The sequence below is a fragment of the Candidatus Thiodictyon syntrophicum genome (genome assembly GCF_002813775.1).
Classification (GTDB): domain Bacteria; phylum Pseudomonadota; class Gammaproteobacteria; order Chromatiales; family Chromatiaceae; genus Thiodictyon; species Thiodictyon syntrophicum.
Window position 1 is genome coordinate 6,759,270 of the sequence record NZ_CP020370.1, and the last position, 57,671, is coordinate 6,816,940.

Annotated in this window: 47 protein-coding genes (2 of these 47 cut by a window edge); 15 read left to right on the top strand and 32 right to left on the bottom strand. The window is 65.4% G+C overall.

What is annotated here, in order from left to right; genetic code table 11:
- The 4 genes in view from THSYN_RS28980 to THSYN_RS28995 are tightly spaced (each overlapping or abutting the next) and all read right to left on the bottom strand, a layout consistent with a single transcriptional unit that may run on beyond the window.
- Window positions 1-777, bottom strand: the 5' portion of a protein-coding gene (locus THSYN_RS28980) for a glycosyltransferase family 4 protein (RefSeq protein WP_100922176.1). 372 nt of this gene lie to the left of the window's left edge; only the first 777 of its 1,149 coding nucleotides appear in the window; its start codon is at window positions 775-777; its stop codon lies off the left edge, out of view.
- Window positions 774-2,744 carry an asparagine synthase (glutamine-hydrolyzing) gene (gene asnB, locus THSYN_RS28985; protein WP_100922177.1) on the bottom strand — a complete coding sequence of 657 codons (1,971 nt, stop codon included), beginning with the start codon at window positions 2,742-2,744 and terminating at the stop codon, window positions 774-776. Before asnB ends, THSYN_RS28980 begins: the two co-directional genes overlap by 4 nt.
- On the bottom strand, window positions 2,744-3,895 hold the full coding sequence (locus tag THSYN_RS28990) for a glycosyltransferase (RefSeq protein ID WP_100922178.1): 1,152 nt from the start codon (window positions 3,893-3,895) through the stop codon (window positions 2,744-2,746). Before THSYN_RS28990 ends, asnB begins: the two co-directional genes overlap by 1 nt.
- The gene (locus THSYN_RS28995; RefSeq protein WP_100922179.1) at window positions 3,892-5,058 is read right to left on the bottom strand and encodes a glycosyltransferase; all 1,167 of its coding nucleotides are present in this window, start codon (window positions 5,056-5,058) and stop codon (window positions 3,892-3,894) included. Before THSYN_RS28995 ends, THSYN_RS28990 begins: the two co-directional genes overlap by 4 nt.
- 242 nt (window positions 5,059-5,300) lie before the next feature.
- On the opposite strand from THSYN_RS28995, the gene THSYN_RS29000 reads away from it, so the two are divergent.
- The 6 genes from THSYN_RS29000 (at window position 5,301) to THSYN_RS29025 (ending at window position 13,507) form a co-directional block, all read left to right on the top strand.
- Entirely contained in the window at window positions 5,301-6,242 is a 942-nt protein-coding gene (locus THSYN_RS29000; protein ID WP_100922180.1) for a glycosyltransferase family 2 protein, read from the top strand.
- Between the two features lie 310 nt (window positions 6,243-6,552).
- Window positions 6,553-7,239 (top strand): glycosyltransferase, encoded by a 687-nt coding sequence (locus THSYN_RS29005; RefSeq protein WP_157817997.1) that lies wholly within the window; start codon window positions 6,553-6,555, stop codon window positions 7,237-7,239.
- 222 nt (window positions 7,240-7,461) lie between these two features.
- Window positions 7,462-8,655 (top strand): class I SAM-dependent methyltransferase, encoded by a 1,194-nt coding sequence (locus THSYN_RS29010; protein WP_236848747.1) that lies wholly within the window; start codon window positions 7,462-7,464, stop codon window positions 8,653-8,655.
- 209 nt (window positions 8,656-8,864) lie between these two features.
- Window positions 8,865-9,911, top strand: coding sequence for a UDP-N-acetyl glucosamine 2-epimerase (locus THSYN_RS29015; RefSeq protein ID WP_157817998.1), 1,047 nt, complete (start codon window positions 8,865-8,867; stop codon window positions 9,909-9,911).
- A 12-nt stretch (window positions 9,912-9,923) separates the two neighbouring features.
- Entirely contained in the window at window positions 9,924-10,958 is a 1,035-nt protein-coding gene (locus THSYN_RS29020) for a lysylphosphatidylglycerol synthase transmembrane domain-containing protein (RefSeq protein ID WP_100922184.1), read from the top strand.
- Entirely contained in the window at window positions 10,955-13,507 is a 2,553-nt protein-coding gene (locus THSYN_RS29025; protein WP_157817999.1) for a hypothetical protein, read from the top strand. Before THSYN_RS29020 ends, THSYN_RS29025 begins: the two co-directional genes overlap by 4 nt.
- Here THSYN_RS29025 and THSYN_RS29030 read toward each other — a convergent pair.
- The 3 genes from THSYN_RS29030 to THSYN_RS29040 are packed head-to-tail and all read right to left on the bottom strand — an operon-like array spanning window position 13,504 to window position 16,481.
- Entirely contained in the window at window positions 13,504-14,493 is a 990-nt protein-coding gene (locus THSYN_RS29030; protein ID WP_100922186.1) for a glycosyltransferase, read from the bottom strand. The two genes, THSYN_RS29025 and THSYN_RS29030, sit on opposite strands and share 4 nt — an antisense overlap.
- 30 nt (window positions 14,494-14,523) lie before the next feature.
- Window positions 14,524-15,594, bottom strand: coding sequence for a polysaccharide biosynthesis protein (locus tag THSYN_RS29035; protein WP_100922187.1), 1,071 nt, complete (start codon window positions 15,592-15,594; stop codon window positions 14,524-14,526).
- A 26-nt stretch (window positions 15,595-15,620) separates the two neighbouring features.
- Window positions 15,621-16,481 (bottom strand): dTDP-4-dehydrorhamnose reductase family protein, encoded by an 861-nt coding sequence (locus tag THSYN_RS29040; protein ID WP_100922188.1) that lies wholly within the window; start codon window positions 16,479-16,481, stop codon window positions 15,621-15,623.
- A 441-nt stretch (window positions 16,482-16,922) separates the two neighbouring features.
- On the opposite strand from THSYN_RS29040, the gene THSYN_RS29045 reads away from it, so the two are divergent.
- The 3 genes from THSYN_RS29045 to THSYN_RS29055 all read left to right on the top strand — a co-directional run bounded on the left by THSYN_RS29045 (window position 16,923) and on the right by THSYN_RS29055 (window position 20,194).
- Window positions 16,923-17,639: a class I SAM-dependent methyltransferase gene (locus tag THSYN_RS29045; protein ID WP_100922189.1), complete on the top strand. Its 717-nt coding sequence runs from the start codon at window positions 16,923-16,925 to the stop codon at window positions 17,637-17,639.
- Between the two features lie 81 nt (window positions 17,640-17,720).
- A complete protein-coding gene (locus THSYN_RS29050) occupies window positions 17,721-18,935 on the top strand; it encodes a glycosyltransferase family protein (protein ID WP_100922190.1) in 1,215 nt (404 codons plus the stop codon).
- Window positions 18,932-20,194 (top strand): glycosyltransferase, encoded by a 1,263-nt coding sequence (locus tag THSYN_RS29055; RefSeq protein ID WP_157818000.1) that lies wholly within the window; start codon window positions 18,932-18,934, stop codon window positions 20,192-20,194. The genes THSYN_RS29050 and THSYN_RS29055 overlap by 4 nt, the downstream gene beginning before the upstream one ends.
- Window positions 20,195-20,411: 217 nt before the next feature.
- Here the strand turns inward: THSYN_RS29055 and THSYN_RS29060 are convergent, their stop codons facing one another.
- The 6 genes from THSYN_RS29060 to THSYN_RS29085 all read right to left on the bottom strand — a co-directional run bounded on the left by THSYN_RS29060 (window position 20,412) and on the right by THSYN_RS29085 (window position 27,512).
- Window positions 20,412-21,668, bottom strand: a complete 1,257-nt coding sequence (locus tag THSYN_RS29060; protein WP_100922192.1) for a DUF4915 domain-containing protein — start codon at window positions 21,666-21,668, stop codon at window positions 20,412-20,414.
- Between the two features lie 15 nt (window positions 21,669-21,683).
- Complete coding sequence (locus THSYN_RS29065) at window positions 21,684-23,045, bottom strand: ABC transporter ATP-binding protein (protein ID WP_100922193.1); 1,362 nt, start codon at window positions 23,043-23,045, stop codon at window positions 21,684-21,686.
- A complete protein-coding gene (locus tag THSYN_RS29070; protein WP_100922194.1) occupies window positions 23,035-23,928 on the bottom strand; it encodes an ABC transporter permease in 894 nt (297 codons plus the stop codon). Before THSYN_RS29070 ends, THSYN_RS29065 begins: the two co-directional genes overlap by 11 nt.
- 7 nt (window positions 23,929-23,935) lie before the next feature.
- Window positions 23,936-24,934, bottom strand: coding sequence for a peptidylprolyl isomerase (locus THSYN_RS29075; protein ID WP_157818001.1), 999 nt, complete (start codon window positions 24,932-24,934; stop codon window positions 23,936-23,938).
- A gap of 228 nt (window positions 24,935-25,162) precedes the next feature.
- A complete protein-coding gene (locus THSYN_RS29080) occupies window positions 25,163-26,881 on the bottom strand; it encodes a hypothetical protein (RefSeq protein ID WP_157818002.1) in 1,719 nt (572 codons plus the stop codon).
- Window positions 26,882-27,098: 217 nt separating this feature from the next.
- Window positions 27,099-27,512, bottom strand: coding sequence for a hypothetical protein (locus tag THSYN_RS29085; protein ID WP_100922197.1), 414 nt, complete (start codon window positions 27,510-27,512; stop codon window positions 27,099-27,101).
- Between the two features lie 669 nt (window positions 27,513-28,181).
- Between THSYN_RS29085 and THSYN_RS29090 the strand changes: the two genes are divergently transcribed.
- Window positions 28,182-29,135, top strand: coding sequence for an NAD-dependent epimerase/dehydratase family protein (locus THSYN_RS29090; RefSeq protein WP_100922198.1), 954 nt, complete (start codon window positions 28,182-28,184; stop codon window positions 29,133-29,135).
- Window positions 29,136-29,351: 216 nt separating this feature from the next.
- Complete coding sequence (locus THSYN_RS29095; protein ID WP_100922199.1) at window positions 29,352-31,349, top strand: O-linked N-acetylglucosamine transferase, SPINDLY family protein; 1,998 nt, start codon at window positions 29,352-29,354, stop codon at window positions 31,347-31,349.
- A gap of 16 nt (window positions 31,350-31,365) precedes the next feature.
- Here THSYN_RS29095 and wecB read toward each other — a convergent pair whose 3' ends face one another.
- The 4 genes from wecB to glmU form a co-directional block, all read right to left on the bottom strand.
- The gene (gene wecB / locus THSYN_RS29100) at window positions 31,366-32,421 is read right to left on the bottom strand and encodes a non-hydrolyzing UDP-N-acetylglucosamine 2-epimerase (protein ID WP_418219955.1); all 1,056 of its coding nucleotides are present in this window, start codon (window positions 32,419-32,421) and stop codon (window positions 31,366-31,368) included.
- Window positions 32,422-32,726: 305 nt separating this feature from the next.
- Window positions 32,727-35,102, bottom strand: coding sequence for a DUF1631 domain-containing protein (locus tag THSYN_RS29105; RefSeq protein WP_236848748.1), 2,376 nt, complete (start codon window positions 35,100-35,102; stop codon window positions 32,727-32,729).
- A 289-nt stretch (window positions 35,103-35,391) separates the two neighbouring features.
- Window positions 35,392-37,224, bottom strand: coding sequence for a glutamine--fructose-6-phosphate transaminase (isomerizing) (gene glmS, locus THSYN_RS29110; protein ID WP_100922202.1), 1,833 nt, complete (start codon window positions 37,222-37,224; stop codon window positions 35,392-35,394).
- A 181-nt stretch (window positions 37,225-37,405) separates the two neighbouring features.
- Complete coding sequence (gene glmU, locus THSYN_RS29115) at window positions 37,406-38,776, bottom strand: bifunctional UDP-N-acetylglucosamine diphosphorylase/glucosamine-1-phosphate N-acetyltransferase GlmU (protein WP_100922203.1); 1,371 nt, start codon at window positions 38,774-38,776, stop codon at window positions 37,406-37,408.
- Window positions 38,777-38,951: 175 nt separating this feature from the next.
- On the opposite strand from glmU, the gene THSYN_RS29120 reads away from it, so the two are divergent.
- The 4 genes from THSYN_RS29120 (at window position 38,952) to THSYN_RS29135 (ending at window position 41,912) form a co-directional block, all read left to right on the top strand.
- Window positions 38,952-39,338, top strand: coding sequence for a hypothetical protein (locus tag THSYN_RS29120; protein WP_100922204.1), 387 nt, complete (start codon window positions 38,952-38,954; stop codon window positions 39,336-39,338).
- A gap of 49 nt (window positions 39,339-39,387) precedes the next feature.
- Window positions 39,388-40,581 carry an NnrS family protein gene (locus THSYN_RS29125; protein ID WP_100922205.1) on the top strand — a complete coding sequence of 398 codons (1,194 nt, stop codon included), beginning with the start codon at window positions 39,388-39,390 and terminating at the stop codon, window positions 40,579-40,581.
- Between the two features lie 510 nt (window positions 40,582-41,091).
- Window positions 41,092-41,313 carry a helix-turn-helix domain-containing protein gene (locus tag THSYN_RS29130; RefSeq protein WP_100922206.1) on the top strand — a complete coding sequence of 74 codons (222 nt, stop codon included), beginning with the start codon at window positions 41,092-41,094 and terminating at the stop codon, window positions 41,311-41,313.
- A 50-nt stretch (window positions 41,314-41,363) separates the two neighbouring features.
- The gene (locus tag THSYN_RS29135; protein WP_216644645.1) at window positions 41,364-41,912 is read left to right on the top strand and encodes a ScaI family restriction endonuclease; all 549 of its coding nucleotides are present in this window, start codon (window positions 41,364-41,366) and stop codon (window positions 41,910-41,912) included.
- On the opposite strand, the gene THSYN_RS29140 is transcribed toward THSYN_RS29135, so the two are convergent.
- The 15 genes from THSYN_RS29140 to THSYN_RS29210 form a co-directional block, all read right to left on the bottom strand.
- Window positions 41,895-42,767, bottom strand: coding sequence for a DNA-methyltransferase (locus tag THSYN_RS29140; RefSeq protein WP_100922207.1), 873 nt, complete (start codon window positions 42,765-42,767; stop codon window positions 41,895-41,897). The two genes, THSYN_RS29135 and THSYN_RS29140, sit on opposite strands and share 18 nt — an antisense overlap.
- A gap of 158 nt (window positions 42,768-42,925) precedes the next feature.
- A complete protein-coding gene (uvrA, locus tag THSYN_RS29145) occupies window positions 42,926-45,769 on the bottom strand; it encodes an excinuclease ABC subunit UvrA (RefSeq protein WP_100922208.1) in 2,844 nt (947 codons plus the stop codon).
- Between the two features lie 333 nt (window positions 45,770-46,102).
- A complete protein-coding gene (locus THSYN_RS29150) occupies window positions 46,103-46,528 on the bottom strand; it encodes a F0F1 ATP synthase subunit epsilon (protein ID WP_100922209.1) in 426 nt (141 codons plus the stop codon).
- Between the two features lie 17 nt (window positions 46,529-46,545).
- Window positions 46,546-47,928, bottom strand: a complete 1,383-nt coding sequence (gene atpD, locus THSYN_RS29155; protein ID WP_100922210.1) for a F0F1 ATP synthase subunit beta — start codon at window positions 47,926-47,928, stop codon at window positions 46,546-46,548.
- A gap of 76 nt (window positions 47,929-48,004) precedes the next feature.
- Window positions 48,005-48,868 carry a F0F1 ATP synthase subunit gamma gene (gene atpG, locus THSYN_RS29160; protein ID WP_100922211.1) on the bottom strand — a complete coding sequence of 288 codons (864 nt, stop codon included), beginning with the start codon at window positions 48,866-48,868 and terminating at the stop codon, window positions 48,005-48,007.
- 133 nt (window positions 48,869-49,001) lie between these two features.
- Entirely contained in the window at window positions 49,002-50,558 is a 1,557-nt protein-coding gene (atpA, locus tag THSYN_RS29165; RefSeq protein ID WP_100922212.1) for a F0F1 ATP synthase subunit alpha, read from the bottom strand.
- 28 nt (window positions 50,559-50,586) lie between these two features.
- Window positions 50,587-51,126 (bottom strand): F0F1 ATP synthase subunit delta, encoded by a 540-nt coding sequence (locus tag THSYN_RS29170; protein ID WP_100922213.1) that lies wholly within the window; start codon window positions 51,124-51,126, stop codon window positions 50,587-50,589.
- 9 nt (window positions 51,127-51,135) lie between these two features.
- Window positions 51,136-51,606 (bottom strand): F0F1 ATP synthase subunit B, encoded by a 471-nt coding sequence (locus THSYN_RS29175; RefSeq protein ID WP_100922214.1) that lies wholly within the window; start codon window positions 51,604-51,606, stop codon window positions 51,136-51,138.
- Between the two features lie 89 nt (window positions 51,607-51,695).
- Window positions 51,696-51,947: a F0F1 ATP synthase subunit C gene (atpE, locus tag THSYN_RS29180; RefSeq protein ID WP_100922215.1), complete on the bottom strand. Its 252-nt coding sequence runs from the start codon at window positions 51,945-51,947 to the stop codon at window positions 51,696-51,698.
- Window positions 51,948-52,035: 88 nt separating this feature from the next.
- A complete protein-coding gene (gene atpB, locus THSYN_RS29185; RefSeq protein ID WP_100922216.1) occupies window positions 52,036-52,905 on the bottom strand; it encodes a F0F1 ATP synthase subunit A in 870 nt (289 codons plus the stop codon).
- 10 nt (window positions 52,906-52,915) lie between these two features.
- Window positions 52,916-53,305, bottom strand: coding sequence for an ATP synthase subunit I (locus THSYN_RS29190; protein WP_100922217.1), 390 nt, complete (start codon window positions 53,303-53,305; stop codon window positions 52,916-52,918).
- A gap of 201 nt (window positions 53,306-53,506) precedes the next feature.
- Window positions 53,507-54,424, bottom strand: a complete 918-nt coding sequence (locus THSYN_RS29195; RefSeq protein ID WP_100922218.1) for a ParB/RepB/Spo0J family partition protein — start codon at window positions 54,422-54,424, stop codon at window positions 53,507-53,509.
- A 41-nt stretch (window positions 54,425-54,465) separates the two neighbouring features.
- Entirely contained in the window at window positions 54,466-55,254 is a 789-nt protein-coding gene (locus THSYN_RS29200) for a ParA family protein (RefSeq protein WP_100922219.1), read from the bottom strand.
- Window positions 55,255-55,261: 7 nt separating this feature from the next.
- Window positions 55,262-55,912 carry a 16S rRNA (guanine(527)-N(7))-methyltransferase RsmG gene (rsmG, locus tag THSYN_RS29205; RefSeq protein ID WP_100922220.1) on the bottom strand — a complete coding sequence of 217 codons (651 nt, stop codon included), beginning with the start codon at window positions 55,910-55,912 and terminating at the stop codon, window positions 55,262-55,264.
- A 311-nt stretch (window positions 55,913-56,223) separates the two neighbouring features.
- Window positions 56,224-57,671 carry the 3' portion of a sulfatase-like hydrolase/transferase gene (locus THSYN_RS29210; protein WP_100922221.1) on the bottom strand. 97 nt of this gene lie beyond the right edge of the window, so 1,448 of the gene's 1,545 nt are visible here — the last part of the coding sequence; its start codon lies beyond the right edge, outside the window; it ends in the stop codon at window positions 56,224-56,226.

A 57,671-nucleotide genomic window follows, 5' to 3' on the forward strand; every position in this document is an offset into this window, starting at 1 on the left:
CCACTGGATGCACCCCTCGCGGGCCCAGTCCCGGAGTTGGTCCTCGGCGACCGAGGCGGGGTTGCCGGGGTCCGGCTTGCCCACCAGGACCAGGCGCGCCGGGCTCCCGCGCTCCCGCAGCAGCCGGGCGGCGGCCACGAACTCCCCGATGCCCTTGTCCCACAGCATCCGCGAGGCGAGCACCACCACCGGCGGCCCCGGCGGCTCCGGACGTGGGACGAAGCGCGTCAAGTCCACTCCGGAGCCCGGGATCAGGACCGGCTCCACCCCGGTCAGGCGCCGGACCTGCCGCTGGTCGTCCGGGTTCTGGACCAGCACCCGCACATTGGGGGCGGCGAGCAGGGCGCGATAGGCGCGGCCCACCAGGGGGCGGAGCAGGCGCGCGCGGCCTGACCCGGAGGTAAAGAGGTAGCCCATCCCGGCGACGCCGTTGACCACCGCGGGCACCCCCGCCAGGCGGGCCGCCAGGGTGCCGTAGAGGACCGGTTTCTGGGCGATGTTGTGCAGCAGGGCGGGCCGCAAACACCGCAGGATGCGCTTGAGCGCCAGGATGCTCTGGAGTTCCCGCAGTGGATTCATCCCCTTGCGGGAGACCGCGAGCGGGATCAGGTCGAGCCCGGCGTCGCGGATGAGGTCGGCGTGCTCGGCCACCCCGGTGATGACGCTGACCGTGAAGCCCGCCTCACGCACCGCACGGGCCAGGGCCAAGTAGTGGTGGCAGAAGTACCAGTCGACCGTGGTGCAGAAGGCGATCCGCCTGGGGTCGGGCGCGGTCATGGCCGCGCGCCCAGGGCCCCGCTGGCGCGCGCCAGGTCCAGCCAGGCCTGGAACATCAGCAGGTCCCACAGATAATAGGACCAGTCGCGACGGCCCGCCAGGTGTTCCGCCCAGCGGGCGCGGATCGGCGCCGGGCGCAGGATGCCATCGCGCGCCAGCCGCTCGGCGGCCAGCAGGTCTTCCGCCCAGTCGCGCAGCGGCCCGCGCAGCCATGCTGCCAGGGGCACCCCGAAGCCCATCTTGGGGCGCTCGAACAGGGCAGGCGGGACGTGTCGGGCCAGGATGCGGCGTAGCGGCAGCTTGCCGCGGCGCCCGCGGACCTTCCAGGCGAGCGGCAGCGACCAGGCAAACTCGTAGACCCGGTGGTCCAGGAGCGGCACGCGCGACTCCAGGCTGACCCCCATGCTGGCCCGATCGAGCTTCACCAGGATGTCGTCCGGCAGGTAGAGGACCGAGTCCATGTACATCATGGACTCGGTGATGGACATGGTGCGGGCGCGCCGGGCAGGGTCGGTGAGGACGCTCAGTGGCTCAGTGGCACCGATCACCAGGGCGGCCGGGTCCTTCCAGTGGGAGACCATGCGCAGATACAGGGCCTGCGGTGAGTCACCCGTCAGGATGTCGATCGCCTTGTGCACCCGGTCGCCGGGGTTGGCGATGGCGAGCGGGCCGGGCAGGAAGCGGGCGACGGGGGCGAGCAGCCGATCCCAGGTCCCGGTGCCGATCCCGGTTACGGCGGCGGCGAGGGCCCGGCGCAGGCCCAGCGGCACCCAACCGATCCGCCGCCAGGTGTCGCGCGTCCACAGGTACCGGGAATAGCCGCCGAAGAGTTCGTCCCCGCCATCCCCGGACAGGCACACGGTCACCGCCCGCCGGGCCATCTCACTGACCAGCAGGGTCGGGATCTGGGAGGGGTCGGCGAAGGGTTCGTCCCAGAGGCGCGCCAGGCTGGGGATGGTCGCCAACCCATCCTGGGCGGTGACATAGAGTTCCGTGTGGTCGGTGCCCAGGTGCGCGGCGACCCGCCGGGCGTCCTCGGCCTCGTTGAAGCCCGCCTCATGGAAGCCGATGGTAAAGGTACGCACCGGTCGTTGCGACTGGGCCTGCATCAGGGCGACCACGGTGCTGGAGTCGATGCCCCCGGACAGGAAGGCCCCCAGCGGCACATCGGCGCGCATCCGCAGCCCCACCGCGTCCATCAGCAGCCGCTCCAAGGCGCCCACGGCCTCTGCCTCGGGGCCCTTAAAGGGTGCGGCAAGGCCCTGTTCGGCCGCGCTGCGGGCGCTCCAGTAGGTGTGCAGGGTCGGTTCTTCCTGGCCCGGGGTCAGGGTGGCGTAGGTCCCGGGGGCGAGCTTACGAAGATCCCGGTAGATGCAATGGGGCGCCGGGACATAGCCCAGGCGCAGATAGGCGGCGAGCGCGTCCCGGTTGAGTTCGCCCTGCCAGCCGGGGTGGGCGGTGATCGCCTTGAGCTCGGAGCCGAACAGGAAGCGCCCGCGGTTGTAGCCATAATAGAGGGGCTTCTCGCCCAGGCGGTCACGCGCCAGGGTCAGGCGGCGCGCCTGCCGGTCCCAGAGCGCGAAGGCGAACATGCCGTTGCATTCGGTCAGGGTGGCCGCCGGCCCACGTAGGGATAGCCAGGCGAGCAGGACCTCGGTGTCCGAATGCCCGCGCCAGGGATAGTCGTCGCCGATCGCCCGGCGCAGGGCCTGATAGTTGTAGATCTCGCCGTTGTAGGCGAGGACATAGCGCCCGTCGGGCGAGACCATGGGCTGGTGCCCCAGGGGCGACAGATCGAGGATGGCCAGGCGGCGGTGCCCCAGACCGACCCCGGCCGCGGCATCCAGCCAGAGGCCCCCGTCGTCCGGCCCGCGGTGGAGCAGGGTCTGGTTCATCCGCTCGAGCGCTTGGCGCAGTGCGGGCTCCGCCGCCGCGCCGGGTTCTATGACCCCGCAAAAACCGCACATCAGTCAGTTCCCCGCCGCAGTGATTGGTAAAGGTCCGCGTAGCGGGCCGCGATGGACGCCAACGCATAGTCCGCCGCGATGCGGGCGCGGGCGGCCGCACCGCGGCGGACCAGGGACTGAGGACCCTCGTCCAGGAGGCGCAGGATGGCCCCGGCCAGGGCCGCCGGGTCCCGGGGCACCACGCTCGCCCCGGTGTCGCCCACGATCAGACGCGAGTCTCCCACATCCGTGACCGCACAGGGTACCCCGCAGGCCATGGCCTCACCGAGCACGTTCGGGAAGCCCTCCCCATAGGCCGAGGAGGAGACCAGGAGGTCCAGGGCGGCGAACACCCGCGGCGTGTCCGACCGGGGTCCCAGCAGGCTGATCGCCCCCCCGAGTCCGGCCGCGGCGATCCAGGCCCCGAGCGCCTGGTTGCCTTCATCCATGCCCTGACCACACAGCAGGAAGCGGCATTCGGGCCGGGCCGAGCGCACCAGGGCGGCCGTCCGCAGAAAGGTCGGCACGTCTTTTTGGGGGTCCAGCCGTGCGACCAGGCCCAGGAACGGGGCCGCTGCCGGGATGCCCAAGTCGCTGCGCAGCCCGGTGCGCGCCGCGGGGTCCGGACGAAAGCGCTCCAGGTCGAACCCGTTGGGGATGACGATGAGGGAGGCCTCGCGGTAACCGAGGGCGCGATGGACCTCGCGGGCGCGCTGCGAGCAGCAGATGATGCGCTCCGGGGCCAGGTGCGAGAGCAGCCCATTGAAGCGCGCAACCAGCCGGGTGGCGCGGCGGCTCTGACGCGGGTCCAGGTCGCTCTGGCGGATGTTCCAGACCAGCGAGGGGCGGCAGGGGCCGCGCCCGATCAGCGGCCTGACCAGGGCCCCGAGCAGGTCCGCGTGGTACATCCAGGTCTGGATCAGGTCGGGCCTGAACCCGCGCAAGAGCCGAACCAAGCGCAGCAGCCCCCCCGGGGAGGGCAGACCGCGCCGCATCTGCAGCGTCTCCACCCGGATGCCCAGCGCGGCGATGCGCGCGCCCATAGGCCCCGGGGCGACCAGCGAGACCACCAGGGGCTCGAAGGCGGTCCGATCCAGGGTCGCCAGCAGCTTGCAGAGCATCATCTCGGCCCCGCCCAGCTCCAGCCCGGTGATGACATGCGCCACCCTCATGAGCCGCCCCCGCTGCCGTCGCCCAGACCCAAGACCTCCAGGTACCGGCGGGTCACCGGCACGACCCCATAGTCGGCCGCCCGCGCCCGCAGCAGTGCGGCGGCCGGGGGCCGGTCCAGGGTCCGCGCGATGGCCGCTGCCAGCGCCGCCGCGTCACCCACCGCGACCAGTGGACCCAGGCGACCCCCGTCCAACACCTCACGCGGCCCGCTCGGACAGTCCGTACTGACGACCGGGGTGCCGCAGGCCATGGCCTGGATCAGGACCCCCGGCAGCCCCTCCCAGGCGGAGGAGAGCACGAACAGCCGGGCGCGGGCCATGTAGGCGAAAGGGTTGGCCCGAAACCCGGGCAGGGCGACCCGCTCACCGAGCCCCAGGTCCCGGATCAAAGACTCCAGGGCCGGGCGCTGCGGCCCCTCGCCGAGGATCAGCAGGCGCAGGTCGCGCCCCTCGGCCAGCGCGGCGAAGGCACGGATCAGGGTCGGGAAGTCCTTCTGCGGGGTCAGGCGCCCGGCGGCGAGGATCACCGGGGCCCTGGCCGGTTCCAGCCCCGCGTCCGGCGCGGGTGACAGCCCCGGTTGAAACCAGGCGTGGTCCGGCCGCTCGGCCGCCTGGGCGGCCAGCTCGGAGGTGACCACCGGGTTGGGGATAACAAGGACGCGCGCCCGCCCCGCGCCGATCAGGCGGGTCAGGTCATCGGCGACCCCCTGGGAGACGGCGATCACCGCGCACGCCTGGGGATAAAAGACGCGCGCCAGTCGGGGCAGGACGCGGCCGGCGAGGGAGGATGCGTGCCGGGCCTCCTGGGACAGGGTGCTGCGCACGCTGACCGCGACCCGCGTAGGCACCCGCGCCAGGCGGCGCGCCCACAGCGCGATCAGGTTGGCGTGGTCCATGGCCGCGAGCAGGACCGTCGGTCGGCGGCGGCGCAGATAGCGGACCAGCCCCGGCAGGGCCGTCAACACCCGCCCCGCCCCCAGGTCGACCAGGTCACAGCCGGCCGGCACCAGGTCCCGATAGGGTCCCGCCGCGCTCCCGACCACCAAATCCAGTTCGATCCCGGACGCGACCAGCCCCTGCGCCAGGTTCAGCATCATGCGCTCGGCGCCGCCGCCGGCCAGGGAGGGGAGGAAAATCGCCAACCTGGGTCCGCGCCGCCGCATGATGGGGCCTTCACTCACCCAGTCCGCACCCGTGTCCGGCGGCCCCTTGCAGAGGCAACCCCGCGAATCGTTTTGGTAAAGTCAAGATCACCCCGGTAGAATCAGGTTCCGTGCGGGAACCAAGTATCTCAGTTCGCCCGGACCGCGCGCCAGTCCCGTTGCCGCAGTACCGATCGCCACAGTTGGAATCATCGCGCCGCCGGCACCACCCTGACCTCGCCGCGCCCATCGGATGCCCCCAGATGCCCAGTGACGCACCGCTGATCACCGTCATTATCCCCGCTTACAACCGGGCCGCAACGATCGGCCGGGCGCTCGCGAGCGTCTTTCGGCAGACCTGCACGGACTACGAAATCCTCCTGGTGGACGACGGCTCCAACGACGAGACCGCGGCCCTCGCACGGGCCTTCGCCCACCAGGCCCTGCGCATCATCCAGCATGACCGAAATCGCGGCGCCGCAGCCGCCCGCAACTCCGGGCTGCGCGCCGCACGCGGGGCCTACATTGCGTTATTGGACTCCGACGACGAATGGGCACCGAGCAAGCTGGCCACGCAACTCGCCCAGCTGCGCCAGGGCGCACCCGACACGCCGGCAACCTGCACTGCCTATACGATTTGGGAGGGTCGGATGCGACGCGATTACTTCCCGCGGCCCGTCACTGCGCAGACGCTGCTGATGGGCTGCGATCTGAGCCCCGGCTCCACCCTGATGATGAAGCGCGCGGTGGTGGACGAGGTCGGCTTGTTCGACGAGACCTTGGCCCGCTACGAGGATTGGGACTGGCTGCTTCGCTATACCCGCCTCTATCGCATCGGCGTGCTTGCCGAACCGCTGGCGATGGTCCACTACAGCCCCCACCGAGCGGCCAACGTCATGGCGGCAGCGGCCGCACGGCTATTGGACAAATATGACGCAGAGATGCGGGCGGCCGGGGCCGCAGGCCGCAAGGCACGGGGGTTGCGCTGGATGGAGGTGGCCCGTTGCTACGCCATGGAGCGCGAACCACGGGCCTTTCTGACCTGTACCGCCCGCGCCTTGCGTGCCTATCCACTGTACCGACCCGGGACCCTGCTCCTCCTCGCGGACGCCTGGCTGGGGACCCGATTCGCCGCCAGCCTGCAAACCTGGCGGGCACGGCGTCGGCGCGCCCCCCCAAGCGACCCGGGCCACGACGCCCTTTGATGCCTGAGTCTCAGCGATCAGAGTCAATATATCTTTGTTTTTTAGACTTCTATTTGAGAAACCAGCACCTGCCCAGCCCCCCGCGCCCTGCCTTACCCGGCCTTCGCACCGGGACCCCGGCGGGCGTGGCGCGCCCGCTGACGGCTTGCCAACCGCACCGATAACACCTATACTCACAGGATTTTAGTGATTTGGAACGGCCCACCGGGCGGTCTTTGAATTCGCTCAACCTGACGGCTTTGACTCAATGACATCGCGACCGACTGCCCCATCGCCACCGCTGCCGCCGCGTTTTTGCGTCGTGCTGCCGATGTACAATGAGGGCGCCAATGCCCGTGCGTGCATCGGCGCGATCGACACCCTGCTGTCTGGGCTGGACCTCGGCGCCGCGATTATCGCCGTCGATGACGGCAGCTCCGATGACACCTGGTCGGTGCTGCAGGACCTCGCGACCGTCACGCCGTCTTTACGGCTCTGCCGCCACGGCACCAATCAGGGCTACGGCGCGGCAAACCGCACCGGATTTGCGGCGGCGATCGCGGGGGGCTTCGACTACGCCCTGGTGATGGATGCGGACGGCACGCAAGACCCGCAATTCATCCGGGGCTTCCTCCCGCACATGCGTCAAGGGGTCGATTTCATCAAGGCGACACGCTATGCCCGCGGGTCGCGCGTGGAGGGCGTGGATATCCGACGCAAGGCCATCTCCTGGCTCGGCAACCGGGTCGCGAAGGCGGCCCTGCGCATCCCCTTGACCGATTTCACCAACGGCTTCCGGGCGATCCGCGGCGAGCTGTTGAAAAAACTGACGACCCACGACAATGGGTTTTCGGTGCTGATGGAGGAGGTGGTGCAGGCGCGGCGGTTGGGGGCATCCTTCGCTGAGGTTCCCTATACCCTCACCGTCCGCCGCGCACCAGGTTCCACCTCCAAGTTCACCTATTCGTTCGCTGTTTACCGTAACTACCTCAGGTATCTCTTCCGGCCACGAGGCTGACTGAACCCGAGCAGCAATCAGCATGGGCACAGACGGTGCGCTCTCAGCCTAATTTACAAGCGCGGGCGCCGCACACGGGCCCTTGCTCTCCTTGAACCATCGCCACAACCGATCGCCGATAACGCCATGCCGCAATCATCGCAATCCTGGACGAGCCGCAGTCATTGTGCATTCTGCGCAAGCCCCCACCTGGCGTTGGTTGAAGACTTCGGTCAGGTCGCGTTGGCGGGCGGCTTCCTGAAACCCGAGGAATTCGCCGAAGAAGAGCGCTTCCCGATGCGCTTGTATTTCTGTGAGGACTGCTTCGCCGTGCAACTGGTCGACGTCGTCGATCCGGCGGTGTTGTTCAAGCGCTATTTCTACTTCTCATCCGCGATCCGTACTCTGCGCGAGCATTTTGTCGACTACGCCACCGAGGTCGTCTCGCGTTTCCTGGTGCCCGAGCAGGCGACCGTCGTGGAGATCGGGTGTAACGACGGCATCCTGCTCAAACCCATCGCCGATCAGGGCGTCCGCACCGTCATCGGCGTCGATCCGGCCACCAATGTGGTGGCGCAGATCGATGACCCGCGGATCAGGATCGTCAACGATTTTTTTTCTGCGACCACCAGCCGACAGATCCTCGAAGAACACGGCGCGGCGGATTTGATCGTCGCCAACAATGTCTTCGCGCACATCGCCGACATCGCCGGCGTAGCGGGGGCCGTCAAGGCGCTCCTGAAAGACAACGGCGTTTTCGTGTTCGAGGTCCACTATCTCGGAAAGATCATTCTCGGCATGCAGTACGACATGGTCTACCACGAGCACCTGTATTACTACTCGCTGCTGGCGCTGGAGAATTTTTTCGCCCGCCTGGGGATGGTCATCTTCGATGTGAAATCGATCCAGATCCACGCGGGCTCCATGCGTTATTACGTGTGCAAGGAGGGCAGCGACCATGCCCGCGCGGTATCCTGCCGGGTCGGGAATCTCCGCGAAGAAGAGCGACGCCAAGGTTTCGACCGGCATGAGACATTCGTGCGCTTCGCCTCGGATATCTATTCGCGGAAACTGGCCCTGCTCGCACTTCTCACCCGCTTGCGCAGTGAAGGCAAACGGGTCGTCGGGTACGGCGCGTCCGGCCGCGCAAATACCATCATCCAATACTGCGGCATCACGCATGAACACATGGAATACATGGTGGATGATGCCGGCGCCAAACACGGCTTCTTCACGCCGGGTTCGCATTTCGAGATTCGCCCGAGCAGCAGCCTCCAGGACGACCCGCCTGATTACCTCCTGCTGTTCGCCTGGGGCTATTACAGCGAGATCGCCGAGAAACACCGCTCGTTTTTCGGGGCGGGCGGACGTATGATCCTGCCGCTCCCCGACGTGCGTGTCATCTACCAACCGGAGGTTGGCACCCCGGCGGCCTGATTCCGGCCAACCGCTACCGGGCAGACCCGGCATACCCAAGCAGGCCACGCAGACGCCGGCTGCCACCAAGCGACACCGTCCGGCGGTCGCCCGGCGCCCCACTGTCCGGCTTCGGCAATCGTCGGACCTACCGACGCTACACCCATCGATCACAGTCGCCAGAGGGCCCTGTTATGAGAGTTATGAGTATCTTCGGGACCCGCCCCGAAATGATCAAGTTATGGTCGACGCTGAAACGCCTCGATGAGCTCAACTTTGAGCACATCATGGTCCACACCGGCCAGAACTTCACCCCGGAGCTGAAGGACTTCTTTTTCCGCGATCTCAACCTGCGCGAACCCGATCATTATCTGGAAATCGATACCTCCTCATACGGTAAAGAGGTCGCTGACGTTATCGCCAAGAGCGATGAACTGTTTGTTCGGACCAAACCCGACGCACTGCTGATCCTGGGCGACACCTACAGTGGTTTGTCGGTGATGCCGGCCGCTCACCGCGGCATCAAGACCTTCCACATGGAGGCAGGTTTACGTGCCTGGGACGCCCGCATGCCGGAGCAGCGCAACCGGATGCTCATCGACCACATGAGCGATATCCTACTGCCGTTCAATCGCTATCATCGCGAGAACCTCATTCGTGAGGGCATTCACCCATCAAAGGTCTTCGTGTCCGGCAACCCCAGTTTCGAGGTGATCCGGGCCTTCCTGCCGCAGATCAGCGAGAGCAGGATTCTGACCGAACTCGGCATCGGCGCCCAGGGCTACGTCCTGGTCACCGCCCATCGCAGCGAGAATGTCGACCAGCCGGCCTATCTCGCGGCAATTATCGAGGCATTGGGGGAGATTTATCGGAAATTCGGCCGCGACGTCGTCTATCCGATGCATCCCCGGACCCGCAGCAAGATCGGCAGTATCACGATACCCAAGGGCGTCAAGATCATCGCCCCGCTCGGTTTCTACGACTTCAATCATCTGTTGATGCATTCCTGGTGTATTCTGTCCGACTCCGGCACCGCGCCGGAAGAGGCGCTGTTTTACCGAGTGCCCTGCGTTAGTCTGCGCATGACGACCGAGCGCCCCGAGACCGTCGAGGGTGGGGCACACATCGTCGCCGGGCTGCGTCCGCAGGATATCGTGGCCTCAGTGGAGACCGCAGTAATGGCACCCTATGCCGCACGCTACGACCTCGAAGAGGACTTCTCGCCATCGTCCGTGGTCGTCAACTGCATCCGCTCGCGCATCACGAATTTCTTCTGATTCGTGTAAGCCATGGCGATCCTCCCTAAGTCCAGGCGGCAGCGCGCAGTGCTGCTGATCGGGGCAAAGCTGGTCCTCGCGGCTGTGCTGCTGGCGTGGCTTGCCCACTCGGGAGCGATCGCGCCTGGTGTGCTGTTGAGCAACGGCGCCTCCCTGTCAGCGTCGCTGATCGCGGGGCTGTGCGTGCTCGCCGCACTTGCCCTGGGGGTTTATCGCTGGCGGCTGGTCATGGGGGCGCTCGGCGTGCACCTGACCTATGCGCGATCACTGCAGGTCTATTGGATCGGGGCCTTCGCCAGCACCTTTCTGCCGGGTGCGGCGACTGGGGACGTCCTGCGCGCCTTCTACGTCGCGCGCGAAAGCCCGGATGCCCGCGCGCGCGCCGTGGTGTCGGTCGTCATCGACCGGGTGTTCGGGCTGCTGGGGTTTATGCTGTCCGGCCTGGCCCTGATCCTCATGCGCTTCGATGCACTGCGGCAGTCGGCCGAGTTGCGGGGGCTCGCGCTGAAATTCCTGCTGATCCTGGTCACGGCGTTACTGTCCCTGCTCGCCGCGGCGTGGATCGGCAAGCGGCTCTTCCAGGACGGGCCTATGGCGCGGGTGTGGGGAAAATTGGGCGGTGCCCGCCGTGCGGCGATGAGGCGGGTTGCGGCCTTCAGCTACCCTGACCTGTGGGTGCTGTTCGCGGTGCTGGGCATCTCGCTGATGATCCCCACCCTGCTCACCTGCGGCCTCTTGCCATTTATCTCCGACGTAACGCTCGACTATACGAATCTCATCGAGATCGGGATCTCGTCCAATGCCGCCCAGGTCGCCAACACGATACCCCTGACACCAGGCGGCATCGGCGTCGGAGAGGGCGTCTTTGAATATGTGCTGGCGCTGCTGCGCCAGCCCGCGCCGGTGGTTGGCTATGCCACCGCGTTCCTGTCGCTGCGCCTGATAACGGCTGCGGTTAATGCCTTCGGCGGGGTCTTGTTTTTCCTGCCGGGGAATATTCTGGGGGCCCGCGCGCCGGCCGCGGGACCACCGGAGGACGAGAGATGACAACAGCAGCTATGAGCGGATTTCGGGGCGCGGCGCAAAGCCTTTTCTCCAGTTTTTCGTTGCGGATGCGCGCGGGGCTTTTCGCCGTACTTCTGGTACTCGTGTCCTTTCCGGATGTGATCTTTTCGGGTGCCACGCTGGTCAATTCTGCCGGCTACTTCGCCGGCATTTACGGCACTCCAATGGCCGCGCTCTATCCGGAACGTGAAGGACGCAGCTATCATCACGGCCTCAACGATTCAGGCGGCGCCGTGTGGCAGTCCGATCCCATGCGACAGTACATGGGGCGGGTGCTGCACGATCGCCAATCGCCCTACTGGAATCCATACTCCGCGACCGGCTCCCTCGGTCCGGAGACACTGGTGGACCAGAAGTTCTCGCCCATCACACTGGTCGCGGCGGCCTTGGGCGGCAATCAACTGGCCGCAGATGCCGCACTGCTGCTGTTCTTCGCCCTCTCCTTGTACTGTCTCTATCTGATCGTCGCGGTCAATCTCGGACTCGCCGAGGGGGCAGCGGTCGCTGGCGGCATCGTGTATCTCCTGGGTGGTTTCAATATCGCCAACCTGGGCTCGAATGTGGTCCACGCCTATGTGTTGTTTCCGCTGCTGCTCGGAGCGCTGATGGCCTTGGTGCGCAAGCCGTCCGGCCTGCGCTTCGTCATGGCGGTCGGTGCCAATGCCCTGATCCTGGCGACGACGTTCCTGCCGGTCGCCTTCCTGACCTTCGCGTCTGTCTATACGCTGGCGGCAGCCTATGCCGTCGGCGTGGCGGATCCGTCAGGTTCTGGCACCCTCGGGCGCCGCCTGCTGGTGATCGGATTGCTGGTTGTCAGCTTCATTGCAGCGCTGCTGCTTATGGCACCCCTGTACCTGCCGATCGTGGAGAGTCTGACGCTCGTTGATTCGGTGGAAATGTACTCCAGCCGTTCATTTTTCCCGATTAGACCGCGAAATCTCATCGGCCTGTTTTCGCCTAAGCATTTCTGGGAATCCTATTCTGCGATCGACCCCCAGCTTCTCACCGCGGACCCCAAGGGGGCGCTTGGTCTCGGCAATGGCGCCTTCCATCTTGGGATTGTCCCGTTCGTGGTAGGTATACTGGCCCTGACCAGCCAAGGACGAAGGCGGGGGATGGTATTCGCCGCGGCCGCCCTGTTGTTCGTGGCGGCCGTTGGAAGAATGTACGACGTCGATCCGATGGCGGGGGCCATTGCTCAGGTCTTCGGCGTGCGCAATCTCGGTTGCCAGTACTGGTGGACCATGGTGGCAATCGCCTTCCCGTTCCTCACTGCATTCGGCTTCGACGCCCTGCTGGGCGCGGATCGCAGGGTCTTCGCCCTGATCGCCGCTTATGGCCTGATCGTGACGGCGTTCATCCTGGCTTACCGGGCCTTCGGCTGGCACGAGGGCCGCTACCTGCTGCAGATTTGGTATCTTGTCGTCGCGGCATCCGTCGCAGCGGCGGCCGGCTTCCTGATCGCTCGCGCACGCAGCCACGGGGCCCGCGCCTGGGCTTGGCGAACGGGCCTGTTGGTTCTGATGTTCCTGGAATTGACGTTTTACATGAACCATCTGCGGCCGCTGCGCAACGACGGCGCCCTGGTACCGCCGGCGATGCTGAGTTTTTTGAAGCAGGATATCGGGGATTTCCGCCTCGCGAACTTCGGGTTCGGCGGAATCCCGCCGGAATGGGGGTCGGCCCACGCAATCCCCGAGGTGGGATCGATGAACATGAGCATCCTGCCTTGGTACAAGTCGTTTTTTGAACAGGCCTTCGGGCTGCCGGCGATCCGCCTGTGGGGTAACTTTGCCTCGTTGCACTTTGCGGTCAGTCCACCTGCGCTCAGCGATCAGTTGGTCGACTTGCTGGCGGTGAAATATCTCTTCATTCCCGCGCACTGGAAGGAATATCACGAGCTGCTCTTGGGCCGCGGCTATACCCCGGCATACGGCGACGCTTACGGGACACTGTACCTCAATTCAGACGCCTGTCCGCGGGTCTCTGTGGCGCGGGCCTGGAGCCAACAGCAGGGCATACCGCAGCAACTGCCCGGGTCGCCGTGTCAGCGCGTGGTCACTGATGACCCCGAACTGATTGCCGTTGCGCGGCAACTCGGCATTCCCGAGGGGGTCTCACCGGCGGACGGTGTCGGTAACAGCAATGTGCTGATCGCAAGAATCAGGCGAAACAACGCACTGGTGCGGTTTACGGTCGCCTTGGACGCGCCGGCAATAGTCGTGGTTGCCGACGCCTGGCACCCCAGTTGGCGCACGCGGGTCGACAAACAGCCCGTCCATACGGGCCTGGTCAACGGCAGTTTCCGCGGCATCGTTCTACCAGCCGGCGAGCATCTGGTAGAAATGAGTTATCGCCCCCGCTCATTGCCCGCAGCCATTGCTCTCACGGCGCTGACGCTGGCACTGCTCGTGGCGCTGATACCCTATGGAGGTCGCTTGCGTAGGCGGCTTTTCCCCACTCCGATGGACTTGCCGAATGGACGTGTTCAACTTATTAGTGAACCGCTCCTAGGGGGTGCGGTCGGCTAGCCCGTCCATGCACTGTAGTGATCGCCGGGAGTCGGCACGGCGAATCGCTCAGGGCGCAGGCCGCGGTAGAGTGACAGCAGCGGGCGGGTCCATGGCATACCCAGCGCGAAGAGCACCAAGCGGAGGCTGCGGTGTCGCTGCGCTATCACCGGACCTGGCCACCAGGGCTTGGCCTTCAGCGACTCCCACATGTAGCGGCGGGCGGGGATGCCCGGATTGTGCAGGGCGAGTATAGCCGCAAAAAAATAGGCCGCGCTCATTGCCTCGTCACGCAGTGGGACCAGGGACAAGGGCAGGTCGGGGCGGGCGAACAGGTCGCGGATGATGGCGACCTTATCCGCGGCCAATTCGGCGTTGAGGAGGGCCTGGGAGGTACCGCCCGGATGAAAACGCCAGGTGGCGGAGACCGTTGGAATATGACGCAAGGGGCGGTGCAGACCAATGCGCAGCCACTGGTGATAGTCGCCGGAATAACGAAAGCGCGGGTCGCGCGGTGGCTCGACGCCGAGTGCACTGCGGCGGAACAGGCCGCCGGGACCAATCAGGCACAGGTGGCGGCGCAACATCAGCGAGTAGTCGTACTCCGGCAGTCGCATGACCTCCAACACCCGGCCGGTGGAATCGATCTTGAGCCAGTCCGGATAGACCCCGGCCAGATCCGGATCGCCGCACAGGGTGTCGACCGCGGTCTCGATCAGACCGGGCAAGACGGGGTCGTCAGCATTGACGACCCCCAGGATTTCACCGCCGGCACAGGCGTAACCCCGGTTGACCGCGGCCCCCTCGCCCGCATTTTTCTGTACCACGACGCGGATCGCATCGCCGAAGGCGCGCAATTGCGCCAGGGTGTCGTCGCTCGACCCATCATCGACCACGATGTATTCGAGGGGACGGTAGCCCTGACGCAATACGCTTGCGACGGTCTCGGTGATATAGCTACCCGCATTGTAGGCAGGGGTGATGATGGAGACGAGCGGACGGCCCATGGGGTGCCCCGGTGTCGGCCGTATCCGGTCTCAGACCAGGATCTCGTCTTCGAATCTCAGGTCCTGATCGGGCATGAGGCCACGTCGGCGCAGCAGGTCACTCACCTGCTGCGCCGACATCAGGTCATCGGCCGAGGTGTATTCGCGCCGCAGGCAAGCGCCTAGCTCCTGACTGGACTCTTCCCGCAGTTCGGGCAGGATCGGGGCCACCACATAGTCTCCGTCACGCTCGAAGGTACGCCAACCTTCTTCCTCGGAGACCAACGACTCGTGGAGTTTCTCGCCCGGGCGCACCCCGGTGACGATCGTCTGAATGGGCCGGTCGCCGATCAGGGCGGACGCCACGTCGGTCATACGCGCGGCCGGCACTCGCGGGATGTAGGTCTCGCCCCGTTTGCCGGTGGCGACCGCGCGCAGGATCAGGTCCACCGCCTCCTCCAGACTCAGCAGAAAGCGCGTCATCTCCGGGCTGGTGATAGTGAGAGGCCCGCCGTTGCGGATCTGGTCGTGGAACAGCGGGATCACCGACCCGCGGGACGCCAGGACATTCCCGTAGCGCGACAGGACGAAGCGGGTATCCGGCGCCTCCAGATTCCCCTGCGCGTAGATGCGCTCCTGCAGCGACTTCGTCATGCCCATGACATTGACCGGCTTCACCGCCTTATCGGTCGAGATGCCCATCACGCACTCCACCGGCAGGCGCAGATCGCGGATCGCCCGGACCAGGTTGGCGGGGCCGATCACATTGGTCTGCACGGCCTCGGTCGGGAAGTACTCGCAGGTCGGCACCTGTTTGAGCGCGGCGGCGGCGAACACGATGTCGATATCGTGCAGCGCACCGCACAGCGAGCCGTAGTCGCGCACGTCACCGATCCGAAATTCCAGTTTTTCACGGAAATTACGGTAGATGATCTCGTCCGTGGCGGCGCGCCGATGCAGATAATAGACACGGATGTCGTGCTGCTTGGCCTCGTCACGGGAAAAGATGACGATCCGTGCCGGGTCCCCATGCCGACCGCCCAACAACCGCCGCAACAGCACCTTGCCCAGCGAACCGGTGCCGCCGGTGATTAATATCCGCTTACCGTCGAGTAACGCCATCTTTCTGTTTCCTCAATACCGTCCGCCTACAGAAGCGGGTCAGCGTGCATGGTTTCGATCATTGACTGCCAGGTCGGGGCCACCCAGCCGGTCGCCTCCCGGAAGCGGCTGCCGTCGAGCCTGCGGTCACACAGGAACGTCTCGTCCGGCACGATCCGCACCCCGAGGCCATAGACCTGATTGACCAGCTCCAACAGGCTGCACTTATCGATTGGTGCGCTGGCGACGTGCCAGACCCCGGACAGACCTGGATGGGATTCGAGCAGGAACCGCACGACGTCGGCCATGGCCAGCGTCGTAAGCCCCGTGTAGAGGGCGTGCCGATAACCCCGAACCTGGGCGCCGCGCTGGGAAAAGAACCAGTCGAACAGCCCGGTCCCCCGCCGCAGTTCCCGCCCCACGATGGACGAGCGCAGCGTGAAACACCCGGGCCGATCCACCTCGCCTAACAGCTTGCTGCGCCCGTAGAGGTCGGTGGGGTCCGTCGGGTCTGACTCCCGGTAAGGACCGCCCCGACCGGCGAACACGCAGTCGGTGCTGAAGTGGATCAGACGCGCACCGAGGTCCGCGCAGATCCGAGCCAGTTGGTGGGGCAACAGGGCATTGATGGCGATCGACGCAATGGCGTCGTTTGCCGCATCGATCTGTTTGACGATGCCGATACAGTTGATGACCGCATCGGCCCCCACCGACTCGATGGCGCGACGGATCGACCCAAGGTCCGAGACCGTGACCCCCCCGATCAGCCGGCCCGGTTCGACGCCCGCAATGTTCGGCGCCCCGCTCAGTTCGCCGCGCACCGTGCCCCAAGCCTCGTGCCCCTGGGACAGTTGCTGCAAGAGCTTATGCCCCAGCATTCCGGTGGCACCGAGTACGACTAACTTCATCTACTTGATCCTCGGCCCGAGTCGGCCATCGTGCCTACCGGCGGGGTAATCTCCACCGAACGCGAGGGATTCTGGGGTCATCGATCGACGAGGCCGACCCGGTGGTTTCGCGCTGCGAGCGCGGCATCGCGGTTCTCTGCGCCCGCCGCCTCGCCGCTCCAGGTTTGCCCCAAGGGTCCCGTCGGGCGACCTGAGTGGGCTCCGCGTCTCGTGACAATCAGCGCGCCCCCCCCGTTGGGGTTGCAGCAGCGCGTCCCGGCGGGCGCCCGGCCGCCGAAGGAAGGCGCCGTGGAGCGCGAGCCGGGTCATTTTGCTTGATTTCAGGGAGCGCCGCAAGGTAAAGTTACGCGCTGGTACACTGGCTATCGTCGGCGGCGAGTCAAGGCAGGTCGCGGTACCGTCCTCAATCTTAAGCTTTTACCGAGGCAGACGACTCTGAACATGCTCGACCAAATGCGCCGGTGGCTTCTGAAAATGGGACTCCCCCAGCCGGCAAAGGCAACGCACGCGGCAACCGATATCAAGGAAATCTTCTCGTCGATCTATCACAATAACTATTGGGGTAATGCCGACTCCCGATCTGGTGCGGGCTCGGATTTGACGCAGACGCAGGCGATCCGGCAGCAGCTCCCCGCTCTGCTGCAGCAGTGGCAGATCAGATCCATGATCGATGTCCCCTGCGGAGATTTTCACTGGATGGCGCAGGTTGACCTCGAGGTGGACTACCTGGGCGCCGATGTGGTTCCCGATTTGATCAAGCGCAATACCGAGGTGTTTGGCGGGCAGCGACGTGATTTCGTCGTCCTCGACGTCGTGGCGGACGCGCTGCCGCGCGCCGACCTGATCTTTTCGCGCGACCTGCTGGTGCATTTCTCATTCCGGGACATCGCGCGGGCCTTGCGGCGGATGCAGGACAGCGGCACCACCTACCTGCTGACGACCACCTTCACGAATCGAGAGCAGAACCTCGACATTGCAACGGGTCTCTGGCGTCCGCTCAATCTTGTCAAGGCGCCGTTTCTCTTCCCGGAGCCGCTGGCGCTGCTCAACGAGAATTGCACGGAGGGGGATGGCTCCTGGGGCGATAAATCGCTCGCCTTATGGCGATTCGCAGACCTTCCGGTGAGCGATTTCGCCGCGCGCTGTGATTCGCTCTAGCCTCCCTCACGACGACGATAGTTATCAGCCGCGGCGCGGTGCGATCATTCGCAGCCTCGGCGTGAGAGTATCCCCATTGCAATGAGCGACCTTCTCGTCTTCAGCTACGCCTTCCCACCCATGCGGGTGCAGATGGCACCGGTCGTGGCCAAGCCAATGGCGGGGCTCGCCCGGCGGGGACATCGCATCGACGTGGTGACGGCGCAGGCCTTCGGCCCGCATTTGGGAGAAGACGATTCGCTATCGGATTACACGGCACAGCACTTCCGCTCGATCCAGCGGCTGAGTCCGGACGACCGCCTCCTGACCCGCAGGTGGCGCTACTCACCCCGGTGGGCGGCGACCCCGGACCTGATGGCGCTGTTGCATCGCCAGGCCCTCGCCTATCTGCTGTCCCTGGATCTCGGGCGCTACGCGGCGGTAATCACCTGGTCACCATTTCACTCGGTGAATACCGTAATGGCGCGCGTAAAGGCGCAGCGGCCGCGGGTCAAATGGATTGCGCAGTTCAGCGATCCCTGGGCCGGCAATCCCTTAGAGCATTCGCGGGTGACCCGCCTTTGGAATACACTGCGGCAGCCGCAGACGGTGCGCAGCGCCGACTTCATCGTTCATTCGTCGGCCTACTCGCGCGACCTGATGTTCGCAGGCGCCGGCCGGAACCGCGGCGCGCGATCCGCGGTGATACCGCATGCCTACGACCCGTCGCTCTATCCGTCACCCCCGCGTCAGGCCAATGACAGGATCGTCCTTCGATACGTTGGAGTGCTGTTTGGGCGACGCTCCCCCGAATATCTCTTCCAAGCGCTGCGCGTGCTCTTCTGCGAACATCCGCTATGGAGAGACAGGGTCTGCCTGGAGATCGTCGGTACCGTGCCCCCCGAGATGCTGCAAACGCCGGCCGCGCGGGCACTTCAGCCGGATGTGCTGGTGATCCGTACCAGTGTTTCTTACCTCGAGTCCCTGCGCCTGATGCGCGACGCCGATTTGTTGGTGTTGATCGAGGCGGACACCCGGCTGAATCTCTTCGTACCGAGTAAGCTGTCCGACTATATCGGCGCCCGCCGGCCTATTCTGGGTCTGGCGCCCCCCGGGGGGTCCTACGATTTGCTCTGCCAAGTCGGGGCTACCATCAGGGCGCCGACGGACGTCAGCGGTATCGCCGCCGCGCTGCACGAGGCTCTTTCTGCCATCGCCGACGGCGCGGACCTGCCTGAAAACCCGGCACGGGAAGAGCTGTCGACCGAGGCGGTTGCCATGCAGTTCGAAGCCGTTCTCGGCGAGGTGGCAAGTTGAAACGCAAGAAAATTCTCTTCGTTGCGATGCATAACAGCCCGCATACGGCACGCTGGATCAACCTCTTGGCGGGCTTCGGCTGGGATTTGCACCTGTTTGCCATCAACGAGGCCGCGACCATCCCGCTGCTGTCCGGCGTCACGGTCCACCGACCGATTTGGAGGGTGTCGCCGCGCCACCTGTTGGCACGGCTGCGCGGACGGGCGCGCGACTTGGCGGGCTGCCCGGAAGTTGGTATCTATCCGTTGCGAATGCCCGCGAAACTCGAATTTCTGCTGGTGCGCAAGCAATTCAGCCTCGGGGCGGACGGCGCGACCCGTCCGCTCCTTTACGGCCCGCGCACGTTGCTGCGGCTGATCGAAGACCTGAAACCCGATCTGATCCATTCAATGGAATTCCAACATTGCGGCTATCTGGTTGCGCAGGCGAAGGCACTGGCCGGCACCCGCGGATTCCCGCCCTGGCTGGTAACCAACTGGGGCAGCGACATCTATTACTACCGGCACTTCAGCGACCATTTGCAGCGTATTCGCGAGGTCTTGAGCGGGGCCGATTTCTATTCCTGCGAATGCGAACGCGATGTCGGTTTGGCGCGGGAACTGGGCTTCGACAAGAAGGTGCTGCCGGTGCTGCCGAACACCGGCGGCTTCGACCTCACCTTCGTGGATCGATGGCGGGAGGTCCATCCCCCGGCGCAGCGCCGGCTCGTCATGGTCAAGGGCTATCAGCATTTTGCCGGGCGGGCGCTGACGGCCTTGGATGCACTGGAGCGTTGCGCGCAAGACCTGAAGGGATACCGTATCGTCATTTTTTCCCCGTCCCAGCCGATCTACGAGCGGGTCAACGAGCTTCAGCAGTGGCTCGGCCTCGATATCGTCGTGCTGCCGCACGCCACTCACGACGCCATGCTCCGGCTGTTCGCCAGGGCACGCCTCTATATCGGCATCAGCATCTCCGACGCAATCAGCACGTCGATGCTGGAGGCGATGGCACTGGGGTGTTTTCCGATCCAGACCGGCACCGCCTGTGCCGACGAATGGATCGAAGACGGGGTGTCCGGATTGATCGTCGATCCCGATGCACCCCAGGTCATTGCGGAGGCAATACGCAGGGCCCTGCGGGACGACGCACTGGTGGAGCAAGCCGCCGTGATCAATTGCGCAACGGTGCGCGCGCGGCTGGATCAGGACCAGCTGCGCAAGCAGGTGCGGCTGTTCTACGACTCGGCACTCGAAAATAGTCCCCTGGCGCAGGGTTAGGAACGGCTTACGAACAAGTTAGACACTTTAATTAGGGACCGCCGATAGCGCCATTTTCGTTGTCGTTGTCGTTGTCGTTGTCGTTGTCGTTGTCGTAATCGAGGCTGTCATCGCGCCCCGGATACTCTCGCACCCCCAAGTGCATCGCTTCTCCGATTACGACAACGACAACGACAACGAAAACGATAGTGTTTGACTCGTTACTTAGGCCCCGGGCTCACCGGCCACGTCGAAACAACCCGCTGACATAACGCAGGGGCGCCGTTACCCGCCAGGAGTGCGATAGGTGCAGGGAGTCCAACGCCTCGCGGACGCTGATGAGTTGTGCCTCCAGCGCCGCCCGGGTCAGGCGCAGGTCCGCAATTTCGCTCAACTGGCGCCCGATCTCTTGTACCCGCCGGCCCAGTTCGGCCGTGAGATTAGCGCTTTCGGTCAGGAGGTTATCGATGTCGGTCAGGAGCCGCCGCGTCGTTGCGGCGTGCTCACCACGCAGCCGGGCGGCGACCCGATGCATGTTCAGGATGCGGCGGCTCAATGCGTCGGCAGGGTCGCCGAGTGGGCCGGGCTGATCCAGGATCAGCAGGTCGTAGACCTCTTCACCGAAGCCGCCCACCTCGGTTCTGCCGGTGACGCGCTGCCTTGCCAGGTCGATACAGATGAGCGCCGCACCTGAGGTCGCCGCGGGAACGCCCTGATTGGGCGTCCCCTTGCTTCGGGAGATCAGACGCGGGGCGCTGACGCCCACCCATAGCCTGTCCTCGGCGACGGCAAGACCACGGGTGTATCCGCCGACGTCGATCCGGTCTTGGGCGCGCCAGATGCCGTCCTCGTCGCGGCGCAGCGAGTGCACCAGATGCGCCTGGGATTCGGCGAAGTATAGCCGGCCGCCGTGACAAAGCGGGGTATGTGGTTGGGCTAGCCCACCCTGAATGACCGTAAAGGGCTCGAGCTGAAAGACGGCCCCCGCCCTGCCCCAGGAACCATCCGGTCCGCGCGGGCCGAAACAGGAGGCGATCAGGCCGTCCGCCGCTGCCGTCAGACCGTTGAGATGAACCAGGTCCCGATCGTTTGGGGCGTCCGGGTACCGCCAATGCAGGCGCGGCTCACCGAACCCGTCGGCCCCCAGAGTCACCTCATAAATCTCATTCGTTCCTGTGCTGACGACATACAGCGAACCCGCGTGGTAGATCAGCGAATGCGGGTCGAGGCAGGGCGACAGTTCCCGGCACGCCTTGATCCGGCGCTCCAGCGGGTCGTAGAGGATGATCTCGGGCGTGGCCGACTGGGTCGTCAGCGCCAGGTCGCGGCCGACCGGGCACACGCCGGTGAGCCCGGCCAAGCCGGCATCCGCTATGCCAGGCTCCGGCGGCAGCAACCAGTCACGGCCGTTACCGCCGATCTGCAGGAGCAGGGCGGCGTATTGCGGAGATGTGAGCTGATTACAGAATGTGACAAGGAGACAGGGTCCGCTCATGTTGGCCCCCAGGCCCTAGGCATCGGTGTGTGACGACCGGATCTCGACCTGGATCTTCAGATCGACGGTGCCCATGGCAGGCCGCACCGGACCCCGCGCGACGCGGAAGGCCAGCACGTCCAAGACGCGATGGAGCAGTTCGCCGCGCGAGGCCACCCCACAATTGAAAAAATAGGTACCCCAGGCAAAGGCGCAGTCGAACTCGAAACAGATATCGATGACTTCGCCGGCACCCACCATGGGAATCGTCTGCTGACCGGGCGGAAACATGCCGCCGCCGAGGTGTACGCCGTTTATTACCTTGGTCATGCAGTAGAATTTGACTGCACGCGCGGCCTGCGTGAAGCTGACACGATAACAGAATTTATAGCGCTCGCCGGGGACGAGGCAATTGACCCGCTCGCCGGTCAGCGTGAGCACGCGCGCGTCTGAGATCTCGGCGCCAAGCGGGTCAAAGGCCAGGGTGCTGACCGACACCAGGTTGGGGTCCAGGCTCGCGATCTCGATCTCGTCTGCCTCATCCTGTGCCTCCACGAAGCCCAGGTCGCGGAGCGCGTCCGTGCTGGTCGGGGCCTCCCAGCCGCCACTGGACGCGGCGGCCGTGCGAATGTCGGCCAGGATCTCCGGGATACGCTCGTCCGGGGCTGCCATCAGCTTCTGGTACCAGGCGACGGTGCCTTTGGGCCGTCCGGTATACAGGTGTTCGCCCTGGTGCAGGAGAATCGCGTGGTCGCACAGGTCGACTACGGTGGCGGTGGCGTGCGAGACGAACAGGATGGTCGCCCCGTCGCCCTTGATACGCTCCATCCGGGCGAAGCACTTGCGCTGGAAGGCCTCGTCCCCGACGGCGAGGGCCTCATCCACGATCAGGAGGTCGGGGTCGACGCTGATCGCGACGGCGAAGGCGAGGCGGGCGAACATGCCGCTCGAATAGGTCTTGACGGCCTGGTCGATGAAAGGGCCGATGTCGGCGAAGGCGAGAATGCCGTCCATCCGCTCGTCGACCGCGGCGCGGTCATAGCCCGCGATGATGCCGTTGGTGTAGACATTCTCGCGCCCGGTAAATTCCGGGTTGAAGCCCGCGCCCAGTTCCAGCAGGGCCGCAATACGCCCGCTGACCGTCACCGTACCCACTGTCGGGTTGAGGTTGCCGCAGATCATCTGGAGCAGGGTCGACTTGCCGGAACCGTTGCGGCCGATGATCCCCCAGGTCTCACCTTGCCGGATCTCAAGGTCAATTGCCTTGAGCGCCCAGAATTGCTCGTAGTAGGTACGCCAGCGACCGAACAGCATCTGCTTGAGCCGGTGCTCCGGCCGCTGGAACATCGCATAGGCCTTGCCGGCGGCCTCCGCACGGACGACGACCTCAGACGACATCGGCGAACCCCCGCTTGGTCACCCGGAACCAGACGACTCCGGCCCAGGCGACGGCCATGGAGAGCACCAGGGATAGCGCGAGCACCCCAAGGCCCGGCGCCTTGGCGAACAGCAGGACATCGCGCACCTGCTCCATTGCCACCGCCAGGGGATTGATCTGCATGTAACCCCTGACCCGCTCCGGCAGGGCCGAGACCGGGTAGAACAGGGGGCTTGCGAACATCAACACCGGTACGACAATACCGACGAACTGGCGGATATCGCGGATGAAAAGTCCGGTCGACGACAGGAACCAGACCAGCCCCAGGGTCATGAGGACCAAGGGCATGAGGACCACGGGCAACCAGAGCACGGTCAGCGGCGGCAGGCCGGCGATGAGGACATAGGCGACGAGCAGGATCCCGAAGCTGACCGCGGCGTTGAACAGCGCGCTCGCCAGCGAGACCCAGGCCAGGGCCTCGAGCGGGAAGACGATGCGTTTGATATAGGAAGGGTTCTCGGCCATCAGCGAGGGTGCGCGGGAGACGCATTCCGAGAACAGGGCAAACACGATCAGGCCCGCGAACAGCACCAAGGCGAACTCGAAGCGGCTGTTCATCGGCGTCGCCCAGCGGGTCTGGAACACCACACTGAAGACGAAGGTATAGATGGCAAGCATCAGCATCGGCGTGACGAACGACCAGGCGACGCCGAGTACCGAACCGCGATAGCGCGCGGCGATCTCGCGCCGCGCGAGTTGGACGATCAGGCCCGCGTTGTCCGTCAGGGAGGTAAAGACGTGCTGCGGGCCGTGCTCGGCGAGGGAAAGCCGCGGGCGGGCCGCCGTGTGCACGGCGACCGGGCGGCGGACCGCGGCGCCCGTCGGCTGATGGTGATCGGTCATCGTTTGCCTAGCGGCCCTTGGCTGCCGGTGTCACAGTAGCACCCGGGGCTGGCGGCCCTGCCGCGATAATCTCGGCGACCAAGGCGTCCAGGGCTGGCTGATCGATCGTCATCTTGCTCGGGTCGACGAGCCCCTGGACCCATGCCTGGCGGGCCTCGACGACCCAGTCGTTACTCAGTTTGGCGATGATCGACTCCTTGACCTCATCGAAGGTGCGCTGCCGCCCGGGCTGGACCTCTTCGAGCCGGATGAGGTGGAGACCAAACTTGGACCTGACGACCGGGCTTAAGTCCCCGGGTTGCTGGAGGCCAAAGGCGGCGTCCTCGAATGGCTTGACCATGTCGCCCCGCTTGAAGGCCGGCAGCGCGCCGCCCTCCTTCGCATTGGCCGTGTCCTGCGAGGACTTCGCGGCCAGCTCGGCAAAGTCCGCACCCGCTTGCAGCTGCTTCAGCAGGTCTTCGGCCTCGGGGCGGCGGGCCGCGGCGGCATCATCCGTGTCCGCCTTCAGGAGTATGTGCCGGACGCGGACCAGCGTCGGGGTCAGGTAGCGGTCGGGGTGGGCCTGATAGAGCTCCGCAGCCCGGGCGGTCATATCGGGGATCCGTGCGCTCAGGTCCTGCTCCTCCTTCTGGGTGAGCGCGGTGGCATAGATCTGTTCGCGCGCCCGCTCGACCCGCGCCTGGACCTCCGGCAAGCGCTCCAGGCCCGCGGCCTTGGCGGCCGCGACCATGGCCTTGCGCTGATAGAGGGCGGTGATGGCCCGCATCAGGACGTCGCGGTCAGAGGTCAGTTGACTGCGCACCGAGTCCGGTGCCGTGATCAGTTCGGTCCGGACGTCCGCCGCGGTAACGGCGACCTCCGGGAGCGGACCCTGGATCAGGGCCGCGTCGGCACGCGCGGCGGCGGCCAAGGGCAGGAGGGACAGCCCCAGGGCGTAGCGCAGACAGATGGCAAGGGGAGATGGGCGACGCCGATCGGCGTCGGGGGACAGTTGGTCATTTGTCACGTTCTTCACCAGGTGGCCTGAGACAGCCGACGGCCCGGCAGGGTCCCGCGGTGGTGCTTGCGGTGAGTGCCGAGGGCTTGGCCCGTGCAGGAGGTCCGGACGCGAGGGGTCCGAAACTCAGGGAATTTAGACGAAAACACCCGGGGACGATGCCCCGGGTGTAGCCCGGCGGTCGCGGGCGGCTGGGCCGCCCGCGAGACGCATTGGTGGGCGAAGGTCAGCTCGCCGTCAGGGCGCGATAAACCGCTGGTACGCGTGCGGCGTATTGTAGGAGGCGTTGACCGTGCCATTGGCGATGGTCGTGGCCGAGAACCCGATCGTGGGCAGACCGGCGAATGTGTAGCTGATCGGCGTGCTCGTGGTGACAGACGAGGCGATGCTGCCAGCGCTGGTAAAGCCGAGTGCTGCCCAACCCGAACTGAATCCCAACTGTATCGCGAAGGTGTTGGGGTTCTGCGAGCTGAAATAGTTGGTGCCGGTCCGGAAACTGATCGTGGAGACCTCGAGGGGGAGGCAACGGCCACTGGGCGGCGAGGGTTCCACGATGCCGACAACCTCCTTCTCTTCACGATCCCAATAGGTCAGCCCGACCGGTTGGCAACTGCCCTGGTTGGTGCCATCCGCGAAGGGGCCGTAGTACGTATAGGAACGCGGGTACACACCGAAGAAGGGGTCCTCGGTCGTGGCGCTGGGTTGGACCCCATAGTGGTGCTTGGTCGGGAAGTTGACGACCCAGCCGGTCGAAGGCAGGGCACCGTTGTTTGCCCACCACTCGTTGTCGACCTCGAACGCCGTGATCAGGCTGCCGACCGCGTCGACTGTCGGGATCGGAGAGGCACTGCTGTAGGTGAATCCCGCGGTGCGAGACACGCCGTTGAAGACTTGGATGGATAGGGCGGGGTTGGCCGGGTCGGCAGCGGGGAGGCCAGTCGTCGGCGAACGCAGGGCGCCGGCGGGACTGCCGTCTAGGAGATTTGGCCGCACCTGCTGCGGTGTCCAACCCATCAGGTCGTTGGCATTCGGAGCCAATTGATTTTCCGAACCAGCAGCGGGACTGAAGAAATTCGCAAAGGTGGTCACAGGCGCATCAAACACGATGCCGGTGTTCGTCCGCACGATATTGCTGGCCACCTTCAACACATTGAGGGGCTCACAAAACTCGGCCTGAAACGCCGTCGTCCCGGAAGCGGCCGCGCCGCGCGAGGGGATCAAAGGCCATTGATACAAACTGGTTGGGCCGGTGTTTGTGTCAGTGTTGCAGGTAGCGGTGATGCCCGGAGGAGCCTGACGGGCCTGTGACCCGGTGACCAAAATCGGACGCAGGGTCGGAGGATAGACACTGGCCAGGTTGGCGCAATTCCGCGACGTGCTCACGGCCCAGCTCGCCAGCAGACTGGCATCCGGGTAGATATCACTCTTCGGCACGGCGACGCCCATCTCGATGATCTCGATGTAGCCCTCCGTGGACAAGGGGTTGCTGGCGGTGACGAAGTCCACCTGCTTGATCTGCGCGCCCGCGCCATTGGTCCCGACGACAACGAAGCCGAGTTGCCGGTTAGCCGCGGTATTGGCGGTACCCTTCGGCATGACGGTCGGGGTCGTGCAGGAGAGGTCAGTGGTCTGCACCCAGGGCAGCCCGGTGCCGGTGTTGAGCCCGACCGTCGCAGTCCAGACGTCGTTCGGGGAGAGGAAGACGTTGAAGTCGAGCACGTCCTTGCTGTCGGCGGCCTGGCGGAAGCGGACCTTGACGGCGACCACGTAATCCGCGGAGGTATTGACGAGGCTGATGTTGGTCTGCTGACCGTTTCGCACCGTGTAATAGGACGTCTCGGCGACATCGCCGAGCCCGTTGCCGGCGAGTTCCACGGCGTTGGCGGGGGCCAGGGCCATGCCCGCTAAGAGCGCGGAGACGGCGGCGGCGGTTTTCGTTCGGTTAAAAGTGGTCATGGTATTCCCCTGGGTTGATGTTCGTTCGTGAGGACCAGCAAAGGCTATCACTGCGTGGTGGTCCCGCTCAACAATCGCACGAAAAATTTCCCTATCAGCCTACTCCAATTGCGAAGTCAGTGTCAAGCTGGCTTCACGCTTTGCCCCGATGCCAGGTCGGTGCCGGACCCCTGCCGACGCCCCCGTGCGTCTGCCTGGCCTCCTGAGGAACTCTCTTCTAGTCTTCGTCATGCACTACCCACCAGTCCCCCTGGGTGAGGATCCAGCGCTCGCGCAGCGGCTGAATGCGGTCGACGAGACCGGCCCCGAGTGGTGCCAGCGACTGCATCTGCAGCGTGACATCGACCTCGGCCCGGTCACCGGCCGGATCGACCCTGACCTGATCGACGGTGACCCTGACCCAGTTCACGCCGGCGCCAAACTGGGCGCCGTACTGCTTGGGGTCGACCGTCGCCCGGTAGGCCGGGGTTTCAAAGATGTAGGCCCCGGCGAAATCGCGCTCGATCAGACGCGCCCAGCGGGCCTCCACCCGCTGCTTGATGGCCTCCTGGGGTTGTTGTGCGGCGACCGCTTTGGGCGCCGAGGTGGCCGACGGCGGGGTTGCGGGGCCGCAGCCCGCCAAGAGCAACATACTTAAGACCCCAAGGCCGACGCCGACACGCGTCGAAGGCCGATGAAACCGCACACCCATAACTGACTCCTGAAACATTACCGGCCTTGACAGTGTTACGACACCACCCGAGCGGCCGCGGACGGGTGATCCGCGGCGGCGGGCAACGCGGCACGGGCGCGCTGGCGCTGCCTGTGTCATGACGGCGTGACACTGTTTTGACGTGAAGTCTAGATTAGCAGACGCGTGATCATATTACAACTGTATGTATTTCCCAACAACACGCATTTAACACCCGGATTTTCCTTGGAGCACACGCCAGCGGCTGCTTCGCGCCGGGCGCGGGTGAAGGGGACATCGTGTGGAGAAACTACATGTTGTCACATGCGGGTACAACCCTTTGGCCTGCCGGATCGGCGGGCCGGACGCCCCACAGCCAGACCCCGGGGCGGAACGGTCCGCGGCCGCGGGGCTCGTTTAAGGACACCGGCAGAGACCACGGGGACACCCGGCCGACGCCGCGAAGGCGCTCGCCAAGGCCCCCTTGACGAGCCCTTATGATATCTTTCTAGCCTGGGTAACGGCAACTTGGGTGCCTGGTTAGACGATAAAGGTGCAGCAATGTCCGATGGCGGGCGCGGGCCTGCGGCGAGCGCCGCGGCACTGTTGCGTCAAGATTAGGGGTGCGACATGAAGGGGATGGTCCTGGTCACCGGCGCCTCCGGATTCATCGGCCCCGGCCTGTGTCGGCGCCTGCAAGCGGACGGTCGGTGGGTGCGGGCGGTCATGCGGCGGCGCACCGCGGGCCCCTGGGACGAGGCGGTCACCCTTGACCTGGGCCGCGAGGCCCTGCCGGCGCACCTGCTGGCCGACATCGACTGCATCTTCCACCTGGCGGGCAAGGCCCATGCCCTCGCGGCGGGGCCGGAGGCGGAGGCGGAGGAGGAGTACCGGCTCGCCAATTGCCGCAGCACCCTGGACCTGCTCGCGGCGGCCCGAAGCGAAGGCGTGCGCGGGTTCGTCTATTTCAGCAGCGTCAAGGCCATGGGGGGGGGCACCGCGGACGCGCCGACACCCGAGGGCCCTTACGGACGCTCGAAACTGGCCGCCGAGCGGGCGGTGCTGACCAGCGGGGCCGTCCCGCACCCGGTGGTCCTGCGCCCGTCCCTGGTCTACGGCCCGCACCCCAAGGGCTATCTGGAGCTGCTGATCAGGGCCGTGCGGGCCGGCTGGTTCCCGCCCTTGCCTGAGCTGGGCAACGGCCGCTCCATGATCCATCGCGACGACCTGGCGCAGGCGGCGGTACTCTGCGCCGCGCTCCCCCAGGCGCGCGGTCGGACCTATGTCGTCACCGACGGCACCCCCTACAGCACCCGCCGAATCTACGAGTGCATCCTGGAGGCACTGGACCGCCGGGCGCCCCGCTGGAACCTGCCGATCGGCCTGCTGCGGCTGGCCGCGCTGGGCGGCGACGGGATCGGGCGGCTGCGGGGCCGACGCCTGCCCTTCGACTCCGAGGTCCTGGAGAAACTGACCGGCGCGGCCTGCTATGACGGCACCGCGATTCGACAAGAGCTCGGATTCCAGTCGCGGCGGACCCTGCGGGACAGCATGGCTGAGATGGTGGCGACCACGCGGCGCTGAGGGCGGACCACGGATACAGAATGATTTGCCGTGAAAGTCGCGCCGGGAGCGCCCTCCGGGTGCGATCAGAACTGATGTGGTAACCGAGATCCCGGGTTCGTTGTCGTTGTCGTTGTCGTTGTCGTAATCGAATAATCCGACAACGATTACGACAACGACAACGACGCCCGGTCCGTGAGAACGTCCGGTAGCTTTAGCACCCATGGGAGATAGTCGATGACAGCAAGACCCTCAGCGACCACACCGCAGGCCCTGCTAAATCAGGCGCTGGCCTTTCATCAGGCGGGACAACTCGGGCAGGCAACGGCGCTCTATCGCCAACTCTTGCAGGCGCAGCCGCGCAACGCCGATGTACTCTGGTTGCTGGGCAGCCTGGAGTGCCAAGTGGGTCACCTGGAGCAGGGTGCCGCGTTATTGAGTCGCTTGGTGGAGATTGCCCCCGACCACGCCTACGCACATTACAATCTGGGGCTGGCCCTGAACAAGCTCGGGCGTTTGGAGGAGGCGATCGCCAGTTACGCCAAGGCGCTGGCGATCAAACCAGACTATGCCGAGGCGCATATCAACCGCGGCACGGCCCTGCGCGACCTCAATCGTTGGGGGGAGGCACTCGCCAGTTACGAACAGGCGCTGGCGGTCAGGCCGGACTATGCGGAGGCCTACTACAACCGTGGTCTGGCCCTGGGTCAACTCGAGCGACCGGGGGAGGCGCTGGCCAGTTACGCGCAGGCCCTGGCGATCAATCCAGGCTATGCCGAGGCGCACGCGCAGCGCGGCGAAATCCTCTTTGCAGCGAGTCGTTTCGAGGAGGCGCTGGCCGGTTTTGAGCAGGCCTTGGCGATCACGCCGACACTTGATTTTCTGCGCGGACAAGCGCTCTACGCCCGCCTGTACCTGTGCGATTGGCGTCTGTTTGATACTGAACGCGAGCGACTCGCAGAACAGTTGGCGAACAACGAAACGGTTTCCTCACCCTTCCCCCTCCTGGCGTTGATCGACGCGCCGCAAGTCCATCGCCGGGCCGCGGAGCTTTACGCTGCAGTAAGGTATCCGGCTGGTCATGGCGTGCCTGAGATCGCAAAACGCGGCCGCCGGGAGAGAATCCGCATCGGCTATTTTTCTGCTGATTTCCGTCATCATCCGATGATGCATCTGATGGCGGAGATGTTTGAGTTACATGATCGACGGCGGTTCGAGCTGATCGCCTTCTCGTTCGGACCGGACACCGGCGACAGTTGGCGTGAACGGGCCGCCCGGGCCTTCGATCAATTCATCGATATCCGCTCGCTGTCGGATCGGGAGGCCGCCGCGCTGGCCCGCAACCTGGAACTCGACCTCGCGATCGACTTGAATGGCTTTACGCTCGGCTGCAGGCCCGGCATCTTTGCCGACCGGGCGGCCCCCATCCAGGTGAGCTACCTGGGTTACCCGGGCACCATGGGCGCGCCTTACATCGACTATTTGCTTGCCGACCGGACCCTGATCCCGGCCGATGCGCAGCAGCACTATTGCGAAAAGATCGTTTATCTTCCGGATACTTATCAGGCGAACTGCCGGGAGCAGGAGCTATCCGACAAGGAGATCGGTCGTGCGGGACTGGGGCTGCCGGCGTCTGGTTTTGTTTTCTGTTCGTTCAACACCCACTACAAGATCACCCCGGACGTATTTGACTCATGGCTGCGCATCATCACGCGCGTGCCTGACAGCGTCCTGTGGTTGCTGGTCGGCAATCAGACCGCACGACTGAACCTGGGTAAGCGTGCAGCACAGGCCGGGGTCGACCCCCAGCGTCTCATCTTTGCGGCCGGCCTGCCGACCGCCGAGCATTTGAACCGCTTGCGATCGGCAGACCTGTTTCTCGATACCTTTCCATACACTGCCCACACGACTGCCAGTGATGCCTTGCGGATGGGGTTGCCGATCGTGACGCGCAGCGGTCAGTCGTTTGCCAGCCGGGTGGCGGCGAGCCTGCTCAAGGTGGTCGGTGTGCCTGACCTGATCACGACGACCCCGCAGGAATATGAGGCACTGGCCGTGACGCTGGCAACCCAGCCGGAGCAGTTGGCAGCCGTCAGGCAGAGACTACTCGCCAACCTGCCGACCTGTGCGCTCTTCGACGCCGAGCGCTTTACCCGCGCGATCGAGTCCGCCTATATCGCAATGTACGAGCGGTATCAGGACGACTTACCGCCGGATCATATTGTCGTGACTTGAGGGACCCTGAAGTTGGCTACCCGGCCACGCGGTGCCCGCGCAACACCGCGACGATGCGCCCCGCCGCGTGCCCGTCGCCGTAGGGCGAGACGCCGCGGGCCATGGAACTGTAATAGCCCGGGTCATCGAGCAGGCGCTGGGCCTGCGCCACTATCCGTTCATATACCGGGCCGACCAGCTTGACCACCCCGGCCGCGACCGCCTCGGGCCGCTCGGTCTCCTGGCGCAGCACCAGGACCGGTTTGCCCAGGGCCGGGGCCTCTTCCTGGACGCCGCCGGAGTCACTCAAGATCAGGTAGGCACGCTGCATGGCCCCGACGAACGGCAGGTAGTCGAGCGGCGGGCACAGGGTGATGCCCGGACAGTCGCCGAGCAGGGCCTCGGCCACGCCCTTCACATTCGGGTTGGGATGCACCGGGTAGAGCACCGCGACATCCGGGTTGGTCTCCGCCAGGCGACGGATGGCGCGGCAGATCTCACGCAAGGGCTCACCGAAGTTCTCGCGCCGATGGGCGGTGACCAGGATCAGCCGTTTGGCCGGGTCGATGGGGACCCCGATCGCCGGTCGGCGGTCCGCCACGCTCAACAGGGCGTCGATGACGGTGTTGCCGGTGACATGGATGGCCGCGGGGGCGACGCCTTCGCGCAACAGGTTGTCCCGGGCGCTGGCGGTCGGGGCAAAGTGCCAACGCGCCAGACGCCCGGCCACTACTCGATTCATCTCCTCCGGGAAGGGGTTGTCAAGATCGCCCGTGCGCAGCCCCGCCTCGACGTGACCGAAGGGGATCTTGCGATAGAAGCAGGCCAGGGCCGCCGTCATCACGGTGGTGGTGTCGCCCTGGGCCAGGACCAGGTCCGGGTTCTCCGCACCCAGCGCCTCGTCCAGGGCCAGGAGCAGCCGGGCGGTCAGGGCGGTGAGTGCCTGGTTGGGCCGCATGATGTCGAGGTCCAGATCGGGCCGGATACCGAAGAGCGCGAGGACCTGGTCGAGCATCTGGCGATGCTGCGCGGTGGCGAGCACGCGCGACGCGAAGGCCGGGTCGCCGGCGAGGGCCTGGATGACCGGTGCCATCTTGATGGCCTCCGGGCGGGTGCCGACGATGGACAGGACGCGCAGCGGGGGAATCTCGCTCATGGCTGGCCTAAGGTAGGTGGGTCTAGGCCGGCAGTGTAGGCGATTTGCCCGCACCGCGGCAGGGTGGCTAATGCCGCTTGATGGATAAGGCTCGGACCATTGACTGCACCGCGGCCGTAGGGTGCGCCGTGCGCACTGTGGCGCCAACCGAAACCCTGGCCGCGGCGATCAACCGCAGCCTCTTGAGGTGCGCACGGCGCACCCTACGCCAATGACCAAGGCTGAAGCCTTGGACTCCAGGACTACAGAGTGGCGGCTGCCGACGCCGAACCGGCCAGCAGGTGCGCGACCGCACGGTCGGTCAGGGGCGCCTGATTCAGCACCCGGGCCGTGCCCTTGCGCAGGTGCTCCGCGAGACTGGCGGGGGCGAGCGTCATGGCGTTCTCACCCTGGCGGTTGGTGAACAGGTAGACCCCGCGCAACTGGCTGATCCAACTAAGACGCAGGGTCTTGCGGGTGCCCAGGAAACTCTCGAACTCGACCCAGGTACCGAGTTCCAGGGACCGGGCGAGCCGCAGCTCGCGGTCGGCGAGAGGCTCCCAGTTGGTCGGCCCGGCGCCCTGGGCCGCCGGGTGATACTCGATGCAGTGGGCGGCCTCGACCAGGTCGACGGCCCGCAATCCAGGGCGTTCGGCGGCGGCGGGGGGCGGCGCCGTCACGGGCTCCGGATTCGGGGACTCCCGATAGGTAGCGGCGGGACTGTCCTTATGCAGGGCCCCCATGTGCAGCCTGATCAGTTGGCCGAAGAAGGGGTCCCAAACCGCCTGTAGACCGGCGGCCTCGAGCGGGACACGCAGGCGGCTCAGGAGATCGGGCAGCGAGGTGAGGAGGCGATTGCGCTCCGCCGCCCCGTACTTGGGGGCCACGCTCCACAGCAGGTCGTCCATGGCCGCCAGGGCCTGCTGCCAGGGTTGCGCTTCATCGCCATGGCGGACGTAGGTCTCCTCCAGCACCGAGCGCCAGTGACGATCGAGGAATTCCCCGACCAGGGCCGGCATCCCCGGGACCTTGAGGCGCGCCTCGATCTCGGTTGTCACCCGGGCCTGGGCCAAGTCCCGCCGGTCGCGTTGGGCAAGCTTGTCGACCACCACCGTGGTCCGCGTCCGGGCACGCGCCTCCTCGTCCGCCAGGAAGTCCTCCAACTGCTGCGCCTGGGCGGCAAAGATGTCGATGCTGGTCTCGAAGCCCGCCACCACCTCGCTGACGATGGCCTGGATACTGGTCATCAGGCGCGGCGCGTCGGCCTCGTGGCGCCCGAGCCCGGCACTGGCGATCAGGTCAAGCAGACGCCGCGCCGGGTGCCGCTTGTTGGAGAAGAAGGCCTTGTCCAGCAGGGCCGCCTTGAGGACCGGGATCTGGAGCCTGGCGACCTCCGCGCGCAGGGTCGCCGGGAGGTCCGGGTCCGCGAAGATGGCGTCGAAGAGCAGTGCCACGATATCGATGGTCAGGGCATCGACCGGGTGCGAGCCGGCCGCCAGCGCCGTGGCGCGCAACTGCTGCAGCACCGTGCCCGGCCCCGCGGCGAGTGCTGCCGCCCCCATCCCCGGCAGGTGATGCGGGTCGCCACGCCCCCGTTGCAGGGCGGTCAGGGCCGCCATCAATTGGGCCAGGCCGAGGGTCGGCGCGGGATTCGGATCAGACCCCGGGCGCACCGCCCGACGCCCGCGCGGGGTCCGCGTCGCCGCCGCGATGGCGCGGGCGAGCTGACCGAAGACCAGGTCCTCGAAGCGGGCCTGCGCGGGCAGGCCCGCGAGATCGGCGGCCGCCGGGTCGAGCACGGGGACCCCGGGCAGCGGGTCGGCCGACCCGCCGGTGCACGGCGATCCGGACGCCCCCGCCGACGGACCGGCCAGGCGGTCGCCCGGCTCGCCGCACTGCACGCAGCGCGAGCCGTTGGGCAGCGCGGGCGCACTGCCATGGTCGACCAGGTGCCGGTTGAGTCCCGCGTAGATGGCGGCAAGCGCCGTCTGGGTCTGGCGCTCGAACGCCTCGAGGATCGTCAGGGCCAAGGTCTGGGACACACCCAACGCCTCGAACGCACGCAGCATGGCGGCGAACAGTGCACGGGGGTACAGCGGGTTATCGTCTTCGTCGACGCGCGCCGAAGCCAGCAGGGCGGCGAGACGGCGGTCGAGCGCGGTGAGCTGCTCCGCACAATGGCAGACGGCGCGGGCCGCAAGCTTGCCGAGCACCAGGTCGCGCTTGAAGGCGTCCGCGTTGACGGGATGCTGATCGAGCGGGGTGCCCGGGGCGTCGTAAGGACGGCCGCGCCGCAGGGCGGCGAGGCCAACGTCGAAGTGCTCACACAAGCCGCCGCGAAACCGCTCCAGAAAATCCTGGCCGCGGCTGGTCAGGAACTCCATCGCGGCGAAATAGCGCTGCTGCTGCTCCAGGCTGGTGGCGCGGTCGGCCATGCCAAGCAGGTCGTCTGCGACAGCGCCCAGGTTCTCGGCCAAGGCCTTGGCGACCCCATGGGCGAGTCGGTCGCGGCACCCCGCCAGTAACAGCAGCGCGTCCGCGGGAATGGTCCCGTCGGGGCCCGTATCACGGGCGGCGAAGGGCAGCATGTTGGGAGAATTTCGATCCGGCATGAGCTGGGTCTCGGTGTACGGAAGCACTCTGCACCCGCCGGCGCAGAGACAACCCAAGCTGGTAGCGGCGTCGGATCCGCGGCGAGCTCAGGGCCCAGGTCCGCCGATCCTCTCGAGAGATTCTCGTTCTTAGACGTGTCTTAGGTGAGAGTATAAGGGCAAAGACCGGCGCCGAGTGCCAACCGGATCGCTGTTTTGGTGGTCGGCAGCAGGCGGGACGCCGCCGCGACCGTGAAGCCGCAATGAGACCAGGCGAGTATAACCGTTAGGGTGCGAGAGCGCAGCGAAACCTATCGTTGACGCTGCGCTCAAGAACTCACTCGACCGTCACTGACTTCGCCAGATTGCGCGGCTGGTCCACATCGGTGCCCTTCAGGACCGCCACATGGTAGGCCAGCAGTTGCATGGGGATGGTGAAGATCAGGGGGTCGATCAGGTCGTCGGTCTCCGGCAGGCGGATGACCGTGATCCCGGCCGCCTCTTGCAGCGGGACCTGAAAGTCGGCGAAGACAAAGAGCTGACCGCCGCGGGCACGGACCTCTTCCAGGTTGGATTTCAGCTTCTCCAGGAGCGCGTTGTTGGCCGCCACCGCCACCACCGGCATGTCCTCGTCGATCAGGGCCAGCGGGCCGTGCTTGAGCTCGCCCGCCGGGTAGGCCTCGGCGTGGATGTAGGAGATCTCCTTGAGTTTCAGCGCCCCCTCCATGGCGATCGGGTAGAGTTCCCCACGCCCCAGGAACAGGGTGTGCTGCTTGTCGACGAACTGCTCGGCCAGCGTCGCGATGGGCGCGTCCAGGGCCAGGACCTGCTCCATCTTGGCCGGGACCGTGCGCATCAGGGCGACCAGGCGCTCCTCCTGCGCCTGGTCCAGCCGGTGGAAGCGCCCCAGCGTCACGGTCAAGAGCAAGAGCGCCATGAGTTGGGTGGTGAAGGCCTTGGTGGAGGCGACGCCGATTTCGGGGCCGGCGCGGGTCAGGAGCACCAGGTCGGATTCGCGCACCAGCGAACTCTCGGGCACATTGCAGATGGCGAGCGTGGCGGCGTAACCGGTTTCCTTGGCGATGCGCAGGGCCGCCAGGGTATCCGCGGTCTCCCCCGACTGGGAGATGGTGACGAAAAGGGCGGACTGAGGCACCACATGGCGGCGGTAGCGGTACTCGCTCGCCACCTCGACGTTGCAGGGCAGCCCGGCCAGGGACTCCATCCAGTAGCGCGCGACCAGGCCCGCGTGGTAGCTGGTCCCGCAGGCGACGATGGTCACCGCCTGGATACTCGCAAAGAGGTCGGGCGCGGCGTTACCGAAGGCCTCCGGCACCACCCGATTGCCCAGCAGGCGCCCGTCCAGGGTGTCGGCGATGGCGCGGGGCTGCTCGAAGATCTCCTTCAGCATGAAGTGCCGGTACGCGCCGCGCTCGGCGGAGTCGCTGGCGACCGCAGATTCCTTGACCGGGCGCGTGACCGGTTCACCCTTGCGGTCCCAGATGCGCACGGACTCGCGGGTGATTTCAGCGATGTCACCCTCCTCCAGGAAGATGAAGCGGTGGGTCACCGGCAGCAGGGCGAAGACGTCGGAGGCGACGAAGTGCTCACCGAAGCCCACGCCGATCACGAGCGGGCTGCCCTGGCGCGCGACCACCAGGTGCTCCGGATCCTGGAAATCGAGCACGGCCAGGGCGTAGGCGCCGGTCATGCGGGCGGCGGCGCGGCGCACCGCCTCGATCAGGGGGTACCCGCCGACCAGTTCGTCATAAACGGCGTGGACCACGACCTCGGTGTCGGTCTCGGAGGTGAAGCGATGGCCGGCGGCGCGTTGCTCCCGGCGCAGTTCCTCGTGGTTCTCGATGATGCCGTTATGGACCAGGGCGCAGCGGTCGCGACAGATGTGGGGGTGGGCGTTGCGCACCGCGGGCTCACCGTGGGTGGCCCAGCGGGTGTGGGCTATCCCTAAGGTCCCGGGGAGCGGATGGGCGGCGACCTCTTCCGCCAGGCGCGCGACCTTACCCAGGGTGCGCGCGCGATTGAGCTTGCCGGGCGACTCCAGGACGGCGATACCGGCGGAGTCGTAGCCGCGGTATTCGAGCCGACGCAGCCCCTCGAGCAGGATGGCCGCGACCGGGCGTTGGGCGATGGCGCCGACGATACCGCACATGATGATTACTCCGCTGAATTTGGAAGAAGAAATCTAGCCGCGAATGAACGCAAATAAACGCAAATGATCAAATGCTCACCGCTTTCTGCGCAGTCGCACGGCGGGTGCCGCACCGAGGCAGTAACCCAGTGAATCATTTGCGCTCATTAGCGTTCATTTGCGGCAAATCTTCTTCCTTAGGTTATGTTTTAGGCTGTTTCCGCGGCCGCTGCCAACCGGGGATCGTGGTCTGGCGGGCACGGGTGACGGTCAGCTCGCCGGGGGGGGCGTCACGGTTGATCACTGAACCGGCGCCGATGGTGGCCCCGGCGCCGATAGTCACCGGGGCCACCAGGGAGGCGTTGGAGCCGATGAAGGCCCCGTCCCCGATCAGGGTGCGGAACTTGTTGGCCCCGTCATAGTTGCAGGTGATGGTCCCGGCGCCGACGTTGACCCCGGCGCCGATGTCCGTGTCCCCGATATAGGTCAGGTGGTTGACCTTACTGCCCTCACCGACGTTCGCCTTCTTGATCTCGACGAAGTTGCCGATATGGGTGTCGGGGGCCAGCCGCGCCTCCGGGCGCAGGCGCGCGAAGGGACCGATGCGCGCCCCGGTGCCGACCTGCGCCCCCTCGATCACACAATTGGCGAAGATGTGCGTGCCGTCCCCGATGATACTATCGCGAATCAGACAATTGGGGCCGATGCGCACCCCGTCGCCCAGGGTCACCTCGCCCTCGCAGATCAGATTGACGTCGATGAACAGGTCCCGCCCCGTGGTCAGGCGTCCGCGGATGTCGATGCGGGCCGGGTCGGCCAGGGTGACGCCGTTGCGCATCAGGCCCTCGGCCAGGCGGCGCTGATGGAAGCGCTCCAGGGCCGCGAGTTGGACGCGATCATTGACGCCGGAGACCTCCTCCAGCGTCACCGGGTGCACACTCGCCACCCGCTCCCCTTGCGCCACCGCCAGGCCGATCACGTCGGTCAGGTAATACTCGCCTTGGGCGTTGGCGTTGGTGAGCCCCTGGAGCCAACCGTCCAGCCGGGCGCGATCCGCCACCAGGAAGCCGGTGTTGGCCTCGCGCACCGCCAGTTCCTCCGGGGTCCCGTCCTTCTGCTCGACGCTGCGCAGGATGCGCCCGCCGGCGTCGCGGATGATGCGGCCGTAGCCGGTGGGGTCGTCCATGAGCACGGTGAGGATGCCGAGACCGCTGTCCCGACTGGCCTCGATCAGGCGGCTCAGGGTGTCCGAATCCACCAGCGGCACATCGCCATAGAGCACCAGGACCCGATCCATGTCTTGGACCAGGGGCATTGCCTGCAGCACCGCGTGCCCGGTGCCGAGCTGCTGGGCCTGCTCCACCCAGGCGCAGTCCTCGTCGGCCAGCGCGGCGCGCACCTCTGCGCCCCCGTGACCATAGACCACCACGGTGCGCGCCGCGCCGATGCGCGTGGCCGCCGCCACCACATGGGCCAGCATTGGCCTGCCCGCCAACGGGTGCAGCACCTTGGGCAGGTCGGAACGCATCCGCTTGCCCATCCCCGCGGCCAGGATTACGACGCCGAGCTTCATCTGGGTTGTTTGCTCCTGGAGAAAGGTGGGTCTTGACAGGCGCGCGCGACACTGCGCCGTTGTCGGCCAAGCGGTTAGATTAGCGCAACATCGCCGCGCCGATCCAAGGACCGGTCACATCATCGCCGCGCCGTGCTAAAGTCATGTTGGAAAGTCGACCACATCATGATGCCACATGAAAGCCTTACAGTTCACCATCGACAAGGGTTTGCTGACTGAACTCAACGTCGGCCCTGATCACAATCTTGCCCTGTCAGCCAACGGCGAGGTCTGTGGTCCGCACAGCGGACCCTACGGCCCCGCGCCCGTAGGGTCCGCTGTGCGGACCAGCGACCTCCCCTCCAGCAGGGTGGCCGGATGCACGATCAAGGCTTCGACGGCGCCCCCCGAGGTCCAGCGCGACGGCCACTCGGCCATCTTGCGGCGCGCCATCTCGGGCCATCCGCGCGACCAGCGGGAGCCGACCCTCGCGGAACGCTATCGTCACGCCTACGGTCAAGGCGGGGGGCTGGGTCCGCAGTTCGCCGGCTGGGAGGACCAAGGGCGATGGCCGGAGGAATGAACCGCGGCGAGGTCTGGACGTTCGAGAACAGCACCCACGGAGCACCCCAGTGCCACAGACCCCAATCCCCCGCGCCCGCCGCGAGCTGCCCATCCTCGCCTTGGGCTTCCGTCCGTTCTTTCTCGTCGCGGGACTCTCGGCCGTCCTGACGCTCCTGGTCTGGCTCGCCATGTTGCACGGCAACCTCGCCATGGACGGCTATTATGCCGGGACCACCTGGCACGCCCACGAGTTGCTGTTCGGCTACGGCCTGGCCGTGATCGCGGGTTTTCTGCTCACCGCCGTGCGCAACTGGACCGGCCTGGCGACCGCCACCGGGGCCGAACTGGGGGCGCTTACGCTGCTGTGGACCCTGGGGCGGGTCGCACCGCTCCTGCCGCTTCCCGCGGTACTGGTCGCGATCCTGGATCTCAGTTTCCCGGCGCTGCTCGCGCTGTCGCTCTTCAAGCCGCTATGGCAAGGGCCAAACCCGGCCAATCGGGCCTTTCTCGCGCTGCTGGGCGGCATGTGCCTGGCCGCCCTCCTGGTCCACCTCCAGGCCCTGGGCCTCACGACCCGCACGGCCCTGGCCGGGGACCGGCTGATGCTTGGGCTGACCCTCTTGACCTTGTTGGTCGTCGCCGGGCGGGTCATGCCCTTCTTTACCCGCACGGCCATCCCGGATGCGGCCCCCAGGTCAAACCCATGGGTGGAGCGGCTGACCTTCGGGCTCGCACTGCTCTGGGTAGGCGCCGACTCGTCCACCCAGCTCGGCCTGCCGGTCGCGGTACCGGCGGCCGTGCTCGCGCTGTCATTGGCCCTGGTCCAGGGTCTGCGCCTGGCCGGGTGGCACGATCGACGGGTCTGGGGCATCCCGCTGCTGGCGGTGCTCTACAGCGGGTATCTGTGGCTGATCCTGGGCCTCACCCTGAACGGGCTGGCCCACCTGGGCCTGCTGCAGCCCTTCCCGGCCCTGCACGCATTGACCATCGGCGCGATCGGCGTCTTCACCCTGGGGATGATGACCCGGGTGACCCTGGGTCATACCGGCCGCGCCATGGTCGCCTCCCGGCCGACGGTCATCGCCTTCGCGGCCCTGAACCTGGCAGCCCTGGTGCGCGTCTTCGGCCCGCTGGCGTGGCCGTCGGCCTATAGCCATTGGCTGATCGGCTCCGGGTTTCTGTGGGTCCTGGCGTTCGGGGTCTTTCTGTGGGTCTATGCACCGCTGCTGGTCAGCAGACGGGTCGACGGACGGCCGGGATGATTCGCTGCATTGTGGGCTGGCGCGCCTGCGAGAGCGCAGCACGCGGGCCGATCATTATCCCGGCGGCCAAGCCTCACCCCGCGCACGCAACACGGCTGCCCCAGCGATTATTCAATCCGAACGCGGTCTTGCGGCCGTGGATGTAGCCCAAGGGCAGGTCCGTCTGGTCCAAGATGTTCGGCGCCTCTCAGCCCAGAAACATCAGGTCTCACGCCAAGGCGCCAAGTTTTTTCACATACAGACCACTCGATCCTATTTTGCCGCCCCCGCACCTTCTCCTATTACCCAATTATCACCCTCGCCAACCCCGGGCTGAACGCCAAATTCGCTCCGTCGGTCAACTTTTCAAGCCGGTCGTCGTCAAGGTCGATCGCCGACGCAAGGTCCTGAAATCGGACTTTCGCAACTTTCGTTACAGTTTCCTCCAAGACTGATTGAACGTCAGAGCTAAGTCGAGACGATACTTATAGTCTGTAGAAACATAATCATCATACAGGCATCCTGAGATGCATGGCAAGATCAACCGAAAAGCGACTCTTTGGTCAGCACGTTCGAGACCTTCGCCTCAGCCATAGGCTGTCGCAGGAAGACCTTGCTGAGGCGAGTGGACTACACCGGACTTACATTGGTTCGGTAGAGCGAGGCGAAAGAAATATAAGCCTCGAGAACATTATAAAGATCGCGACGGCCCTAGGCACGACGCCAAGTAAACTCCTTGAGGGAATTCAATAATGGGGTTGCAATCTCCATATCATAACGTTTCGCCTGAAAATTGGCGAACAGTGACCGAGAAACTGATCTCGAAACATCCCCTAGGAAGCAAAGAAATCGTCGATATTGTCCTTGACGCATGGCAGTCCATCTTCACCTCGGCGATTGGATCGCACAGCTTCAAAATTGGAAAAGACATTTTCCCGAAACCCCAAATCATGGGCGCTTTGCTCCATGAATTGATTCCACTTGAAGTGGCAGCACGATATCCAAAGGAATGGAGAGGGGAGCAAACCGCTGATGACAAAGATATCGTCTATGTCCCGAACGACAGCTTCTCTATCGAGTTAAAGACTTCGTCTCATCGGGACCAGATTTTCGGCAACCGAAGCTATGCTCAAGATGCAAGAAAGGACAAGAAAAGCAAGTCGGGCTACTATCTAACTGTCAACTTTGAAAAATTCGCTCCACAAGGGACGGAACCGACGATTTTGTTAATCCGATTCGGCTGGCTTGACCATGCCGATTGGATTGGCCAGCGAGCAGCTACAGGCCAGCAGTCGCGATTAACTTCTGACATTTACGCCGGAAAGTTAAAAACTCTATACGCCAAGAGCTAATTCGATTTGGGCTTCGGCAAATTGCTTTGCCTCAAAGTAATTTGAAATTCGGCGGCTGGCAATCTGAACATAGGATGGGTCGATTTCAAACCCAATCACTTTTCGACCATGTCGTAGCGCCGCTTCCGCCGTGGTTCCAGAACCAAGAAATGGATCGAGTATCACATCCCCTTCATTGCTACTGCATTTTATGATCCGCTCAATGACAGCGAGCGGAAACTGAGCCGGATGAGGGGTCCGCTCTTCTGAACTCCTATCCCTGCCAGAGGTCACTTTCGGGAACTGCCAGACATCGGTCGGATTTTTCCCTAAGGGATTGCATTTTAGCTTACCGTTTTTTTTCTGATTTGGGTATTTCACGTCGGGATCACGTATCTCGTCAAGATTAAAGCAGTACGACATCGCATCTTTGACGTACCATAGAAATTTTTCGTTTCGGGGCGAAAACATGCTCCGGCAAGCCACTCCAGCACCGTAGTTCCAGACTATCTCCTGGATTAGAAAAAAAGGCGTTCTATTCCAAAGAAAATACGGGATCGGTATCGCACGGCCCTTGCCAGGAATTCCGAAATACCCAAGGTTTAACCAAAATGCGCCGTCGCTCTTGGTGATGCGATGAATCTGCTTGATCCATGATTCGCACCAATCCAAATATTGCGTTTGCGACAATACGTCTTCGTATTCTTTGCCAATGTTATACGGCGGCGACGTCACTGCGAGATCGATCATCTTGGGAGGGAGTTGCCTCATTAGCTCAAGACAGTCACCCTGAAAAATCGCAACCTCGTCGGCCTCGTAGCTCGGAGCTCCAAAGGCAGAACGGCACAGAGAAAAGATATCAGTATCCGGCAGCATGATGCTACTTATAGTAGTCAAAATTATCGCAACTGTCAACTACACGCGGAGGCCCGCAAGAGAGCAGGGTTAGCGTCGGCACGGAAACCGCTCGTGGACCATTGATTTGGCCAGTCGGTCAAAATGCTCTGGTTTCGGGTCGATGCGCGCTACCCACCCTACCAGCCGCGCTGCAACAAGGGCTTGAGGAACCGCCCAGTATGGGACCCGGGATCGGCCGCGATCTGTTCCGGCGTGCCGACACTGATGACCTCACCGCCCTTGTCCCCGCCCTCTGGCCCCAGGTCGATGACCCAATCGGCGGTCTTGATGACGTCCAGGTTGTGCTCGATGACGATGACGGTATTGCCGTGGTCGCGGAAGCGGTGCAGGACCTGGAGCAATTGGGCCACGTCGTGAAAGTGCAGGCCGGTGGTGGGCTCGTCCAGGATATAGAGGGTGCGGCCGGTGTCCCGTTTGCTCAGTTCCCGCGAGAGCTTGACCCGCTGCGCCTCGCCCCCGGAGAGGGTCGTCGCGCTCTGGCCCAGGCGCACATAGGCAAGGCCCACGTCGATTAAGGTCTGGAGCTTGCGGTGTATGACCTCGACCGGGGCGAAGAAGGGCAGCGCGTCCTCGATGGTGAGGTTCAGGACCTCGTCGATGGTGCGGCCCTTATAGCGGACCTCCAGCGTCTCGCGGTTATAGCGGCGGCCCTTACAGGTGTCGCACTGGACATAGATGTCGGGCAGGAAGTGCATCTCCACCCGAATGAGGCCATCGCCCTTGCACGCCTCACAGCGCCCGCCCTTGACGTTGAAGCTGAAGCGGCCTGGGCCGTAGCCGCGGGAGCGGGCCTCGGGTACGGACGCGAACAGGTCGCGCACCAGGTTGAATAGCCCCGTATAGGTGGCCGGATTGGAGCGGGGGGTGCGGCCGATGGGGCTCTGATCGATATCGACGATCTTGTCGAAATACGCCAGGCCCTCGATGACGCGGTGGGGGGCGGCGGTGAGGCTGGCGCCGTTGAGTTGGCGGGCGGCCACGGGGAATAGGGTATCATTGATGAGCGTGGACTTGCCGGAGCCGGAGACCCCAGTGATGCAGCAAAAGCTGCCGACCGGGATGGCGGCATCGACATCTTTAAGGTTATTGCCGGTGGCACCCAGGATACGCAATTGGCGCTCCGGGTCCGACGGGGTGCGGTGTTGCGGGATCGCAATGCGCAGGTCGCCGCAGAGATAGCGGCCGGTCAGTGATTTCGGGTTGGCGGCGATCTGCGCGGCGGTGCCTTGGGCGACGAGCTCACCGCCGTGGACCCCGGCGCCCGGCCCCATGTCGACCACCAGGTCCGCGGCGCGGATCGCCTCCTCGTCGTGCTCCACCACGATGACGGTGTTGCCGATGTCGCGTAGGTGGGTCAGGGTCTTGAGCAGCCGGGCGTTGTCGCGCTGGTGCAGGCCGATGGAGGGCTCGTCCAGGATGTACATGACGCCGACCAGGCCGGCGCCGATCTGGCTGGCGAGCCGGATGCGCTGGCCCTCACCGCCGGAGAGGGTCTCGGCGCTGCGCGCGAGCGTGAGATAGTCGAGCCCCACGTCGGTGAGGAAACGCAGCCGGGTGGCGATCTCCTGGTTGATGCGGGCGCCGATCTCGCCGCGCCGCCCGGGCAGGATCAGCCCCTCGAACCAGGCGAGGCACTCGCCGACCGGCAGGGCGCAGAGGCTGGGGAGGTTGCGGTCGGCGACGAAGACGTGGCGCGCCGCCTCGCTCAGACGGGCGCCATGGCAGGCCGGGCAGGGGTGGTGCGACAGATAGCGGGCCAGCTCCTCGCGCACGGTGGTGGAGTCGGTTTCGCGATAGCGTCGCTCCAGGTTGGGGATGATCCCCTCGAAGGGACGCAGCTTCCCGCTGCCGCCCTCGTGGGGGAGCCTGAGTTTGAGCTTGTCCTTGCCGGAGCCATAGAGCACCACCTGGCGGGCGGTCTCCGACAGGTCGACCCAGGCGGTCTCCACATCGAACCCATAGTGCTCGGCGACGGCCTGGACCATCTGAAAGTAATAGCCGTTGCGCCGGTCCCAGCCGCGCACGGCCCCAGCGGCCAGGCTCACCCCCGGTTGGGCGACGACCTTGGCCGGGTCGAAGAACTGCTCGACGCCCAGCCCGTCGCAGGTCGGACAGGCCCCCGCCGGGTTGTTGAACGAGAAGAGGCGCGGTTCCAACTCCTGGATGCTGTAGCCGCAGACGGGGCAGGCGAAGGTGGCCGAAAAGGTGATCTCAGGGCGCCCCGGCGCCGCACTGTCTGCGTCTTTCGGGGGCTCCAGCGGCGCTATTCGGGCGATACCACCGGAGAGCGCGAGCGCGGTCTCGAATGACTCAGCCAGCCGCAGGTGCAGATCGGGGCGTACCCGAAAGCGGTCGATCACGACCTCGATGTCGTGCTTCTTCTTGAGATCCAGGTCCGGCGGGCTGTCGAGTTCGCACAGTTCGCCGTCGATGCGCGCCCGCACGAACCCCTGGGCGTGCAGTTCCGCGATCAGTCGCTGGTACTCGCCTTTACGCGCGGACACCACCGGGGCCAGGAGCATGAGCCGCTCCCCCTCCGGCAGGGCCAATACCTGGTCGACCATCTGACTGACGGTCTGGGCCTCGAGCGTCTCCCCGTGTTGGGGGCAGCGGGGGCTGCCGACGCGGGCGAACAGCAGGCGCAAATAGTCGTAGATCTCGGTAATGGTGCCGACGGTGGAGCGCGGGTTGTGGGAGGTGGTCTTCTGCTCGATCGAGATGGCGGGCGACAGCCCCTCGATATGATCGATGTCCGGCTTTTCCATCACCGAGAGGAATTGCCGGGCATAGGCGGACAGCGACTCGACATAGCGGCGCTGGCCCTCGGCATAGATGGTGTCGAAGGCGAGAGAAGACTTGCCGGAGCCTGAGAGCCCGGTGACGACGATCAGCCGGTCGCGCGGCAGATCCAGATCCAGGTTCTTGAGGTTGTGGGTGCGGGCACCGCGCAGGCGGATCATTCCGGGAGCCAGGACGGAGCCAGGACATCCTCATCCATGGACCAGGCGACGATGTCGGACTCATAGGTTTGCATCTGATTCCCCTCGCAGAACGCCCAGTTCCCAGACCTCTACGATAGCGCGGGGGCGAAAGTCGGACAAGCGCGAGGCTCCCGCCGATTGCGATTGGCGCGTGACGCCGACAATTGATGGGTTTCGCTGCGCTCTACCCATCCTACGGGAGCGCCTGCCCAGTCTCGGAGCAGTATCGCCGCAGGATGACAAAAGGCAAAAATCAAAATGCCCCCGGCGCAAAGCGCCGAGGGCATAAGTTAGGGCGACCGGGAAGGAGCCCTAACTGGTCTTCATCTTGCGCAGCCGCTCGATCGCCCGTAACTGGGCGATGGCCTCGGCCAGTTCGGACTGGGCCTTGGCGTATTCGAATTCGGCGGCGTGACCGGCGAGTGCGTCTTCCGCCTTGCGCTTGGCCTCCATTGCCGCCGCCTCGTCCAGGTTCTGGGCGCGGATGGCGGTGTCGGCGAGGATGGTCACGGCCATGGGCTGGACCTCGATCATGCCGCCGGAGACATAGAAGTGCTCCTGCTCGCCGTTCTCCTTCTGCACCCGGACATCACCCGGGCGCAGCCGGCTGATGAAGGCGGTGTGGCGGGGCGCGATACCGACCTCGCCCATCTCCGCGGTCGCGAAGACCATGGTCGCGAGCCCGGAGTGGATGGCCCCCTCGGCGCTCACGATGTCCACATGGATGGTCATAGCCATAGCTTAACCCTCAATTGCTAGGCGGCCATCTTCTCGCCCTTGGCGACGGCCTCCTCGATCCCGCCGACCATATAGAAGGCCTGCTCGGGGAGGTGGTCGTATTCGCCGTTGACGATGGCCTTGAAGTCCCGGATGGTATCCGCGACGGGGACGAACTTGCCCGGGGCGCCGGTGAAGACCTCGGCGACGGTGAAGGGCTGGGACAGGAAGCGCTGGATCTTGCGGGCGCGCGAGACCGCGAGCTTGTCGTCCTCGGAGAGTTCGTCCATGCCCAGGATGGCAATGATGTCCTTCAACTCCTTGTAGCGCTGCAGGGTGCCCTGGACGGCGCGGGCCGTGTCATAGTGGTCGGCGCCGACGACATTGGGGTCGAGGATACGGCTGGTGGAGTCGAGCGGGTCCACGGCCGGATAGATCCCGAGTTCCGCGATCTGGCGCGACAGCACCAGGGTCGCGTCCAGATGCGCGAAGGTGGTCGCCGGGGACGGATCGGTCAAATCGTCCGCGGGCACGTAGACGGCCTGGAAGGAGGTGATGGACCCGGTCCTGGTGGAGGTGATGCGCTCCTGCAGGGTGCCCATCTCCGAGGCCAGGGTCGGCTGATAGCCCACCGCGGAGGGCATACGGCCGAGCAATGCGGAGACCTCGGTTCCCGCCAGGGTGTAGCGGTAGATGTTGTCCACGAAGAGCAGCACGTCGCGGCCCTCCTCGCGGAAATACTCGGCCATGGTGAGCCCCGTCAGGGCGACACGCAGGCGGTTGCCCGGGGGCTCGTTCATCTGGCCATAGACCAGGGCGACCTTATCGAGTACGTTCGACTCCTTCATCTCGTGATAGAAGTCGTTGCCCTCGCGGGTACGCTCGCCGACGCCGGCAAACACCGAGAAGCCGCCGTGGGCCTTGGCTATATTATTGATAAGCTCCATCAGGGTGACGGTCTTGCCGACGCCGGCACCGCCGAACAGACCGACCTTGCCGCCCTTGACGATGGGCATGATCAGGTCGATGACCTTGATGCCGGTCTCCAGGATCTCGGTCGAGGCCGCCTGATCCTCCAGCTTCGGCGCCTCCCGGTGGATACCCCAGCGCTCATCGGTCCCGATCGGGCCCAGTTCATCAATGGGCTTACCGAGTACGTCCATGATGCGACCCAGGGTCGCCTGCCCGACCGGAACGCTGATCGGTGCGCCGGTCGCGGTGACCGGGACGCCGCGCTGCAGACCGTCGGTCGAGCCCATGGCGATGGTGCGGGCCACCCCGTCGCCGAGTTGTTGCTGGACCTCCAGCGTCAGGTCCATGGACTCGATGATGAGTGCGTCGTAGACCTTGGGCATGTCCGTGCGGGGGAACTGCACGTCCACCACCGCGCCGATGACCTGCACTACGTTACCAGAGCTCATATTCTATTCCTCGTTCTCGCCTGGGCAGGCGTCTGGAGATGCGTTCTGAAGCGGGGTTCTCAATCGCAGTGCCCGGCTAGACCGCCGCCGCGCCGCCCACGATCTCTGAAATTTCTTGGGTGATCGCCGCCTGGCGGGCCTTGTTGTAGATCAACTGCAACTCGCCGATCAGTTCGCCCGCGTTGTCGGAGGCGGACTTCATGGCCACCATGCGGGCCGCCTGCTCACAGGCACCGTTCTCCACCACGCCCTGGTAGACCAGGGCCTCGATGTAGCGGGTCAGGAGCGAATCGAGTACCGTCTTGGCGTCGGGTTCGTAGATATAGTCCCAGTGCAGCGGCATGATCGCCTGCTCGCCCGGCACCAGCGGCACCAGTTGGCGAATCACCGGCCGCTGCGTCATGGTGTTCACGAACTCGTTGCTCGCGACATAGAGCGCATCGATCTCTTTGGCCTCGAAGGCGTCGAGCATCACCTTGACGGTGCCGATCAGGCTCTCGATGTGCGGCTTGTCCCCCAGGTGGGTGGCCTGCCCCAACACCTTGCCGCCGAAGCGCCGGAAGAAGGCCAGCGCCTTGCTGCCGATGGTACAGAAGACGGGCTCGATGCCGGCCGTATGCAGCGTCTTGACCTCGGCGATCAGCTTACGGAACAGATTGCTGTTCAGGCCGCCGCACAGGCCGCGGTCCGAGGAGATGATGATATAGCCGACCCGTTTGCGACTGCGCTCCACGGCCATGAAGGAGTGCCGATACTCGGGGGTGGCGCGGGCCAGGTGGCTGATGACCGACAGCATCTTTTGGGCGTAGGGCTTGGATGCGGACATACGCTCCTGGGCCCTGCGCATCTTGGACGCCGCGACCATCTGCATGGCCTTGGTAATCTTCTGCGTGCTCTTGATGCTCGCGATCTTGGTGCGGACTTCTTTGGCGCCAGCCATTTAATAAGCTCCCAGCCTCCAGCGGCCAGCCACCGGCTTGGTCGGCGGCGACTGCGGCGTGAATCGGGTCATGCAGAGAGACCGCGCCGCCCGGGCCGACCCCGCGCGGGGCCGACCACCGGCGGCTGGTGCACTACCACGTGTTGTTGGCCTTGAACGCCTTGATCGAGGCATGCATTGCGGCCTGGATCTCGTCGTTGTAGTCGCCGGTGGTGTTGATCCGCTCCAGCAGATCCGCCTGCGCGGTCTTCATGTAGGACTGCATGGCGCGCTCGAAGTCCACGACCTTCTTCACGTCCACGTCGTCCAGATAGCCCTCGTTGGCGGCGAAGAGCGAGATGGCCATCTGCGCCACGCTCATCGGCGAATACTGCACCTGCTTCATCAACTCGGTGACCCGCTCACCGCGCTGGAGCTGCTTGCGGGTGGCCTCGTCGAGGTCTGACGCAAACTGGGAGAAGGCAGCCAGTTCGCGGAATTGCGCCAATGCCAACCGGATACCGCCGCCAAGCTTCTTGATGATCTTGGTCTGGGCGGCACCGCCGACGCGCGACACCGAGAGGCCGGCGTTGATGGCCGGGCGGATACCGGCATTGAAGAGATCGGTCTCCAGGAAGATCTGGCCGTCCGTGATGGAGATGACGTTGGTCGGCACGAAGGCGGAGACGTCACCGGCCTGGGTCTCGATGATGGGCAGCGCGGTCAGCGAACCGGTCCGGCCCTTCACTGCGCCCTTGGTCTGTTCCTCCACATAGTGCGCATTGACGCGGGCGGCGCGCTCGAGCAGGCGTGAATGCAGATAGAAGACGTCACCGGGATAGGCCTCACGGCCGGGCGGGCGGCGCAGCAGCAGCGAGACCTGGCGATAGGCCCAGGCCTGCTTGGTCAGATCGTCGTAAACGATCAGGGCATCCTCACCGCGATCACGGAAGTACTCGCCCATGGTGGCGCCCGCATAGGGGGCGATGTACTGCATGGCCGCGGACTCGGCCGCGGCGGCCGCGACGATGATGGTGTGCTCCATCGCGCCGAATTCTTCCAGCTTGCGCACCAGGGTGGCGATAGAAGAGTTCTTCTGCCCCACCGCGACATAGATGCACTTAACGCCGGTGCCCTTCTGGTTGATGATCGTATCGATCGCGACCGCGGTCTTACCGGTCTGGCGGTCACCGATGATCAACTCGCGCTGACCACGGCCGATCGGGACCATGGCGTCGATGGCCTTGAGCCCGGTCTGCACCGGTTGGTCCACCGACTTGCGGGCGATGACGCCGGGGGCTACCTTCTCGATGGGGGCGGTGCCGACCGCATCGATCGGGCCCTTGCCGTCGATCGGATTGCCGAGCGAGTCCACGACGCGCCCGAGCAGGCCGGGGCCGATTGGGACCTCGAGCACACGGCCGGTGCAGCGAACCCAGTCGCCCTCGCTCAGATGGGTGTAGGGCCCCAGGATGACCGCGCCCACCGAGTCGCGCTCCAGGTTCAGCGCCAGCCCGAAGGTGGCCTGACCGGAACTGTCCGGGGGGAACTCCAGCATCTCGTAATATTTGGCGTCCGACAGGCCGTGCACGCGCACGATACCGTCCGTGATGCTGACGATGGTGCCTTCGGTACGGGCCTCCGTCTTCAGGTCGAACTGTTCGATCTTCTGTTTGATGAGATCGCTGATTTCGGAAGGGTTCAGTTGCATGGCAGTATCCTGTTCACAATGGGCCCGTTCAGAACTGGAGGGCGTGCGCGAGTTGCTTGAGCTTGCCGCGGACCGAGTCGTCGATCACCAGGTCCCCGGCACGGATCTCGACACCACCGATGAGGTCGGGGTCGAGTTCCACGGTCAGTTGGACCTGGGCACCGAAGCGGCGCGCCAGTGACTGGGCCAGGGCCTGTTCCTGGGCGGCATCGACCGGGAAGGCGCTGCGGACCAGAACCTCGCGCACCCCGGCGCTCGCGACCCGCCGCTCCTCATAGAGGGTGACGATCTCGGGCAAGGCGACCAAGCGGCCGTTTTCCGCCAACAGGCGCACCAGGCTGACCAGGGGCTTCGGCAGTGAATCCCCCGCGACGCTCAGGATCATGTTTTCCACCTGGTCCCGCGCAAGCTCCGGATTGCCGATCTGGGCGGCCATCTGCGGATCGGTGGCGATTGCGGCAAGCACACCCAGCGACTCCGTCCAGGCGTCGACCTGACCGGACTCCTGGGCCGCCGTGAAGACGGCCTCGGCATAGGGCCGGGCGATGGTTGTGAGTTCTCCGGCCATAGTGTGCCCTTAAATCTGTCTGGCGAAGTCGTCGATGATGGACTGGTGGGCGCGCGCGTCGATTTCCTTCTTCAGGATCTTCTCGGCGGCGGCGATCGCCAGGGTGGCGACCTGTTGGCGCAACTCCTCGCGGGCCCGATTGGTCTCGTGCTCGATCTCCGCCTGGGCGGATACGATCAGGCGCTGACCCTCGCCGCGGGCGTCGGTCTTGGCCTCTTCGACGATCTCGCTGGCGCGCTTATTGGCCTGCCCCAGGATATCGGCCGCCTGGGCCTTGGCCTCTTTCAGGGTCTCCAGGGCGCGTTGCTCACCCAGGGCCTTCTCCTGGTGACCACGCTCGGCGGCGGCCAGTCCCTCGGCGATCTTGGCCTTGCGGTCCTGGAGCGCCTTCATGATCGGCGACCAGACGAAGGTCATGGTGAACCAGACGAAGACCCCGAAGGAGATCATCTGGCCAATGAGTGTCAGATTGAAGTTCATCTACTTGCCTCGGGTTGCCTCGGGGTGCCTCGAGTCTGCTGGGCGACCGGTCACATGCGGGCACCTGGTCCCTAAAGCCTGATCCGTGATCAGGCGGCGAACATCAGGTACAGGCCCATGGCGATCGCGATGACCGGCAGGGCGTCGACGAGACCCATGACGATGAAGAATTGAGTTCGCAGCATCGGGATCAGCTCGGGCTGACGGGCCGCACCTTCCAGGAACCGGCCGCCCAGGACACCGATGCCGACGCCCGCGCCGACCGCACCCAGGCCGAGCATGAGGCCCGCGCCGATGAATCTGATTGCAGCTGCGAACAAAACAGCACTGTTAGCGTCCATTAGTTCCTCCGGTTTCGGGGTTGGTGGTTTGAGAATGAGTGGAAGCGATGGTCAACACCGGTGGCGACGGCCACCGGCGTCGGCGGAATCAGTGATGGGTCTGATGGGCCATGTCCAGATAGACGACGGTCAGCACCATGAAGATGAAGGCTTGCAGGGTGATGATCAGGATGTGGAATACCGCCCACACGAACTGCAGGCCGCCGGCGGACACCGCCATCACCGTGCCGCCGCTGTACATCAGCGCGATCAGGATGAAGATCATTTCACCGGCGTACATGTTGCCGAACAGACGCAGGGCGAGCGAGACCGGCTTGGACAGCAGACTGATGCCTTCCAGGATGATATTGGCCGGCATGCCCCAGACACCGAAGGGCTGCAGCGTCAACTCACCGAGGAAGCCGCCGACGCCCTTCATCTTGACACTGTAATAGAGGACGGTGAAGAAGACCATCAGCGCCATGGCAAAGGTCGTGTTCGGGTCCGCGGTCGGGACCACCCGCAGGAAGACATGGTGCGGATTGGCCCCGAACAGGCTCCAGAACTGACCCCACAGCCAGGGGAGCAGGTCCACCGGCAGCAGGTCCATGGCGTTCATCAGGAAGACCCAGACAAAGATGGTCAGGGCCAGGGGCGCGACCATGGGGTTCTTGCCGCTGAAGGAACCGCGGACGTTCTCGTCGATCAAGTCGACGATGGCCTCGACAAAATTCTGGGCGCCGTCCGGTACACCGGCGGTGGCGCGTTCGGCGACCTTACGGAAGAAACTGAAGACCAGCCATCCCAGAAGGATGGAGAAAAACATGGTGTCGATGTTGAGCGCCCAAAAGCCCATCTCGGCCGCCTCCTTGGCGCTGTGGGCAAAGCCGAACCCATGCTCCGGGTGCACGCCCAGGGTCAGTTGGGTGAGATGGTGCTGGATGTAGGCTTGCGAAGTGAGCGTTTCAGCGGTCGACATCGGTCATCTCTCAATTCTCGTCGTGACGGTTCTTGCCGTGGTCGCCCGATTGGGTGTCCCACTGTGCTGCAATCAGCGTGGATGCGACCTGGGTGACCAGATAGGCAGCCAGCAGGGCCGGAATATTCAGTCCATCGAGGGTGACGAAGGCCACGACGAAGAGACCGATGATCAACGCCAACTTCGCCGCTTCGGCGCGGTACAGTCGCAGCAGCAGCCGCTCGGGATGCTGCGCCCGGTACTGCCGAAAAACCGAGGCCGCGAACAAGCCGTTAGCCAGCAGACACACGCCTGACCCGATCAGGACTGAAACCACCGCCGAATTGCCGAAAGGCAGGGCGATGACCGTCGCTAAGGAGGCAAGGAGTGCTTGAACTTGCAGGACCCGTTGGGCGAGCAGGGTGTGCGCCTATTGCATTGCGATGGGATTATTCCGTGGAAATCCCCAGTGCCGAACCGGCAGTATAAGGGTTCCCCAAAAGGCGGTCAACGCGCTCGGGGGCTTTTGAGGCTATGGTAAATCTGATTCTGATTATTGCGTGACGCGGCCAGGCCGACGGGTTGCCAAGACCCGTGTTAGGAGCGGGCTTGCAACCCGCCCCTACGTGATGTGGGCCAGGATGCCGTCGAGTTCGTCCAGGCTGTTGTAGGCGATGACCAACTTGCCGGCCCCGCGCGCGCCCTGCTGGATCTCCACGCGCGCGCCGAGCCGTTCGGCCAGCGAGTCCTGGAGCCCCCGGACGTTGGGGTCTGGCTCCACCTTGGCGACGGGCTCGGGCTGCGGCTCCCCGGCCTGTTGGAGCCGGCGCACCAGCCGCTCGGTCTCGCGCACCGAGAGGCCGCCGCCGACCACCTGCTTCGCGGCAGCGCTCTGCTGCGGTCCTTTAAGGCCGAGCAGGGCGCGGGCGTGGCCCATCTCGAGCTGGGACTGCTCCACGCAAGCCTTCACGTCCGGATTCAGCTCCAGGAGCCGCAACAGGTTGGTGACGGTGGTCCGGGACTTGCCGACGGCCTCGGCGATCTGCTGGTGGGTGAGCTGAAACTCGCTCAGGAGGCGCTCCAGGGCACCGGCCTCCTCCAGCGGGTTCAGGTCCGCCCGCTGGATGTTCTCGATCAACCCGATAGCCACGGCGGTGGGCTCGTCCACCTCGCGGACGACGACCGGGATCTCCTTGAGACCGGCCTGTTGGGAGGCGCGCCACCGGCGCTCCCCGGCGATGATCTCGTAGCGATCACCCTCGAGCGGCCGGACCACGATCGGCTGGATCACGCCCTGCACGGCAATGGAGTCCGCCAGTTCACGCAGGGCGTCGGGGTCGAAGTCCCGGCGCGGTTGATAGCGCCCGCGCGCGATCCGCTCCAGCGGCAGGTGGGTGATGCGTTCCGTCGGCGCCGCCGCCGGACCCCCGACGCCGGTCTGATCGGGCGCGGGCAGGGGCGGGCGGGTCGCCCCGAGCAGGGCGTCGAGTCCGCGGCCAAGTCCGCGCTTCTTGGGTGCCGAGGTCGGTGATTCGTCCATGGCAGGGGGGCTCAGGTCGGGGGATGGTTCAAAGGACACGATCAGGCCGCCAGGCGCCGCTTGTCTTGCCGGCGCAGCACCTCGCTCGCCAGGGCGAGATAGGACACCGCCCCCTTGGAGATCGGGTCGTACATCAGCACCGGCAGGCCGTGACTGGGGGCCTCCGCCAGGCGCACGTTGCGCGGGATGATGGTGCGATAGACCTGCTCCGAGAAATGGACGACGAGTTGGGTGGAGACCTGGTTGGCCAGGTTGTTGCGCGGATCATGCATGGTGCGCAGGATGCCCTCGATCTGCAAGCCGCTGTTGCGGCTCGCGCGCACCTGATCGATGGTATCGATCAGGGAAGACAGCCCCTCGAGGGCATAGTACTCGCACTGGATCGGGATCAGCACCCCGTCGGCAGCGACCAGGGCGTTGAGCGTCAGCATGTTGAGCGACGGCGGGCAGTCGATGATCACCAGCTCGTAGTGCGCCGCCCCCGCAGCCAGGACGCGCGCCAGTCGCCGCTCCCGGTCGGGGGCATTCATCAGGCCCACCTCGGCGGCGGTCAGGTCCCCGTTGGCCGGCAGCAGATCGAAGCCGGGGGCGGGCTCCGCGACCCGCCGCAGACACTCGGCGAAGGGCACGTCGGACAACAGCACGTCGCAACTGGACTGCTCGATGTCGTGCTTGTCGACCCCGCAGCCCATGGTCGCGTTGCCCTGGGGGTCCAGGTCGACCAGCAGCACGCGGCGTTTCATGGAGGCCAGGGAGGCGGCGAGATTAACAGCGGTCGTCGTCTTGCCGACCCCACCCTTCTGGTTGGCAACGGCGATGATTCGGCCCATGGCAGGTTCACTCACAGCGGATCTCGATCAGGTGGCGTTCGCCTTCCAGGAAGGGCACGAACAGCTTGTGCACGGCCACGTCGAGGTCGCGCAGCGCCGGGTCTTGAAGTTCGTCCTGCGGGTAGCGGCCTTTCATGACCAGCAAGCGCCCCGGGCGTTCGAGCAGGGGGGCCGCCGCGGCCTGGATCTGCGCGATCGTGGCCACGGCGCGACTCACTATGGTACTGAACTTTCGCCCCGGCCGGTACGCCTCAATGCGTTCGTGCACCGGCACGACCTGCGTGAGCCCGAGTTCCAGCACCACCTGTCGCACGAAGCGGACCTTTTTGCCGTTGCCGTCGAGCAGCCAGTAGTGGCGGTCGGGGTCGCAAACGGCGAGCGGCAGCCCCGGCAGACCGGCGCCGGTGCCCAGGTCCAGCACCGACTCGCCGTACAGGTAGGGCAGGATCACGAGGCTGTCGAGCAGGTGGCGCGGCACCATCTCGCCGGGATCGCGCACGGCGGTCAGGTTGTAGGCACGGTTCCAGCGGGTCAGGAGCGCCAGGAAGCCCAGCAGCCGCTCGATCTGCCCGGGGGCAAGCGCGAGCCCCAAGGCGGCGGCGCCGCTGACCAGAGTCGCCGCGGCCGGACCCCCGGGGTCCATCGGGTCGGAGGTCATCGCCATCTCCTCTTAGGGTCAGCGAAGACCCTCTCGCAAAGACACAAAAACGCAAAGGGAGGAAGAATCGGTCGAACTCCTGAAAATGACACGGGCGCCTCGCCGACGTTCAGCCGGACGGGTCGCAGGCGCTTGCGATTCTGAATCGCTTCGCGCTCCCGAGGCAACAGGCCAATGCCTCACCAACCATACGACGGAACGGCGACTCGAGGGCAGCCGGGGGGCGCCCGAGGACGCCCCCCCCCCCCGCGACGCCCCGGATAACGAGGGGCCGAACAATCACGCGAAGCACGCGGCGGGCGTGACGGTCGCTATTGCGGCGGCACCTGCGGTCCGGCCGCCGCCCGCTTCTCGGCCGCCGCCTTCAATTGCGGCAGCAGGTCGTAGAGCGGCGGGTTGTTGGGAGCGAAGTCCCCTTGGAGTCGCGGTGGGTATTTCACGAGTTCCCTGAGGTATTGCTGCAGCGTGGCCTGGATCTCCGTCATCATCGGTAGATGGCGCACCCCGCTGCCCGCGTCCTCCTGCGGGTCGGTATAGAGATTGACCGTCACGGCGCCGCCGGTACTGGTGGCGATGGGGCCGGTGAAGCCGCCGTTGTAGCCCCGCGGGAAAAACCCGTTCTCCAACTCTGCGGTCAGGATGTACTTGAACTCGTCGATGCGCAGGGCCGCGAGATACCCGAGCAGGAAATAGGGCCGGCTGCGGCGGGCTGACTCACCCTGGTCCGCGAGCAGCAGCCCGGTCTGGTCGATGCCGTCGATATAGGTCGTCTTGGGCACGAAGTCGGCGACCTGGGCCCCGGGCTTGCCGGCGAGCGAGATGCCGGTATTGAACAGGTCGGCGAGATCGAAGAGCCCCTCGGAGCGGCGCGGGGCGATCATGCCCTTCCAATAGGCGAAGGTCGGCACCCGCTGGCCGCCCTCCCAGCTCGACCCCTTGCAGCCGCGGAAGGCGGTGCGTCCGGCCGGCGGGACCTCACACTCGGGGCCGTTGTCGGAGGAGAAGAAGACCAGGGTGTTCTCCGCTTGACCGGTCTCCTCCAGGGTCTTGACCAATTCGCCCAGAACGTGGTCCATCTCGACCATGCAGTCGCTATAGACAGTGCGGGCGCGCGAGCGTCCCGCCCACTGGTCCGAGGGGTAGTTGTCGAAGTGGCAGCCGCGGGTGCCATGATAGAGGAAGAAGGGGGCCTTGCTGTCCTTCATCCGGCGGATGAAGGCGACGCTGTAGTCCATCCAGCGGTGGTCGAGGTCCTTAGTATAGTTGAGGTCGATCAGGCGCCCGTCGGTACATTTCGTCTTGTCGGCGGGGGTGCAGTGGAGCTCGTGCTTGTTGAACGGCATCGCCTCCATCATCCGGGTCCGCGCCGGGCTCAGCGCGATCTCGGGATTGAAATAGATGTCGCGCCACTCGGTATACTCGTCGGAGACGGTCAGGAACCCCATGAAGTCATCGTAGCCGACGTTCTGCGGCAGCGAGCCCTGGTTCTCCCCCATGTGCCACTTACCGACGGCCTGGGTGACATACCCGAGTTGCTTGAGCACCATAGGCAGTGTCACCGCGCCCTCCAGGCCACCCGGCATGCCGTACATCGGCGGGGCCAGGAGCCCGTGATGGAGCGGGTTCTGGCCGGTATGGATAGTGGCGCGGGTAGGCGAGCAGGAGGGGGTGGAATAGGCCGAGGTGAGCACCAGTCCCCCGGCGGCCAGCCGGTCCATCGTCGGTGTGTCGTTGCCCACCGCGATGCCGCCGCCGTTGA

Excerpts from the sequence above, each read along its gene's own strand:
- atpA (WP_100922212.1), bottom strand. The coding sequence starts at position 50,558 with ATGCAACTGAACCCTTCCGAAATCAGCGATCTCATCAAACAGAAGATC.
- THSYN_RS29025 (WP_157817999.1), top strand. The coding sequence starts at position 10,955 with ATGACAACAGCAGCTATGAGCGGATTTCGGGGCGCGGCGCAAAGCCTT.
- THSYN_RS29130 (WP_100922206.1), top strand. The coding sequence starts at position 41,092 with ATGGCAAGATCAACCGAAAAGCGACTCTTTGGTCAGCACGTTCGAGAC.
- asnB (WP_100922177.1), bottom strand. The coding sequence starts at position 2,744 with ATGTGCGGTTTTTGCGGGGTCATAGAACCCGGCGCGGCGGCGGAGCCC.
- THSYN_RS29000 (WP_100922180.1), top strand. The coding sequence starts at position 5,301 with ATGCCCAGTGACGCACCGCTGATCACCGTCATTATCCCCGCTTACAAC.
- glmU (WP_100922203.1), bottom strand. The coding sequence starts at position 38,776 with ATGAAGCTCGGCGTCGTAATCCTGGCCGCGGGGATGGGCAAGCGGATG.
- THSYN_RS29005 (WP_157817997.1), top strand. The coding sequence starts at position 6,553 with ATGTACAATGAGGGCGCCAATGCCCGTGCGTGCATCGGCGCGATCGAC.
- THSYN_RS29080 (WP_157818002.1), bottom strand. The coding sequence starts at position 26,881 with ATGACCACTTTTAACCGAACGAAAACCGCCGCCGCCGTCTCCGCGCTC.
- THSYN_RS29015 (WP_157817998.1), top strand. The coding sequence starts at position 8,865 with ATGATCAAGTTATGGTCGACGCTGAAACGCCTCGATGAGCTCAACTTT.
- atpE (WP_100922215.1), bottom strand. The coding sequence starts at position 51,947 with ATGGACGCTAACAGTGCTGTTTTGTTCGCAGCTGCAATCAGATTCATC.
- THSYN_RS29020 (WP_100922184.1), top strand. The coding sequence starts at position 9,924 with ATGGCGATCCTCCCTAAGTCCAGGCGGCAGCGCGCAGTGCTGCTGATC.
- THSYN_RS29070 (WP_100922194.1), bottom strand. The coding sequence starts at position 23,928 with ATGACCGATCACCATCAGCCGACGGGCGCCGCGGTCCGCCGCCCGGTC.
- THSYN_RS29195 (WP_100922218.1), bottom strand. The coding sequence starts at position 54,424 with ATGGACGAATCACCGACCTCGGCACCCAAGAAGCGCGGACTTGGCCGC.
- THSYN_RS29095 (WP_100922199.1), top strand. The coding sequence starts at position 29,352 with ATGACAGCAAGACCCTCAGCGACCACACCGCAGGCCCTGCTAAATCAG.
- THSYN_RS29035 (WP_100922187.1), bottom strand. The coding sequence starts at position 15,594 with ATGGCGTTACTCGACGGTAAGCGGATATTAATCACCGGCGGCACCGGT.
- THSYN_RS29090 (WP_100922198.1), top strand. The coding sequence starts at position 28,182 with ATGAAGGGGATGGTCCTGGTCACCGGCGCCTCCGGATTCATCGGCCCC.
- atpG (WP_100922211.1), bottom strand. The coding sequence starts at position 48,868 with ATGGCTGGCGCCAAAGAAGTCCGCACCAAGATCGCGAGCATCAAGAGC.
- THSYN_RS29120 (WP_100922204.1), top strand. The coding sequence starts at position 38,952 with ATGAAAGCCTTACAGTTCACCATCGACAAGGGTTTGCTGACTGAACTC.
- THSYN_RS29050 (WP_100922190.1), top strand. The coding sequence starts at position 17,721 with ATGAGCGACCTTCTCGTCTTCAGCTACGCCTTCCCACCCATGCGGGTG.
- wecB (WP_418219955.1), bottom strand. The coding sequence starts at position 32,421 with ATGGCACCGGTCATCCAGGCCCTCGCCGGCGACCCGGCCTTCGCGTCG.
- THSYN_RS29200 (WP_100922219.1), bottom strand. The coding sequence starts at position 55,254 with ATGGGCCGAATCATCGCCGTTGCCAACCAGAAGGGTGGGGTCGGCAAG.
- atpD (WP_100922210.1), bottom strand. The coding sequence starts at position 47,928 with ATGAGCTCTGGTAACGTAGTGCAGGTCATCGGCGCGGTGGTGGACGTG.
- THSYN_RS29060 (WP_100922192.1), bottom strand. The coding sequence starts at position 21,668 with ATGAGCGGACCCTGTCTCCTTGTCACATTCTGTAATCAGCTCACATCT.
- THSYN_RS29085 (WP_100922197.1), bottom strand. The coding sequence starts at position 27,512 with ATGTTGCTCTTGGCGGGCTGCGGCCCCGCAACCCCGCCGTCGGCCACC.
- THSYN_RS28990 (WP_100922178.1), bottom strand. The coding sequence starts at position 3,895 with ATGAGGGTGGCGCATGTCATCACCGGGCTGGAGCTGGGCGGGGCCGAG.
- THSYN_RS29030 (WP_100922186.1), bottom strand. The coding sequence starts at position 14,493 with ATGGGCCGTCCGCTCGTCTCCATCATCACCCCTGCCTACAATGCGGGT.
- THSYN_RS29175 (WP_100922214.1), bottom strand. The coding sequence starts at position 51,606 with ATGAACTTCAATCTGACACTCATTGGCCAGATGATCTCCTTCGGGGTC.
- THSYN_RS29170 (WP_100922213.1), bottom strand. The coding sequence starts at position 51,126 with ATGGCCGGAGAACTCACAACCATCGCCCGGCCCTATGCCGAGGCCGTC.
- THSYN_RS28995 (WP_100922179.1), bottom strand. The coding sequence starts at position 5,058 with ATGCGGCGGCGCGGACCCAGGTTGGCGATTTTCCTCCCCTCCCTGGCC.
- THSYN_RS29140 (WP_100922207.1), bottom strand. The coding sequence starts at position 42,767 with ATGCTGCCGGATACTGATATCTTTTCTCTGTGCCGTTCTGCCTTTGGA.
- rsmG (WP_100922220.1), bottom strand. The coding sequence starts at position 55,912 with ATGACCTCCGACCCGATGGACCCCGGGGGTCCGGCCGCGGCGACTCTG.
- THSYN_RS29065 (WP_100922193.1), bottom strand. The coding sequence starts at position 23,045 with ATGTCGTCTGAGGTCGTCGTCCGTGCGGAGGCCGCCGGCAAGGCCTAT.
- atpB (WP_100922216.1), bottom strand. The coding sequence starts at position 52,905 with ATGTCGACCGCTGAAACGCTCACTTCGCAAGCCTACATCCAGCACCAT.
- THSYN_RS29040 (WP_100922188.1), bottom strand. The coding sequence starts at position 16,481 with ATGAAGTTAGTCGTACTCGGTGCCACCGGAATGCTGGGGCATAAGCTC.
- glmS (WP_100922202.1), bottom strand. The coding sequence starts at position 37,224 with ATGTGCGGTATCGTCGGCGCCATCGCCCAACGCCCGGTCGCGGCCATC.
- THSYN_RS29150 (WP_100922209.1), bottom strand. The coding sequence starts at position 46,528 with ATGGCTATGACCATCCATGTGGACATCGTGAGCGCCGAGGGGGCCATC.
- uvrA (WP_100922208.1), bottom strand. The coding sequence starts at position 45,769 with ATGATCCGCCTGCGCGGTGCCCGCACCCACAACCTCAAGAACCTGGAT.
- THSYN_RS29045 (WP_100922189.1), top strand. The coding sequence starts at position 16,923 with ATGCTCGACCAAATGCGCCGGTGGCTTCTGAAAATGGGACTCCCCCAG.